Annotated in this window: 55 protein-coding genes and 1 tRNA gene (1 of these 56 running past the window's edge); 45 read left to right on the forward strand and 11 right to left on the reverse strand. The window is 53.6% G+C overall.

Features of this window, described 5'->3' with window-relative positions; genetic code table 11:
* From F552_RS18325 to F552_RS0102805, 5 genes are all read left to right on the forward strand, one after another.
* Positions 1-390, forward strand: a 390-nt coding sequence (locus F552_RS18325) for an ABC transporter permease subunit (protein ID WP_018150193.1), incomplete at its 5' end; no start/stop codon positions are given.
* A gap of 396 nt (positions 391-786) precedes the next feature.
* Positions 787-1,899 (forward strand): aromatic ring-hydroxylating oxygenase subunit alpha, encoded by a 1,113-nt coding sequence (locus tag F552_RS0102790; RefSeq protein WP_018150194.1) that lies wholly within the window; start codon positions 787-789, stop codon positions 1,897-1,899.
* A 109-nt stretch (positions 1,900-2,008) separates the two neighbouring features.
* On the forward strand, positions 2,009-2,878 hold the full coding sequence (locus F552_RS0102795; protein ID WP_245546648.1) for a DMT family transporter: 870 nt from the start codon (positions 2,009-2,011) through the stop codon (positions 2,876-2,878).
* A gap of 118 nt (positions 2,879-2,996) precedes the next feature.
* Positions 2,997-3,314, forward strand: a complete 318-nt coding sequence (locus F552_RS0102800) for a SpoIIAA family protein (protein WP_169333560.1) — start codon at positions 2,997-2,999, stop codon at positions 3,312-3,314.
* 108 nt (positions 3,315-3,422) lie between these two features.
* Complete coding sequence (locus F552_RS0102805) at positions 3,423-5,147, forward strand: cyclic-di-GMP receptor FimW-related protein (protein ID WP_018150197.1); 1,725 nt, start codon at positions 3,423-3,425, stop codon at positions 5,145-5,147.
* Between the two features lie 85 nt (positions 5,148-5,232).
* Here the strand turns inward: F552_RS0102805 and murJ are convergent, their stop codons facing one another.
* Positions 5,233-6,768 (reverse strand): murein biosynthesis integral membrane protein MurJ, encoded by a 1,536-nt coding sequence (gene murJ / locus F552_RS0102810; RefSeq protein ID WP_018150198.1) that lies wholly within the window; start codon positions 6,766-6,768, stop codon positions 5,233-5,235.
* A gap of 257 nt (positions 6,769-7,025) precedes the next feature.
* Here murJ and rpsT point away from each other — a divergent pair, with 257 nt between their 5' ends.
* Positions 7,026-7,289 carry a 30S ribosomal protein S20 gene (gene rpsT / locus F552_RS0102815; RefSeq protein ID WP_018150199.1) on the forward strand — a complete coding sequence of 88 codons (264 nt, stop codon included), beginning with the start codon at positions 7,026-7,028 and terminating at the stop codon, positions 7,287-7,289.
* Positions 7,290-7,407: 118 nt separating this feature from the next.
* Here the strand turns inward: rpsT and tfpB are convergent, their stop codons facing one another.
* On the reverse strand, positions 7,408-9,192 hold the full coding sequence (gene tfpB / locus F552_RS0102820; RefSeq protein WP_018150200.1) for a type IV pilus assembly ATPase TfpB: 1,785 nt from the start codon (positions 9,190-9,192) through the stop codon (positions 7,408-7,410).
* A gap of 99 nt (positions 9,193-9,291) precedes the next feature.
* Positions 9,292-10,179: a LysR family transcriptional regulator gene (locus tag F552_RS18330; protein WP_018150201.1), complete on the reverse strand. Its 888-nt coding sequence runs from the start codon at positions 10,177-10,179 to the stop codon at positions 9,292-9,294.
* Between the two features lie 86 nt (positions 10,180-10,265).
* Here F552_RS18330 and F552_RS0102830 point away from each other — a divergent pair, with 86 nt between their 5' ends.
* Positions 10,266-10,598: a DMT family transporter gene (locus F552_RS0102830; protein WP_018150202.1), complete on the forward strand. Its 333-nt coding sequence runs from the start codon at positions 10,266-10,268 to the stop codon at positions 10,596-10,598.
* Positions 10,599-10,686: 88 nt separating this feature from the next.
* Here the strand turns inward: F552_RS0102830 and F552_RS0102835 are convergent, their stop codons facing one another.
* Positions 10,687-11,274 (reverse strand): superoxide dismutase, encoded by a 588-nt coding sequence (locus F552_RS0102835; RefSeq protein WP_018150203.1) that lies wholly within the window; start codon positions 11,272-11,274, stop codon positions 10,687-10,689.
* Positions 11,275-11,651: 377 nt separating this feature from the next.
* Here F552_RS0102835 and F552_RS0102840 point away from each other — a divergent pair, with 377 nt between their 5' ends.
* The gene (locus F552_RS0102840; RefSeq protein ID WP_018150204.1) at positions 11,652-12,572 is read left to right on the forward strand and encodes a CobD/CbiB family protein; all 921 of its coding nucleotides are present in this window, start codon (positions 11,652-11,654) and stop codon (positions 12,570-12,572) included.
* Positions 12,573-12,651: 79 nt separating this feature from the next.
* Here F552_RS0102840 and F552_RS18335 read toward each other — a convergent pair whose 3' ends face one another.
* The 3 genes from F552_RS18335 to betC form a co-directional block, all read right to left on the reverse strand.
* Complete coding sequence (locus F552_RS18335; protein WP_018150205.1) at positions 12,652-14,337, reverse strand: ClcB-like voltage-gated chloride channel protein; 1,686 nt, start codon at positions 14,335-14,337, stop codon at positions 12,652-12,654.
* 118 nt (positions 14,338-14,455) lie between these two features.
* A complete protein-coding gene (gene choX / locus F552_RS0102850) occupies positions 14,456-15,400 on the reverse strand; it encodes a choline ABC transporter substrate-binding protein (protein ID WP_018150206.1) in 945 nt (314 codons plus the stop codon).
* Positions 15,401-15,463: 63 nt separating this feature from the next.
* Positions 15,464-16,993 carry a choline-sulfatase gene (betC, locus tag F552_RS0102855; RefSeq protein WP_018150207.1) on the reverse strand — a complete coding sequence of 510 codons (1,530 nt, stop codon included), beginning with the start codon at positions 16,991-16,993 and terminating at the stop codon, positions 15,464-15,466.
* A gap of 133 nt (positions 16,994-17,126) precedes the next feature.
* Between betC and F552_RS18340 the strand changes: the two genes are divergently transcribed.
* Entirely contained in the window at positions 17,127-18,044 is a 918-nt protein-coding gene (locus F552_RS18340) for a choline sulfate utilization transcriptional regulator (protein WP_018150208.1), read from the forward strand.
* Between the two features lie 12 nt (positions 18,045-18,056).
* Here the strand turns inward: F552_RS18340 and F552_RS19910 are convergent, their stop codons facing one another.
* The 3 genes from F552_RS19910 to mfd are packed head-to-tail and all read right to left on the reverse strand — an operon-like array spanning position 18,057 to position 22,938.
* Positions 18,057-18,665 (reverse strand): pyridoxamine 5'-phosphate oxidase family protein, encoded by a 609-nt coding sequence (locus F552_RS19910; protein WP_018150209.1) that lies wholly within the window; start codon positions 18,663-18,665, stop codon positions 18,057-18,059.
* 5 nt (positions 18,666-18,670) lie between these two features.
* Entirely contained in the window at positions 18,671-19,510 is an 840-nt protein-coding gene (gene serB / locus F552_RS0102870; protein ID WP_018150210.1) for a phosphoserine phosphatase SerB, read from the reverse strand.
* Between the two features lie 2 nt (positions 19,511-19,512).
* Positions 19,513-22,938, reverse strand: a complete 3,426-nt coding sequence (gene mfd / locus F552_RS0102875; protein WP_018150211.1) for a transcription-repair coupling factor — start codon at positions 22,936-22,938, stop codon at positions 19,513-19,515.
* Between the two features lie 239 nt (positions 22,939-23,177).
* On the opposite strand from mfd, the gene F552_RS21030 reads away from it, so the two are divergent.
* The 35 genes from F552_RS21030 to F552_RS0103050 all read left to right on the forward strand — a co-directional run bounded on the left by F552_RS21030 (position 23,178) and on the right by F552_RS0103050 (position 55,713).
* A complete protein-coding gene (locus F552_RS21030) occupies positions 23,178-23,723 on the forward strand; it encodes a ComEA family DNA-binding protein (protein WP_018150212.1) in 546 nt (181 codons plus the stop codon).
* Between the two features lie 217 nt (positions 23,724-23,940).
* Complete coding sequence (gene cysM, locus F552_RS0102885) at positions 23,941-24,846, forward strand: cysteine synthase CysM (RefSeq protein ID WP_018150213.1); 906 nt, start codon at positions 23,941-23,943, stop codon at positions 24,844-24,846.
* A gap of 16 nt (positions 24,847-24,862) precedes the next feature.
* Complete coding sequence (locus tag F552_RS0102890; RefSeq protein ID WP_018150214.1) at positions 24,863-26,851, forward strand: translocation/assembly module TamB domain-containing protein; 1,989 nt, start codon at positions 24,863-24,865, stop codon at positions 26,849-26,851.
* 70 nt (positions 26,852-26,921) lie between these two features.
* A complete protein-coding gene (locus F552_RS0102895) occupies positions 26,922-27,125 on the forward strand; it encodes a hypothetical protein (protein WP_018150215.1) in 204 nt (67 codons plus the stop codon).
* Positions 27,126-27,140: 15 nt separating this feature from the next.
* Positions 27,141-27,566, forward strand: a complete 426-nt coding sequence (locus tag F552_RS0102900) for a YdbL family probable chaperone protein (RefSeq protein WP_018150216.1) — start codon at positions 27,141-27,143, stop codon at positions 27,564-27,566.
* Between the two features lie 38 nt (positions 27,567-27,604).
* A complete protein-coding gene (locus F552_RS18355) occupies positions 27,605-27,949 on the forward strand; it encodes a LiaF transmembrane domain-containing protein (RefSeq protein ID WP_018150217.1) in 345 nt (114 codons plus the stop codon).
* A gap of 14 nt (positions 27,950-27,963) precedes the next feature.
* Entirely contained in the window at positions 27,964-28,473 is a 510-nt protein-coding gene (locus F552_RS0102910) for a disulfide bond formation protein B (protein WP_018150218.1), read from the forward strand.
* On the forward strand, positions 28,470-28,793 hold the full coding sequence (locus F552_RS0102915) for a (2Fe-2S) ferredoxin domain-containing protein (protein ID WP_018150219.1): 324 nt from the start codon (positions 28,470-28,472) through the stop codon (positions 28,791-28,793). The genes F552_RS0102910 and F552_RS0102915 overlap by 4 nt, the downstream gene beginning before the upstream one ends.
* A 133-nt stretch (positions 28,794-28,926) precedes the next feature.
* On the forward strand, positions 28,927-29,553 hold the full coding sequence (locus F552_RS0102920; RefSeq protein ID WP_018150220.1) for an alpha/beta hydrolase: 627 nt from the start codon (positions 28,927-28,929) through the stop codon (positions 29,551-29,553).
* Positions 29,541-30,452: an ATP-binding cassette domain-containing protein gene (locus F552_RS0102925; RefSeq protein WP_018150221.1), complete on the forward strand. Its 912-nt coding sequence runs from the start codon at positions 29,541-29,543 to the stop codon at positions 30,450-30,452. The genes F552_RS0102920 and F552_RS0102925 overlap by 13 nt, the downstream gene beginning before the upstream one ends.
* Positions 30,449-31,945, forward strand: a complete 1,497-nt coding sequence (locus tag F552_RS0102930) for a GGDEF domain-containing protein (RefSeq protein ID WP_018150222.1) — start codon at positions 30,449-30,451, stop codon at positions 31,943-31,945. Before F552_RS0102925 ends, F552_RS0102930 begins: the two co-directional genes overlap by 4 nt.
* A 50-nt stretch (positions 31,946-31,995) precedes the next feature.
* Positions 31,996-32,757: an ABC transporter permease gene (locus tag F552_RS0102935; protein WP_033374578.1), complete on the forward strand. Its 762-nt coding sequence runs from the start codon at positions 31,996-31,998 to the stop codon at positions 32,755-32,757.
* A gap of 153 nt (positions 32,758-32,910) precedes the next feature.
* A complete protein-coding gene (gene pyrG / locus F552_RS0102940) occupies positions 32,911-34,551 on the forward strand; it encodes a CTP synthase (RefSeq protein ID WP_018150224.1) in 1,641 nt (546 codons plus the stop codon).
* A gap of 3 nt (positions 34,552-34,554) precedes the next feature.
* Positions 34,555-35,394, forward strand: a complete 840-nt coding sequence (gene kdsA, locus F552_RS0102945; RefSeq protein ID WP_018150225.1) for a 3-deoxy-8-phosphooctulonate synthase — start codon at positions 34,555-34,557, stop codon at positions 35,392-35,394.
* Between the two features lies 1 nt (position 35,395).
* On the forward strand, positions 35,396-35,872 hold the full coding sequence (locus F552_RS0102950) for a GNAT family N-acetyltransferase (RefSeq protein ID WP_018150226.1): 477 nt from the start codon (positions 35,396-35,398) through the stop codon (positions 35,870-35,872).
* A 99-nt stretch (positions 35,873-35,971) separates the two neighbouring features.
* Complete coding sequence (gene eno / locus F552_RS0102955; RefSeq protein WP_018150227.1) at positions 35,972-37,255, forward strand: phosphopyruvate hydratase; 1,284 nt, start codon at positions 35,972-35,974, stop codon at positions 37,253-37,255.
* Between the two features lie 117 nt (positions 37,256-37,372).
* A complete protein-coding gene (gene ftsB / locus F552_RS0102960; RefSeq protein WP_308417736.1) occupies positions 37,373-37,681 on the forward strand; it encodes a cell division protein FtsB in 309 nt (102 codons plus the stop codon).
* Positions 37,682-37,909: 228 nt separating this feature from the next.
* Positions 37,910-39,679, forward strand: coding sequence for a GGDEF domain-containing protein (locus tag F552_RS0102965; RefSeq protein ID WP_018150229.1), 1,770 nt, complete (start codon positions 37,910-37,912; stop codon positions 39,677-39,679).
* A gap of 207 nt (positions 39,680-39,886) precedes the next feature.
* Positions 39,887-40,297 (forward strand): flagellar basal body rod protein FlgB, encoded by a 411-nt coding sequence (gene flgB / locus F552_RS0102970; RefSeq protein ID WP_018150230.1) that lies wholly within the window; start codon positions 39,887-39,889, stop codon positions 40,295-40,297.
* Positions 40,298-40,318: 21 nt separating this feature from the next.
* A complete protein-coding gene (gene flgC, locus F552_RS0102975) occupies positions 40,319-40,729 on the forward strand; it encodes a flagellar basal body rod protein FlgC (protein WP_018150231.1) in 411 nt (136 codons plus the stop codon).
* An 11-nt stretch (positions 40,730-40,740) separates the two neighbouring features.
* The gene (locus F552_RS0102980; RefSeq protein ID WP_018150232.1) at positions 40,741-41,409 is read left to right on the forward strand and encodes a flagellar hook assembly protein FlgD; all 669 of its coding nucleotides are present in this window, start codon (positions 40,741-40,743) and stop codon (positions 41,407-41,409) included.
* A gap of 12 nt (positions 41,410-41,421) precedes the next feature.
* A complete protein-coding gene (gene flgE / locus F552_RS0102985; protein ID WP_018150233.1) occupies positions 41,422-42,696 on the forward strand; it encodes a flagellar hook protein FlgE in 1,275 nt (424 codons plus the stop codon).
* Between the two features lie 21 nt (positions 42,697-42,717).
* Positions 42,718-43,461, forward strand: coding sequence for a flagellar basal-body rod protein FlgF (gene flgF / locus F552_RS0102990; protein ID WP_018150234.1), 744 nt, complete (start codon positions 42,718-42,720; stop codon positions 43,459-43,461).
* Between the two features lie 15 nt (positions 43,462-43,476).
* Entirely contained in the window at positions 43,477-44,259 is a 783-nt protein-coding gene (flgG, locus tag F552_RS0102995) for a flagellar basal-body rod protein FlgG (protein WP_018150235.1), read from the forward strand.
* A 24-nt stretch (positions 44,260-44,283) separates the two neighbouring features.
* A complete protein-coding gene (locus F552_RS0103000) occupies positions 44,284-44,961 on the forward strand; it encodes a flagellar basal body L-ring protein FlgH (protein ID WP_018150236.1) in 678 nt (225 codons plus the stop codon).
* 24 nt (positions 44,962-44,985) lie between these two features.
* A complete protein-coding gene (locus F552_RS0103005) occupies positions 44,986-46,083 on the forward strand; it encodes a flagellar basal body P-ring protein FlgI (protein ID WP_018150237.1) in 1,098 nt (365 codons plus the stop codon).
* Positions 46,084-46,213: 130 nt separating this feature from the next.
* Positions 46,214-47,206 carry a flagellar assembly peptidoglycan hydrolase FlgJ gene (gene flgJ, locus F552_RS0103010; RefSeq protein ID WP_018150238.1) on the forward strand — a complete coding sequence of 331 codons (993 nt, stop codon included), beginning with the start codon at positions 46,214-46,216 and terminating at the stop codon, positions 47,204-47,206.
* 70 nt (positions 47,207-47,276) lie between these two features.
* A complete protein-coding gene (gene flgK, locus F552_RS0103015; RefSeq protein WP_018150239.1) occupies positions 47,277-49,172 on the forward strand; it encodes a flagellar hook-associated protein FlgK in 1,896 nt (631 codons plus the stop codon).
* 10 nt (positions 49,173-49,182) lie between these two features.
* Positions 49,183-50,091 (forward strand): flagellar hook-associated protein FlgL, encoded by a 909-nt coding sequence (flgL, locus tag F552_RS0103020; RefSeq protein WP_026182343.1) that lies wholly within the window; start codon positions 49,183-49,185, stop codon positions 50,089-50,091.
* An 83-nt stretch (positions 50,092-50,174) separates the two neighbouring features.
* Complete coding sequence (gene rpsU / locus F552_RS0103025) at positions 50,175-50,387, forward strand: 30S ribosomal protein S21 (protein ID WP_018150241.1); 213 nt, start codon at positions 50,175-50,177, stop codon at positions 50,385-50,387.
* A 48-nt stretch (positions 50,388-50,435) separates the two neighbouring features.
* Entirely contained in the window at positions 50,436-50,885 is a 450-nt protein-coding gene (locus F552_RS0103030) for a GatB/YqeY domain-containing protein (protein WP_018150242.1), read from the forward strand.
* A 142-nt stretch (positions 50,886-51,027) separates the two neighbouring features.
* Entirely contained in the window at positions 51,028-52,809 is a 1,782-nt protein-coding gene (gene dnaG / locus F552_RS0103035; RefSeq protein WP_018150243.1) for a DNA primase, read from the forward strand.
* Between the two features lie 77 nt (positions 52,810-52,886).
* Complete coding sequence (gene rpoD / locus F552_RS0103040; RefSeq protein WP_018150244.1) at positions 52,887-54,794, forward strand: RNA polymerase sigma factor RpoD; 1,908 nt, start codon at positions 52,887-52,889, stop codon at positions 54,792-54,794.
* A 44-nt stretch (positions 54,795-54,838) separates the two neighbouring features.
* A tRNA-Ile gene (locus tag F552_RS0103045) sits at positions 54,839-54,917 on the forward strand.
* Positions 54,918-55,425: 508 nt separating this feature from the next.
* Entirely contained in the window at positions 55,426-55,713 is a 288-nt protein-coding gene (locus F552_RS0103050) for a hypothetical protein (RefSeq protein WP_018150245.1), read from the forward strand.
* Between the two features lie 99 nt (positions 55,714-55,812).
* Here F552_RS0103050 and F552_RS0103055 read toward each other — a convergent pair whose 3' ends face one another.
* Positions 55,813-56,283 (reverse strand): hypothetical protein, encoded by a 471-nt coding sequence (locus F552_RS0103055; RefSeq protein WP_018150246.1) that lies wholly within the window; start codon positions 56,281-56,283, stop codon positions 55,813-55,815.
* 736 nt (positions 56,284-57,019) lie between these two features.
* On the opposite strand from F552_RS0103055, the gene F552_RS0103060 reads away from it, so the two are divergent.
* Positions 57,020-57,671, forward strand: the 5' portion of a protein-coding gene (locus F552_RS0103060) for a Re/Si-specific NAD(P)(+) transhydrogenase subunit alpha (protein ID WP_026182344.1). The gene runs 467 nt beyond the window's last position; the window shows 652 of its 1,119 coding nt (coding positions 1-652); the start codon lies at positions 57,020-57,022; the stop codon falls past the right edge of the window.

Genomic DNA, 57,671 nt, shown 5'->3' on the forward strand with positions numbered 1-57,671 from the left:
GTGGCGATCCTGATCCAGTCCCGGCTGCGGGAAATCGACAAGTCGCTGGAAGAAGCGGCGATGGATCTGGGCTGTCATCCGTTCAAGGTGTTCTTCGTGATCACCATTCCGGTGATTGCGCCGGCACTGATCTCCGGCATGCTGCTGTCGTTCACGCTGTCGCTGGATGACTACGTGCTGACGGCGTTCCTGTCAGGACCGGGGTCGACCACGTTACCGCAGTGGATCTTCTCGTCGATCAAGCTGGGTCTGACGCCGAAGGTAAATGCGCTGGCGACGATCGTGGTGGTGATTGTAACGATCTTCGTGGTGTTGTCGAACCGGATGATGCTGACGGCGCAGAAGAAGCGAGACAAGGCGATGCAGGCGGCGGCCGCTGGCGGGCACTAAGCAAGGTGCCGCAGTCACCGCAATAGCTGCATTCACCCAGTCACACGTAGTTGTGTCACACAGAGAGCCGGCCTTGTGCCGGCTTTTTGTTTGGGTGATTGATCAGAAACAAAAAAACATCCATTCAGTTTTGTTTTTTTGATGTAGAAATAAGTTTCGCTTGCACCGGATGACGACCCGGGAAATAATTCTTGTCAGATACGGGTCAAATAATCGCTAAGTCCTTAGTTTATTTACAAAAAAGACTTGCCCCGCTGTCACTTTTGGGTCAGAATCGCCCCGGCTAAAACGAATCAACTTTAGCAGACTAACTACATTCAATAGCTCATTAACACTTTCCGCCCTATCTCGCTGGTGAGACACGGCTGGTCCTTCGAAACTTGGGGGTCTTGGTTTATGTCCGACTTGGCGCATGCTGCGCAGCTTCAGGCTTTTGGTACGCAGCTTCCCATTCATACCTATTTTGATGCTGATTTTTATCAGCTTGAACAACGCTTGTTATTCGATAATGCGCCTGTCTATTATGGCCACCATTCCATGGTGCCAAATGTCGGCGACTATTACACACTGCCATGGATGGATCATGGCAAGATGCTGGTCCGCAAGGATGAGCACCAGGTTTCCCTGTTATCCAATGTATGCCGCCATCGTCAGGCCATCATGCTCAAAGGGCGTGGCAATGGTCCGAATATCGTTTGCCCGGTACATCGCTGGACTTATGATAATGCGGGTGAACTGATGGGGGCGCCGCTGTTCCCGCAAAATCCTTGCATGAATCTTGGCAAAACAGAGCTGTCTCTCTGGAACGGCCTCTTGTTTGATGCCAGAAGAGACGTGGCCAAAGACCTGGCCAGGCTAGGATGCAAAGCCGAACTGGATTTGTCTGACTACCTCTTTAACCGTGTTGAGCTGACAGAATATAACTTCAACTGGAAAACCTTTATTGAGGTGTATCTGGAAGATTACCATGTCGATCCGTTCCATCCGGGTCTTGGCCAGTTTGTGAACTGTGCTGATCTGACTTGGGAGTTTGGCGAGAATTACAGCGTCCAGACTGTTGGGCCAAAGCATGGCCTGGCCAAGCCTGGCTCTGAGGTTTATCGTCAGTGGTCAGAGCATGCCCTGGCGGCCAATGGAGGCGAAACGCCTAAATACGGTGCCATCTGGTTGACGTACTACCCGAACATCATGATCGAGTGGTATCCGCATACGCTGGTTGTCAGCACCGTACTACCGCGTGGTGTGGATAAATGCACTGTGCTCACCGAGTTCTATTATCCGGAAGAAATTGCCTTGTTCGAGCCGGAATTGATCGAGGCCGAGCAAGCTGCCTATTTTGAAACCGCCAAAGAAGACGACGACATCTGTTATCGCATGCACGAAGGACGCAAGGCCTTGTATGAGCGCGGAGATAACGAGGTCGGGCCATATCAGTCACCCACGGAAGATGGCATGCGCCATTTTCATGAGTGGATGCGCGTTCATATGGGCGAGCATCTCAAGGGGTAAGACATCGGCGAAACCCGGAAACACCCATCCCGACCGGATGGGTGTTTTTTTATGAAATAGCGGCATTCCCCCGGAATGTCTGTAAAATGCAGATATGATCAAATCCGTGATGTTCTTTCCCCGTCAACTGAACACCGCACAGCGTGGCGCCTTATGGATGCTGGTCGCCGGTGCCGGTTTTGCTGTCATGGGTGCACTCGTCAAGCTGGGTAGCCGACACTTTTCGACGGCTGAACTGGTCTTTTACCGGTCATTTATCAGTCTGCTGGTATTGGTGGTAACCATTGTCATCCAGGGACATTCATTACGCACGCCGCATCTCAAAACGCATTTGCAACGCTCTTTGTCGGGGTCTGTCGCCTTGATGATGTCGTTTTATGCGGTGACACAGTTGCCGCTAGCCACCGCAACGACTCTTAACTATACCTCTTCGATTTTTCTGGCCATCCTGACCGTGGTTGTCTTCAAGCGGCGTCCGCCGCTATTGCTGATTATGGCGGTACTGCTGGGTTTTTTCGGCGTTATTTGCCTGTTAAAGCCATCGCTGGATCAGGATACGATCATTCCGGCGTTTATCGGTCTGACGTCCGGTTTTCTGGCGGCCATTGCCTACCTGAACGTCAAGGCGCTGGGGCAACTGGGCGAGCCGGGATGGCGGGTGGTGTTCTACTTTACGCTGACCGCCAGTCTGTGCGCGTTTGTCCTCATGCTGTTTGACCGCTTCCATGCCATTTCGCTCGATTCCGGGCTGATACTGGCCGGTATTGGCGGGTCGGCCACGATTGCACAGCTGGCGTTAACCAAAGCATACAAACAGGGCAAACCTCTGGTCGTGGCGAGCCTTGCCTATAGCACCGTGGTCTTTTCTACCTTGATCAGCGTGATCTTTTGGGGGGAGTCACTGGTCCTGCTGGCCGGATTGGGCATTTTGCTGGTGATCGCCAGCGGGGTGTTGAGTGTATTTGCGTCGAAAGAATAAGAATTTTCTCAATTTGGTGTCATGCCGAATAATAAATTGCAAAGTGATCTGCTAGAGTTAAACTAGTGACAGACAAAGAAGGGCTCTGATTATGATAACAATCGAACAAAAAAATAATGTGCTTCAAGTAAGCGTCCTCGGGCAGTTCACTCTGGATGATTACAAAACCTTTGAAGACCACGTCAGATACAACGTGAAATTTAATGGTGATATCAGTCTGTTATTTGATTTCAGGGACATGCTTGGCTACAGCATCGATGTCGCCTGGGAGGAAGTCCGCTTTGCCAAGGAGCAGGCAGGGCATTTTGTGAAGGTCGCCATTGTCAGTGATGGGCAGTGGGTGTCCTGGCTGGCATGGATGCAAAGCCTGTTCATGCCGCACGAACTGCAGATTTTTGATAATTTTGATAATGCCGCCCTGTGGCTGGCTGCATAATTGTCGTAACATAAACTGGTTACTTCGCAAGTCAGGGCCCTAAAGGGTCCGCTTGTCAAAAAATGTGTATCCTGATTTGGGCAAACACATCCATTAGGTGAGTAGGTTATGTGGGATAAACTGAAACGGTTCATATCCGGAACAGAAACCATGCCGCTATCCAGTGCGTCAGCGGCAAAGCAATGGTTCACGGGGTTGGGTGACCTGGACCCGTCCGGGAGAATCACGGCGTATCTGCAGTTGTGCAAGACACTGGAAGCAGAATCTGAAGATCCGACATCGCAGGTGGCTGCCTTGCTATGGCTGGAAGACCGGCTCTATGACTCTTGGGCGTTTCTGCAAGAGCATTATGCCCAAAACCCCAAAATGCCTAAAGTCATGGAAGAAGCATGCTGGCAGTTGATTATCAACTATGCCAATCAGCAGATTCGTCACTGGCTTCGGGAAATCAAAAGCGAGCATTTCCAGCAACTGAATGTGTCCCAGCAGACGCGCATTCAGGCATTGGTACTGCGCTATATCAACGTCATTGCCAAATTCCATTATTTCCGTTTCAAGGCTGTACCGGAACATCTCTGGCCAATGGCGCACCAGTTGATCCGTGCGGCGGAGGCTGCCGAAGCCGAGGCTCAGCCATTGGTGCTTCATCCGGAGGCGCAGACATCAGAAGGTGCAACCTCCTGTACCGACGAGTACCTGACGCTGATTCTGCTCAATACCCTGAGTGCTAGCGGGCTGACCATTCGCCAGATAGACATGGCAGACCAGTGGCTGCATGTCTGGAGCCGAGGGGTGGCACTCGACAGGCGGTTCCAGCCGCAGAAGCATCATTTTGGGATTGATCTGGCCCAGGCTGACGGACCTACCCGCATTCACGCAGGGATCGAAAGTCCTTCGGCCCGCTATATCGACTGCAATGATCTGGTGGTGCAAATTGACAAGGCGATCCAGGCGATTCGTGCCGGCGGGTCGGAGATCGATAATCTGGGCTTGCCAGACTCTATCAGGCATCCTGGGGCATCTGAGCTGCTGAGCTTCCTGCATGCCCAATGGTCCAATACAGACCGGGCCAAGAAGCGCCATTCGCCGCGTGTGATGGTGAACAAACTGCTGGATGTTGCGCTGGGTTTTCATCATGTGGCAAGCCTGATTCAGGCTGATAATATCTCCCGCAACGGTGACAGCATCAAGATGGGTGTCGATTATGATGAAATGATCGATATGCGCCTGTACGGGTTTGTTTCCCAGCGGACCAAGGCAAAGCAGGCCGCAACCGCCAAAGCCGTGGCAGCGGAAGCTCGCGAGAAGGTGCCTTATGAAACCTGGCTGATCCAGGACGAAAGCGAAGGCGGATTTGGTGCCGTATTACCTTATACTCATGCTGCGGATGACCTGAAGTTGGGGCAGATATTGGCAGTCAGGCTGGCAGAAGAAGAAAACTGGCACGTAGCGACGTTGCGCCGGGTCAGTCTTCAGGACAACAAACATTATTTTGCAGGTATCCAGTTACTGGGGGTGGACCCCGTGATTGCCCTGTATCATGATGAGCATACCAAGTCGATCGGCTATGTGGCGACCTCCGCCAAAGGGCCTGGCGGCGTTGATTTGCCCCCACACAAACTGGCGATCTTTATTGAGCTGAGCTTCGAGAAAGAGCACAACCGCTCCTTGTTATTACGTGCAGAAGATTTTGCCAATGGCAAGGTCATGGAGCTGCATATTGAAGGCAAGCCGCGCTCGTTAGAGCTTTTGCGCGTGATCGAAAAAGGCGTGGATTGGGTCTGGGCAGAAGTGCGGCCCGTGTATGTGGTGGAAGAATCCATTGTGATGTAATTGCGTTGCCTGTACCCACAAAACAAAAGCGCTATCCCGTTAAGGGATAGCGCTTTTTTACTGGACGGTATCGGCGGTGGGAAACTTAGTCTGCCCGGCGACGGAAGTGGGCCACTCTAAAACCCAACAGATAGAGCGAGGCAAAATAGACGCCAGCACCACCTGCCACACAGACGGTTAGCCAGATTGCTCGCTGCCATGCGCGAATGTGCAACCATTGCTCGAAATGGCCGCGCAAGAACCAGAGGCTGGCTGCCATGGCCAGCGTTGCCAACCCCAGCTTCACGGTAAACATGCCCCATCCTGCTGCGGGGCTATAGTCGCCACGTTTACGCAGATTGTAAAACAGCAGGCTGGCATTCATGCAGGCGCCCAGGCTGATGGCCAGAGCCAGGCCTGCATGGTGAAACCGGGAAACCAGCAGGATGTTCAGCAGCTGGGTGCCCAGCAATACCATGACCCCGATTTTTACCGGGGTTTTGATGTTCTGCTTGGCATAGAAACCAGGGGCCAGTACCTTGATCAGGATCAGCGCAATCAGCCCGACACTATAGGCAACCAACGCTTGCTGGGTCATGAACACGTCGTGTGCGGTGTATTTGCCGCCCATGAACAGGGTGGCCAGCAACGGGGAGGCCAGCATGGCCAGACCTACTGCCGCGGGGAGTGCCAGCAACAGGGTGAGTCTTAGTCCCCAGTCGAGCAATGCATTAAATTCATCATGATTATTGCTTGCGGCATGCCGTGACAGTGACGGCAACAGGACGGTACCAAGCGCAACGCCCAGCAAACCGGTGGGGAGCTCCATCAAGCGGTCTGCATTATAAAGCCAGGTGACGCTACCGTTTTCCAGATAAGAGGCAAACCAGGTGTTGATCAATAGGCTGATCTGGCTGATGGAGACGGCAAAAATGGCTGGCCCCATCTGCAGCATGATCCTGCGCACGGCCGGGTCTTTAAAGTTGGGGACAGGTTTTGGCAAGCGCCCCAGTTTGGCTAGGTGCGGCAATTGATAAACCAGCTGCAGTACCCCGCCCAGCATAACGCCAAACGCCAGTGCCAGTACCGGTGGGTGTACATAGGGGGCAACTACCACGGTGGCAAAGATCATGGCGATATTCAGCAGTGTCGGGGTAAAGGCCGGCACCGAGAATTTGTTATAGGCATTCAGAATGCTGCCCGCCAGTGACGCCAGGGAAATCAGCAGAATGTAGGGAAACAACCAGCGCAGCAATGTTACCGTCAGGTCAAACTTGGCGGGGGTGTTGGCAAAACCGGTGGCGGTCAGCCATACCACAAATGGCGCGGCAATAATCCCCAGGACCGTGACGATCAGCAGGGCCAATCCCAATACCCCGGTGACATGATTGAGCAGCGTGTTGGTTTCTTCTTCGGTTCTGGTTTTGCGGTATTCTGCCAGAATCGGGACGAAAGCCTGGGAGAACGCGCCTTCGGCGAAGGTTCTGCGCAGCAGGTTGGGAATCTTGAAGGCAGTCCAGAATGCATCGGTGGCGATGCTCACACCAAAAATCCGGGCGATGGCTGCATCCCGGATAAATCCGAGAATACGGGAAATCAGGGTCATGCCACTGACGGTAAAAACGGTTTTTAGCAGATTCATGCTTGTGCAGTAGGTAGTTGTATCAAGGGAGGTGACTGTTTAGAATGGTCAAACATCAAATGTGGATTGCATCCGGCTACATAAACAGCGGCCTCTTGGATAGGAGTGGGGCTATTTTTGTGGTGCGCTAAAGACGCAGTCGCAAAAATAAGTTAAATTCAAGCCATAAATGATACGCGAAACTTGCAATTTGCGCAGGAAATCCGTAACATCCAACATTTGTTTGATCCAGTCATTTACAGGTTTAAGGAGTTTACATGGCAAATAGCGCTCAAGCCAGAAAGCGTGCGCGTCAAGCCGAGCAAGCTCGCCAGCACAATGCCAGCCAGCGTTCAGCACTGCGTACGGCTATCAAAAAGGTGCGCAAGGCGATTGAAGCCGGAGACAAAGCAGCAGCACAAGGCGTATTCCAAGCATCGATGAGCATCATCGATCGTATCGCAGACAAGAAAATTGTTCACAAGAACACCGCTTCTCGTAACAAGAGTCGTTTGTCTGCTGCGATTAAGGCGATGGCCTGATCCAGCTGGACCGTATCTTCACTGATACAGTCAATGTAAAGCCACCCGTAGGGTGGCTTTTATTTTTTGTGCATCCATATTTGGTTGTCTTTGGTAGAAGACAACACGTCCGTTCCTCTCAATCCTGATCGGTCGGCACGACCTTGATCACTTCTTCCAGCGTTGTCAGCCCGGCAGCGATCTTTTGTGCTCCAGCGAGTTTCAGGGGTTTGAGTCCATCCCGCACGGCCTGTTTTCTTAGTAGGTCAGGGGCGGTATTGCGGCTGATCAGCCGTTTGAAATCTGGCGTAATGGTCAGCATCTCGTACAGGCCGATACGTCCTCTGTAGCCAGTCATCCGGCATTCCAGGCAACCTTTGGGCTGGAAGACCCGGGCAGGGACGGGGGCCTTATAGGGTAACAGCAGTTCATTCCAGGACACTTCGTCCAGTTCACCGGGTTGCTTGCAGTGCGGGCATAAGGTTCTGACCAGCCGTTGCGCCATGACCCCCACCAGGCTGGCACTGATCAGGTAGTCTGGTACGCCGAGTTCGATCAGGCGAATCACAGCCGAGGTGGCATCGTTGGTGTGCAGGGTGGATAGCACCAGATGGCCAGTCAATGCAGCCTGTACCGCCATTTCAGCGGTTTCCCGGTCGCGTATTTCTCCTACCATGATGATGTCCGGATCTTGCCGGAGCAGGGTGCGTACGCCAGAGGCAAAGTCCAGATCGATTTGCGATTGCACCTGCATCTGGTTAAAGGATGGTTCGATCATCTCGATCGGGTCTTCGATGGTGCAGACATTGACCTCGTCGCTGGCCAGCTGCTTGAGCGTGGTGTACAGGGTGGTGGTTTTGCCCGAGCCTGTGGGGCCGGTGACCAGCACAATGCCATGCGGGCGGCTGATAAAGCGGTTCCAGGTGGCATGGTCTTCGCTGGAGAATCCCAGTTCACTGTAGTTGCGGATCAGAATCTGCGGATCAAAAATCCGCATCACCAGTTTTTCGCCAAAGGCGGTGGGCATGGTGGATAAGCGCAGTTCGATTTCACGGTTGTCGGGTGTTTTGGTTTTGATGCGTCCATCCTGCGGGCGGCGCTTTTCGGCCAGGTCCATGCGGCCCAGGGCTTTGACCCGGGCAATGATGGCCCCCATGACGGTTGACGGTACCTGATAGGCCGAGTGCAGGACGCCATCAATCCGGAAACGGATATTGCCCATCTCCCGGCGGGGTTCAATGTGGATATCGGAAGCACGCTGTTCAAAGGCGTATTGAAACACCCAGTCTACCAGCGCGACCACATGATGGTCGTTGGCATCCAGGCTGGTGCGTTGGCCGAGCTCTACCAACTGCTCGAAGTTCTGAAGGATGGATTGCTGTGACACCTGCGCACTGGCTTTTTTGACAAAGCGTGACAGGTTGTAAAATTCTGGCAGGTAGCGGGCGATGTCTTCCGGGCTGGCCAGCACCCGGATCACGCGCCGTTTCAGCAGGCGGGTGAGCTCTTCTTCCCAGTCCCGGATGAACGGCTCTGCGGTGGCCACCGTGACGCTGTCTTTATCGACAGCCACTGGCAGGATGCTGTAACGGCTGGCGTAGGCATGGGTGACGACGCCACCCACGGCAGCCACATCAATCTTGAGCGGATCGATGGTCAGGTAGGGCAGGCCGATTTTGTCTGCCAGCCATTTGCCAAGCACTTCCAGCGTCAGTTGCTGATGTGGTGGCGAGCTGCTTTTCCAGCTTTGGGCGGCAATCAGCGCCAGCGGGTGCGAATCGCCATTGATAGAGGTTCTGGCCGGAATCAGAAAGGCATCTGCCAGGGCCGGGCTCAGCCATTTATCCGCAATCAGTGCATCAAAAATGCCTTGGGTAGAGAGTCGCCTGTCGGTCGCGGAGCGAATGGGGAGAAATTTTTGCATGAATCTGGGCTGACTTTCTGATTGAAGGTGCTAGCGGTATTCTAGCGGGTATTTGCCATCATGACATTGGCTTTAAATGTAAAGATTCTTCAAGGTTGATCAACCGATGTGGCTAAAGCGGTTTCTTTGCAGGTATTGCCGGGTCCAGGCGAGGATGGGGGCTTCTTTCTGCCCGGCACGCCAATACAGGCGTACTTCGAGCGCGGGGAAGAACAGGTCTTTGCTGTCCAGTTCGGTCAGCCGGCCATTCAGGGTCGGGTAGCGCGCAATATTGAGGGGCAAGACGCCCCAGCCAAGTCCTTGCGCAGCCAGTTCTGCCACCGCATACAAGCTGTCGGCCCGCCAGACGTGGGGACTGATGCGTTCTTCATCGTCTTCATCTGCCAGCCCTGGCGACAAAATCAGCTGTCGGTGCTTGGTGAGTTTTCTGCGGTTGACGCTGGTTTCTTGTGCCAGCGGATGGCTGGGGGCGCACACCATGACCCTGGGGACGGCGCTGACGGATTCTGACTCCAGTGATGGCGGGATGCTGCCACGGTGAAAACCCAGTGCGATATCCGCCTGACCGGACTGTAGCCATTCGTTGAGGTTGAGTTGCGAGCCGTGCAGGATATTGAGCTCGATATTGGGAAACGGTGTGGCCAGGGCAGCCAGCAGTGCCAGTGTGGGCGGGTAGGGCAGACCCTCATCCATGGCAAAGGTGACCTGGCCTGCGTGGGTCTTGGCCAGCACAATGGCCTGATTATTGAGGTAGTCACATTGGCGCAGGATTTCCCGGGCTTCTGCCAGCAGGGCTTGCCCGGCTTCAGTCAGGACGGGGATCTTGGTTGTCCGGTCAAATAGCTGAACCCCCAGGCTGCTTTCCAGCAAGGCGATGGCGGTACTGACGGCCGACTGTGCCCGGCCCAGTCTTCGGGCTGCGCCCGAAAATGAACCACTGTCTGCTGCCGTTGAAAAGACATGCAGTTGCTCTAGTGTCCAGTTCATCTATCTATAAACCTGATGGTATTTATCTTTAACAATTCATTTTTATGAATTATTGTGCATCCATACACGAAACACAAGGAGGCATCATGAATGCTTATATTCTGCTGACATTCGCCATCGTATCCGAGGTGATTGCAACCAATTCATTGAAGGCATCACAAGGCTTTACCCGGGCGATTCCGTCCGTGATGGTGGTGCTGGGTTATGGTCTGTCTTTTTATTTGCTGGCGCTGGTGATGCGGGTGCTGCCAGTGGGGCTGGTATATGCGATTTGGTGTGGTATCGGCATTGCGCTGGTGATGCTGACCAGTATCGTGATTTTCAAGGAAGTACCGGATGTACCGGCCATTATCGGCATTTTGATGATTGTGGGAGGTGTGCTGGTGATCCAGCTGTTCTCCAAAGTGACACCGCACTGAGATCATGCAGGTTTAGAGTGGTGCCGATGGGCAAGACGTAAAAAAAGCGGGGATGATCCCCGCTTTTTTTACTGTATGACAGGCCGGATTAACCCAAGCGAGCAGCTACTACGTCCCAGTCTACCAGCTTCCAGAAGCCTTCCAGGTAGTTAGGACGGCTGTTGCGGTAGTCGATGTAGTAAGCGTGTTCCCACACGTCACAGGTCAGCAGGGCGGTGTCTGCGGTTGTCAGTGGGGTACCGGCGGCAGAAGTGTTGACGATGTCCAGTGAACCGTCAGCTTTTTTCACCAGCCAGGTCCAGCCAGAACCGAAGTTACCGGCGGCAGAGGTGTTGAACGCTTTTTTGAATTCGTCCAGTGAGCCCCATTTTGCATTGATGGCATCTGCCAGTTTGCCGGTTGGTACACGTGCTTCACCTGCGTTTGGCTTGAAACCCAGCCAGAAGAAGGTGTGGTTCCATACCTGAGCGGCGTTGTTGAACAGGCCACCCGCTGGGGCTTTTTTAACAATCTCTTCCAGAGACAGAGATTCGTTCTCGGTGCCCTTGATCAGGTTGTTCAGGTTGGTGATGTAAGTCTGGTGGTGTTTACCGTAGTGGTATTCCAGTGTTTCTTTAGACATGTGTGGTGCTAGTGCGTCCAGTGCATATGGCAATTCTGGCAGTTTGTGTTCCATTTGGGACTCCAAATAAATAAGCAGCTATGAAATGCACCTGCAGGCTGCAGATGCATGAAAACCGATCTCGGATGGTCTGTTATAACTGGCAGCGCTGAGCTTATAACTCAAAGCAGCAAGCCGGTTCCGTTATCGTTTATAGTTTATAGAACAAACTTTTGACCGACAATAGTTGACTAATTTAATAACCTATTTTTTTCAGTTATTTTAAATAATCCATAATATGCGTATGTGCCAAGACAAGCTTTGCCGCTTTGTGTTATCTTGCATAGCGCCCGATCACGCGGAGTAGCGCGTGCATGGCTGAAGTGTATGTGGTCCATATGCCTATAAAACCAAGATGACCGCAAAACATCATCATACCAACTGGAGCCTTCATGAGTTTGCTTGCTTTAATTCTGGCACTGCTACTGGAGCAATTTTACCCGCTGGGTAGTCGCAACCAATTCTTTCTGTTTTTTACCCGCTTTGCCAATGTGATCGAGCGCAAGTTCAATGCGGGCGAATATGTGCATGGCGTGGTGGCCTGGCTGCTGGCCGTGATTCCTGCCTGCCTGGTGGCTTGGGCGGGCTATGTGGCGTTAAGACATGTTAATCCGCTGCTGGGGCTGGCGTGGAATGTGCTCGTGTTGTACCTGACCATGGGCTTCCGGCACTTTTCCAGCGCATTTTCCGGTATTTCTGAAGCCCTGCAGCAACAAGACTTGCCGCGAGCACGTGACTTGCTGGCTACCTGGACCAACCAGCCCACCAGCGAGATGACCGAGTCCGAGGTTTCCAAGGTATCGATCGAGCAAGGGCTGATTGATTCGCACCGTTTTGTATTTGCCACGATTTTCTGGTTCCTGATTTTGCCTGGCCCGTCTGGTGCCGTGCTGTACCGGCTGGCATCGCGCCTGTTTGACAAATGGGGTCTGCGTGCCGAGCGTCTGGAAGACAAGTTTGGCTTGTTTGCGGCTTCGATTCACAATTTGCTCGACTGGGTGCCTATCCGCCTGACGGCGGTGAGCTTTGCCATTGTGGGTGACTTTGAAGATGCCGTGTACTGCTGGCGTGCGCAGGCGGCAAACTGGGCCAGCTACGCTTACGGTATTTTGCTGGCCAGTGGGGCCGGTGCGATTGGTGTGCGTCTGGGTGACCCGGTGCATCAGGATCATACCGTCAAATACCGTCCGGAACTGGGGGTGGGTGACGAGGCAGACCCGGACTACCTGAAAAGTGCTGTTGGGCTGATCTGGCGTGGTGTGTTGCTCTGGTTGCTGATTGTCCTGATTCTGTGGTTATCGCACGCCATTTAAAACCCGCCGGATAATGTTGTGCTAAAAACCCCGCTGCAAGTTAATTGCAGCGGGGTTTTTGTTTGGACGCTGACCTGTTTCAGGAGGCGTCTGGCGCGTTGCTCCAGCGGCTGCCCAGAAGCTTGAGCAGGTCATTCTTGGTGACATACCCGGCCAGCAGGCCATCGCTGCCAATGGCGGGCAGGCGCTCACCCTGGTGGGTGATGAAGACTTGCAGGCTGGTCTCGACCGATTGATGCACCTGGATTCTTGGGTAATCCATCTTGATAAGCTGATCGGGAAGCGTGCCAGCATCTTGCTGGGCCTCGGCCTGCTGCAGATATTGGCGAAAATCGTGCAGCGAGATGGCCCCCAGAAAGCGGTGGTCGGCATCGGTGACATAGACGTGCGGCCAGCGATATTGCTGAAATAGGGCATCAGCGTGCTGGCGTTGGGGCGGGTAAGTGATGTACGGGGCATCACTGCGCAGCAGGCGGGCCACAGGCGAGGTTTCTGGTGTGCTGTCGGGCAGGGCTTTGGCATACACGGATGCGCCGCCCAGGGCCCGGGTAATCATGTAGGCAGAAATGGTGGCCAGCATGAGCGGGACAATCGCCAGAGGTGCCTGGGTCATCTCGAACAGCATCAAGATGGCCATCAGTGGCGCATGGGTTGTGGCGCCCAGAAAGGCCCCCATGCCGACGATGATCCAGAGCGGGGTTTCCGGCAGGTAGGGGAAGAATCCGTGAGCCAGGTGGGCAATGACCCCGCCAATCACGGCGCCGACAAAGAGCGAGGGGGTGAAAATGCCGCCAATAGCACCCGAGCCGGTGGCGGCCGCGGTGGCCAGCGACTTGCAGATCAGTACGGCAATCAGCACGGAGATGGTCCAGTTGTGTTTGAGCAGGTGGTCCACGGTTTCGTAGCCGTTACCCCAGACCTCGGGCTGGATGACGGATAACCCGCCCACGATCAGCCCGCCGAGCCCGAGCTTTACCCACAGGGCGGCATTCAACTGGCCAAACAGGCGTTTGCTTTGGGTCATCAGCCATAAGAAAACGGGCGCGCACAGTCCGGCGACGATGCCGGTGAGCAGAAACCAGTACCAGTCGATGCGGGCGATGTCATGGATGGGCGGGATGTGATAAATGGCGGATGTCCCCAGGAAGGGGCGACTGACCAGCTGCGCGGTGGCTGCAGCCAGTACCAGCGGCGCCAGGGATTCGATGGCGATGGATTTGAGCACGATCTCGCTGACAAAGAGCGCCGCGGCAATCGGGGTGTTATAGGCCGCGGTAATGCCGGCGGCGGCACCACAGGCGACCAGTAGCCGCTTTTGCGGGATGCCAAGTTTCAGCAGATTGACGAGACCGGAACCCGTCAGGGCGGCGAGCTGGATCATGGAGGCTTCTCGGCCAATGGCGCTGCCCGAGGCAATCGAGCAGGCAGAGGACGCGGCTCTCAGCAAGGAATGGCGGGCTGGCAAATGGCCATTACCCAGCGTGACCGCCTCCATGTAATCGACTGGGGTACCCGATGGTTGACGGATAGCTTGCAGGATGTAGCCGGCCAGCATGCCGCCCAGGGTCGGGATCAGGATTCGGCTGGCGGTGCTGAGCTCACTGGCGGTCCTGACGGGTGAGTCGACATGGCCAAAGAGTAGGTTGCTCAGCAGCGTGAGCAGTTCGCGGAACGCATGGGTGGCCAGGCCACCGCAGGCACCGATGACCATTGCACAGCACAGGGTGAACAGCAGTTTCTGATAGTGGGCCTGCTGGAATGGCATGACAAAGCTCCAACCGGGATTCTATGCAGTCACGGAACCGCCGTACAAGACGTAAGATTGCCCGAAAAAAACACCCATCGCCGGAGAAGAGCGATGGGTGCAGTCGGAGAGGTATTGCTTATTTGGCCAGGGCCTGTTTGACCGCAGTCAGGCCATCGGCACCAGCGGCGGTCTGGACGCCGGCCAGCCAGCTGGTGACCAGCTGCGGATTGGCCTTGAGTGCGGCTTTGGCGGCCACTTTGGCATCCACTTTCTTGTCCAGAACATCCGTGATGATGTCGTTTTCCATATCGACATTGAACTTCATCTGGGTAAAGAGCTTGCCCAGGTTCGGACACTGCTTGGCGTAGCCTTTACGGGTCACGGTGTGTACGCTGGCGCTGCCGTAGTTGGGCCCGAAGTAGGCATCACCGTCTGCCAGATAGCTGATCTTGAACTTGGTGTTCATCATGTGTGGTTCCCAGGCGAGGAACACAATCCAGCCTTTGTCGGCAATCTTGCGGGAGACCTGGCTCAGCATGCCGGCCTCGCTGGATTCCACCAATTTCCAGTCTTTCAGGCCAAAGTCGTGTTTGATCAGCATGTTCTGGATATTGCGGTTGGCCGGGGCGCCTGCCTCGATCCCGTAGATTTTGCTATCAAACTTGTCGGCATTCTTTTGCAGGTCGGCAAAGCTTTTTACCCCGGCAGCAGCGACATAAGCAGGCACGGCCAGGGTGAATTTGGCTTGTGCCAGATTGGTCTGGGCCACTTCGATCGACCCGTCCTTGATCAGGCCTTCGACCATGGGTTTCTGGGCCGGCATCCAGTTACCCAGAAACACATCGGTCTGCCCCATTTGCAGGCCGCGGAAGGTAATAGGGACAGAAAGTGCATCGACTTTCTGGGTGTACCCTAGCGCATCCAGAATGACGCCAGCCATGGCGTTGGTTGCCTGAATATCGGCCCAGCCGGGTTCTGACATCTTGACCGTTTTGCAAGTCTCGGATTCGGCGGCAAATGACGGGGTGGCCAAGGCGACGGCGAGCAGGGCCGGTACGACGTTAAGTGCAGTGTGACGCATGATGACTCTCTCCTGACATGTGATGGTGACTGCTAAATCATGAAACATCCTGCAAGGGCGGGGTTAGCCGCCATGTCCGTGAACTTTGGGGAAGCGCGCCATCGCTTCCAGCGTATCCAGCTCAATGTGGTTGCGCATGTATTTCTGGCTGGCGTCCTGGAAAGGCTGGAAATCCCAAGCTTTGCGTTTGCCCATGGTTTGTGCTTCGTAATGGAACTGCCGGCGTTTCTGGCTGGCCAGGACGGACTGGGTCAGCGCACTCAGTTGCCAGCGACGGTCGATCTCTGCCCGGAAAGCCTGCACAGTGTCTGCAAACGCCGGGTCTTTGGCCAGATTGGTTTTTTCCAGCGGGTCTTTGTCCAGATCAAATAGCATGTCCGGGTCTGTCGGGCTAAAGACAAACTTCCATTGGCCGCGGCGAATCATCAGCAGCGGGGCGATGGTACCTTCCCCCATGTATTCACCGATGACTTCGTCGTGACCGGGGGCACCGGTGAGATGCGGCCACAGGCTACGCCCGTCGATTTCTTCCGGATAAGCCGGGCTCTGGCCATCGTGTGACATATCGACCAGGGTGGGTAGTACATCTGCCAGAGAAACCGATGCTTTGATGCGGCCAGGGGTAAATTTTGCCGGCGCCGAGACAATCAGCGGCACTCGGGTGGCCCCTTCAAAGAAGTTCATCTTGTACCAGAGTCCCCGTTCGCCCAGCATGTCGCCATGGTCGGCCAGCAGCATGATGATGGTGTTGTCTGCCTGACCGGTTTTTTCCAGTGCAGTCAGTATCTCCCCGATCTGGTCATCTACAAACGATACGGCACCATAATAGGCATGGCGGGCATTGCGGATCTGTTCGTCGGTGATCGGGGTGCTGTCCATGTCACTGACGTGGCGCAGGCGCAGGCTGTGCGGGTCGGCCGCTACGTCTGCGGCGCTGACTTTGGGCATGTCGATGTCTGCATGGTTGTAGCGGTCCCAGTATTCCTGCGGGATGGCATACGGGTCGTGCGGGTGGGTCATGGACACCACCATGCAGAAGGGGCGGTCATCGCCCTGACGTGCCAGGTCGTACAGCTTTTGTTTGGCTGCAAAAACGACTTCTTCGTCAAAGTCTAGCTGGTTGGTGCGAACACAGACGCCGGCATCGGTGACCGAGCTCATGTTGTGATACCAGCTGGGGCGAACCTCGGGCTGGGACCAGTCCGGTGTCCAGCCAAAATCCGCCGGGTAGATGTCGGTCGTCAGGCGTTCTTCAAAACCATGCATCTGGTCTGCACCGCAGAAATGCATTTTGCCGGACAGGATGGTCTGGTAACCCGCATGGCGCAGGTAGTGGCCGAAGGTGAGGACTTCGGATGGCAGCTCGGAGGCATTGTCATAGCCGCCAATGCGTGACGGCAGTTTGCCGGACATGAAGACATAGCGTGAGGGTGCGCACAGCGGGCTGTTGGTATAGGCGGATTCAAATACCACACCTTGTGCGGCCAGCCGGTCGATATTGGGGGTTTTGCAAACACGGTTGCCATAAGCGGCTAGCGCGCCTGGTGTCAGTTGGTCTGCCATCAGGATCAAAATATTGGGTTGCTTTTTCATGGTCTGTCCTGCCTGCTGATCATCAGTATCGTTTATGTGTCTGATGGTGGGTTAAACATGCATGAGCAGAATTTATATTGATATGAAGGCAGTGTGAACGGTAGACTTTGATATGAAGACATAAGGAAACGTTATGGCAAACCTGTCAGATATCCCTGCGCTACAGACGCTGCAGCATTTTGCGGCCGCAGCGAGGCATTTGAATTTCACGACGGCAGCCGAAGAACTGGGGACGACGCAGCCCGCGATCAGTTTACGGATTACCCAACTGGAGAAAGCGCTGGGGGTACCACTTTTCAAGCGGCAGCATCGTGGCGTGGCGCTGACCCATGATGGCGCCAGATTATATGAGGCGGTGCGCGAAGGGCTGGGCATCATCGGTAACGTGACGCAGGAAATCCTGGCCCGCCAGAAGAAACCGGTACTGACGGTGGCGACTGACTTCGGCTTTGCCGCGTATTGGCTGATGCCCAGAATGCAGGCGTTGCGGGAACATATTCCGGATCTGGACGTGCGTATCATGACCTCGCAGCAGGTGATTGATATTCGCGATGATGTCATTGATGCTGCCATTGCCTTTGGCGATGGCTACTGGCCCGGGTGCGTGGCCGAGAAACTGCTGCCCGAGCAGGTGCAGCCGGTATGCAGCCAACGGTTCAAGGACCAACATGGACTGTCAGACGATGGCGACTGGCAGGATGTACCTTTGATTCATCTGGAGCGGCCGGAGCCGGTGCGCTGGATCAGCTGGTCTGACTGGTTTGCACAGAAGCACTGGCCGGCACACCATAGCGGGCATGATGTGACCTTTAACAATTATCCGCTGGTGATTCAGGGTGCCATGACCGGTCAGGGGGTCGCCTTGGGCTGGCTGCCACTGGTGCAGGATTTGCTGGCCACGGGCCAGCTGGTGCCCGCAGCGACAGCAACCATTGAGACGCAAAGGGGATATTTTTTGGTGCTAAGGGAATCCACCCGACTGACCGGGCACATCAAGCTGTTCCGGCAATGGATTCATGCCGCTTGTCAGACGGACTTGGGTATTCGCTGATACCAGCGAAGGTCAGGGAACCTGCCAGCAGGCATCCAGCTGCCCGTGAGACCACTGGTACAATGCACGCCGCTGGTTGAAAGGGGCAAGGTATAGCCAGGTCAGCTCGGAAACGTGCAGGCTCAACACCACAAAATAAGGTTTACCGGCTTCGCTTTCTGCCAGGCTCGGCGCACGGTAAGACAGATCCTTGGGCAAACCGTTGCCGGGCAAACCGATGGTTTGGCCGGGCGCCGGGTTGACCAGATAGGCGCGTCTGGAATGCATCCGGGTGGTTTGCCAGAACCGTTCAGCCACCTCATCCCCGTGATGCACACTGATCTCACCCCGAAGTTGCAGCTGGATTTTCTGGGCGTGGTCATACATTTGCAGAACGGCCACTGGTTGTTTTGCCAGCTCGGCCATCTTTTGCGTCCGGCAATCGCTAAAGAAAAAAACTTGCCGGGTCTTTACGTCCACCCCACGCAATACTACTGTCCTTGCCTGGGGCGTTCCGTCCAGACCGACCGTCGCCAGCACCGGCAGGTGAGACCCAACACGCGGGTCCTTGACACCAAGCTCAAGCAGACGCCAGGCATGGGCCAGTGTTTCGTTCAGGTCATCAAAGAAGGCTTGTACCATGCGCTTTACAGTGGAAACAGGTTGAGCAGGCCATCCAGCCCGACCTGGTCAAAGGCGGCGGATGCTTCTGCTTTCAGGACGGCCTTGCCACGGAAGGCAATCGAGTAGCCGGCTGCATGGAACATGGTGCGGTCATTCGCGCCGTCACCAAAGGCAATGGTTTGTTCCGGGGCCAAACCGAGTTCGTCCCGCAGTCTGATCAGATTATCCGCCTTTGCCTGCGCATCGACAACGTCACCCAGCACGCGACCGGTCAGTTTGCCGTTAACGATTTCCAGCTCGTTGGCAACCGTCCAGGTCAGCCCCAGCTCAGCTTGGAGCCGGCGGGTAAAATAGGTAAAGCCGCCAGAAATCAGCAAGGTCTTGATGCCTTTGGCGTGTGCGGCCGCCAGCATTTCACGCGCGCCGGGTTGCAGCTGCAAGCGTTCTTCGTACACGGTTTCCAGTACCGACTCGCTCAGCCCTTCCAGCAGAGATACCCGTTCACGCAGGCTGGATGAAAAATCCAGCTCACCCGCCATGGAGCGTTCGGTAATGGCGGACACTTGGGCTTTCAGACCCTGCATGTCGGCAATTTCATCAATGCACTCAATCGTGATCAGGGTGGAATCCATGTCCATGGCAATCAGGCCAAAATCACTCAGCGATTTGTTGGGCGCAAACGCATAATCACAGGCATGGTGCGCGCAAATATCGGCTACGCTGCTTTTATGCGCAATATCCGCACCTTCTAGCCGAAACGCACGCTGATTGATCTGCTGAATACCGTTTGCATTGGCCGCTTTGGCGATCTCTTTCAGAACAGGGGTCGCAATCTCGGCGGTGGATTGAATGATCAGATTCATGACTAGCTAAGTTCCTTGAACAGTTCTTTGATACGGGCAATACGCACGCCAATTTCCGGCAGCTTGCTTTCTACACGCAGTTTGTCCTGCCCAGCCAGCTTGTAGTGGCGTTTGGTCTGGATCAGGGTAATGATTTTCATCGGGTCAATCGGCGGATTGGCTACAAACTGGACGCTGATACCCACCTCGGTGGCATCCAGCTTGATAATACCCAGCGGTTTGGCCAGCAGGCGGATACGATGGGATTCCAGCAAGGCCTGTGCGGCATCCGGCAGCAGTCCGAACCGGTCGATCATTTCCTGATGCAGCTCGTCCAGTTCATCGGCAGTGTCGCAGTTGGCCAGCCGTTTGTAGATGACCAGCCGCTCATGGACATCCGGGCAATAGTCCGTCGGCAGCAGGGCAGGGACATGCAGATTAATCTCGGACACCACTTCCAGCGGTTGGGAGAAGTCCGGCTCGATACCCTTTTTCAGCGCCTTGACGGCCTGGTTCAGCATGTCCGAATACAGGTTGAAACCGATTTCCTGCACCTGACCACTCTGCCCCTCACCCAGCACCTCACCCGCACCGCGGATTTCCAGATCGTGCATGGCCAGATAGAAACCGGACCCAAGTTCTTCCATCATCTGGATGGCTTCCAGCCGCTTCACGGCCGAGCTGGTGGTTTTTTCTGGCGTCAGCAGGTAGGCATAGGCCTGATGGTGGCTACGGCCAACACGACCACGCAGCTGGTGCAACTGCGCCAGACCAAACTTGTCGGCACGGTGGATCAGGATCGTGTTGGCATTCGGGACGTCAATCCCGGTTTCGATAATCGTGGTACACAGGAACAGGTTAAAGCGCTGCTGATAGAAGTCGCGCATGATCTGCTCCAGATCACGCTCGCGCATCTGGCCATGACCAATGCCGATACGGGCTTCCGGCAACAGCTTCTCCAGTCGCTCGCGCATGTTCTCGATGGTGTCTACCTCGTTATACAGATAGAACACCTGGCCACCGCGTTTGAGCTCCCGCAAAACGGCTTCGCGGATCACGCCGTCAGATTCGTTGGCCACAAAGGTCTTGATGGCCAGCCGGCGTTGCGGGGCCGTGGCAATCACGGAGAAGTCGCGCAAGCCTTCCAGTGCCATGCCCAACGTACGCGGAATCGGTGTCGCGGTGAGCGTCAGCACGTCCACTTCGGCGCGCAAGGCTTTCAGCTGTTCTTTCTGGCGCACGCCAAAGCGATGCTCTTCATCAATAATCACCAGCCCAAGACGGGCGAATTTCATATCCGACTGCACCAGACGATGCGTACCGATCACGATGTCGGCACTACCGTCTGCCAGCATCTTCATGGCTTGTGCCTGTTCTTTGGCTGAGCGGAAACGGGACAGCTCAACCACCTTGACCGGCAGATCGGCAAAGCGGTCACAGAAGGTCTGGTAGTGTTGTTCGGCCAAGAGCGTGGTCGGGACCAGTACGGCCACCTGCTTGCCATCGGCAACCGCCACAAAGGCGGCCCGCAAGGCAACCTCGGTCTTGCCGAAGCCGACATCCCCGCACACCAGTCGGTCCATCGGCTTGCCGGAGGTCATGTCCTTGATGACGGACACAATGGCAGCGGCCTGATCTGGCGTTTCTTCAAAACCGAAGCCATCGGCAAATGCGGCATAATCATGCTCGTTAAAGCCAAAAGCATAGCCTTGTCGAGCGGCACGCCGTGCGTAAAGGTTCAGCAGTTCGGCTGCGGTGTCGCGGACCTGTTCGGCCGCTTTCTTCTTGGCTTTGTCCCATTGCCCGGAGCCCAGCTTGTGCATGGGCGCGGCATCGGCAGATACACCCGCATAACGCGATACCACGTGCAACTGCGCCACCGGGATGTACAGTTTGGCGTCGTCAGCATAAGACAAGTGCAGGAATTCGGTGGCACCTTCACCCAGGTCCATGGTGACCAGACCCAGATAGCGTCCCACCCCGTGCTGCTCATGGACGACCGGGTCGCCTTCTTTCAGCTCGGACAAGTCACGCAACAGGTTTTCGGTATTGGTTTTCTTGCCCTGGCGTTTTTGCTGCGCCCGATTGACGTTCGCGTATAGCTCGGCTTCCGTGATCAGGTGGAAAGCATCGCACGAGAACCCCTGTTGCGGGTTGCCTACCGCCAGCGCAAACGGGCTGTCTGAGGCCAGAAAGCCGGCAAAATCATCGACCACCGCAGGGGTCAGGCCGTATTCTTTCAGGAAGTTCAGCAGCGTTTCACGGCGACCCAGCGATTCAGCCACCAGCAGCGTACGTTTCTTGCTCTGGGCCAGCATGGCATCCAGCCGGAACAGCGGGTTTTCGGCTTTGCGGTCTACCAGCACGTTAGGCGGGATCAAGGTCAGCAGCTGATCGTTATCTGCGGCCATTTCCGGCAGATGAACCACGCGGTAGGCATGGGTCGAGGCAAAGAATTGTTCCGTGGTCAGAAACAGCCGGTTAGGCGGCAATAGCGGCCGTTCTTTGTCGCCAGATAACAGGCGGTAGCGCGAATCAGTATCTTTCCAGAAAGCTTGTGCGGCGGCATCCAGATGATGGTGCTGTACCAGCAGCGTGTCTTCCGGCAGGTAGTCAAACAGCGTCGCCGTCTCATCAAAAAACAGCGGCAGATAGTATTCGATACCGGCCGGGGTCAGATTGTTGCTGACATCCTTGTACAGCCGGGATTTGGTCGGGTCACCCTCAAACGCTTCGCGGAAATTGCGCCGGAACGTGCTAACGCCATTGGCATCCGACGGGTATTCGCGCGCCGGCAGTAGCTGGATGTCCCCCACCGGATAGAGGGTACGCTGTGTATCCACATCAAACGTGCGGATGGTTTCCAGATCATTATCAAACAGATCCAGACGGTAGGGCAGGACGGCCCCCATCGGGAACAGATCGATCAGGCTGCCCCGGATGCTGTATTCGCCCGGGGAATACACCTGCGTGACGTGGGTGTAACCAGCCAGGGTGAACTGCTCTCTCAGGCGCTCCAGATCCAGCGTCTGGCCTTTCTTCAGCATGAAGGTGTATGCCGCCAGGAAAGACGGCGGTGCCAGCCGGTATAGCGCGGTTGCGACCGGCACAATGGCAATGTCAAATTGCCGATTATGTAAACGGTACAGGGTGGCCAAGCGTTCAGAGATCAGGTCCTGATGTGGCGAGAAGTGATCGTAAGGGAGGGTTTCCCAGTCGGGTAGCAGGCAGACACGGGCATCCGGCGCAAAAAAAGCCAGTTCGTCTTTTAGGCGCTGGGCATGCTGCGCGGTGGCCGTTATCACGGTCACCGGGGTTTTGTGGGTACTTAATTGTGCAATCGCCAGCGCATCGGCAGACCCATGCAAGTACGGCCAGCGTAGCTTGTTGCCTGGCTTGGTTGCAGCTGTGAACGGGCTTGGCAAGGAAAGTACGGGGTGCTTGGGCATGGTCGTGGGGTAATGGCTACGTGTGCAGTGGCAAAAAACCTGCATTATACCCTTGCTTATCCCGTGACGGTGCGAATGTATGCGTGTATCGCCATGCTACGGGATGCTTTGCCAGGTTCAATGCCGATAAGCGCTTGCCATGCGGAGCGACCTTGCCTACACTCTACCGGACACTGCAATTTTCAGATATGTTTTATGAAGTTCAATTATTTTTTTGTGTTTAGATGGGAGTCAAAACAATGATCAAGAAAATCCTGGCAGGCCTGTTGGCCACGTTCAGCATGGTAGTTGCATTTGCAACGGTAAACATTAACACCGCCACCGAAGCACAGCTGGAAACCCTGAAAGGCATTGGCCCGGCCAAAGCCAAAGCCATTATCGAGTATCGCCAGAAAAACGGCCCGTTCAAGACCCTTGAAGCGCTGAAAGACGTCAAAGGCGTGGGCGATGTGACCTACAACAGCATCAAGTCCGAGATTTCACTGAGCGGCGCGACCACCGCGCCAGCAGCGCCAGCCACCAAAGCGACGCCTGCAACGCCGGCAACCAAGGCCGTCCCAGCAACCCCGGCTACCAAGGCAACACCAGCAGTACCGGCCACGCCTGCGACCAAAGCGACGCCAGCTGTCCCTGCATCTCCTTCCAAGGCTGAGCAAAAGAAACAGGAAAACGCGGATGCCAAAGCGGCCAAGAAGCAGGAAAAAGAACTGAAAGCATCTGAAAAATCTGGCAAAAAAGGCAAGAAGCCAGTAGAAGAAGGCAAAGATAAAGGCAAGAAAAGCTGATTCGTAGATGATTTGCTAATCGTCTGCTGATCCAAAAAACGAGCCCGCAGGCAGAAATGCTTGCAGGCTCGTTTTTTTTGCCTTTCGTTTAATGCATGCAAGACGTACATACGCTATTTTCTTCGGGAACTAACTATTTTCAGGTAATATCCATATCATATTCTCTGATGATTCTTCTCGTACGCTTTTGGGCTGCGATGTCTTTTCTGGATGACACATGTCTTATCTAACGCTTGCAAATACCGTGGGCAATACTCCGTTGGTGGCCCTGACCCGGCTACCGCAACACTTCGGCGTTCCCGCCTCGACCACCCTGTTGCTGAAGCTGGAAGGGAATAACCCTGCCGGTTCGGTCAAGGACCGTCCTGCGTTGTCGATGATTCGCCGTGCGGAGGCCCGAGGGGATATCAAGCCGGGGGACACCCTGATTGAAGCTACCAGCGGTAATACCGGCATTGCACTGGCCATGGCATCGGCCATGATGGGGTACAAGATGGTGCTGATCATGCCGGAACACCTGAGCATCGAGCGCCGGCAATCCATGGCCGCCTACGGGGCACAAATCATCCTGACGTCAAAAGAAATCGGCATGGAAGGCGCGCGGGATCTGGCGGTACAGATGGAGCAGGAAGGCAAGGGCAAGGTGCTGGACCAGTTTGCCAACCCGGATAATCCGTTGGCCCACTATGAAGGTACCGGGCCGGAAATCTGGCGCGATACCCAGGGCAAGATCACGCATTTTGTCAGCAGCATGGGGACGACAGGTACCATCATGGGGGCGTCCCGTTTTCTGAAAGAACAAAATCCGGGGGTGCAGATCATCGGCGTTCAGCCGGAAGAAGGCGCCCAGATTCCGGGTATCCGCAAATGGCCGGAAGAATACATGCCTTCCATTTTCGATGCATCCCGTGTGGATGAATTGGCCTACGTGTCTCAAACGGCTGCCGAAGACACTACCCGCCAGCTGGCCAGAGAAGAAGGCATTTTTGTCGGTGTATCTTCTGGCGGTGCGCTGTATGCCGCGTTGCAACTGGCGCGCACGGTGGAAAACGGTGTCATTGTCTCGATCGCGTGCGACAGGGGTGACCGTTACCTGTCGACAGGCATTTTCCCGGCAGGATGACCCTGGCGGCAGGCTCATGAAACCACTCGCCGCCGGTATTCTTGCCAGTTTGTTATCGCTGACCGCATGGGGCGGTAACCTGTTATCCGTTCAGATTGGTCATCTGCATGGCCCCAATCTGGATGCCGGGCCGATCGAACTGTTGTGGCAGGGGAATGCCAAGCCGGCCAGCTTGCAGATCGGCCGGCTGGATGTGGCAGGCCAGCACTGGACGCAGGTGAAGCTCGGTTGTCCTTCGTTTGTGCTGCAAGATCAGCAGATTGCCTGCAAAAATGCCCAATTGTCCGGCAAGTCTCTGCCGGCCCTGTTCCAGACCGCGAAAATCAATTGGGCATACCTGCCTGCCACTTCCGCTTTTCGGCTTGAATTGTTGCTCCCCAAACAAGGGAGTGCTGTCATGAATGCCCGTCAGGAAAAAGGCCTTTGGTCAGCTAACGCCAAGCTGACGGCGTGGCCGTTAGCCAGTGTGGCCGATCTGATCCCTGCTAGTCTGCTTCGCCCGACCAAAGGTACGGTCGATGCCCAGCTGAACTGGCAAGCCGGTGCGCAAAAGCTGGCCGGGGATATGACGTTGCACGATGTGTCTTTCTCGGACGAATCCGGGAACCATGCTGGCGAGAATGTCTCCTTGTCGATGAAGCTCGTTGCCCGGCAACAGGCTGGCCAGTGGCAGACAAATGTGCAGTCGCAATGGCAGCTGGGAGAAATATTCTGGGCGCCATTTTATGTCAAGGCGCCTGCACAGCCGGTGAATCTGACCGCTAGCGGGCAGTTGGCCTCTCTGAAAGATCTGATGGTCAGGCAGTTCAGTCTGGATTGGCCGGCACTGGGGCAACTGACCGGCAATCTGGCGATCAAGGCAGGGCAGATTGACGCATTACAGGTCAAATCCAGTCCTTTGAATCTGGCATCTTTGTATGCAACCTGGCTGAAACCACTGGCTGGCGAGGGTTTGTTATCCGACCTGGAAGTTCAGGGTGGCGCCACCTTGCAGATGGCCATGGACGCATCCGGCATGACGTCACTTGATCTGGACCTGCAGAAGCTGTATGCAGAAGACCGCCAGGGCAGGCTGGCCATTTATGGACTGACCGGCAAAGTCCCATGGCGAAAAGCCGAATGGACACATCCGGCACTGAGCCTTGAAGGTGGCAAATTTTTCAAGCTGCCATTTGATGCAACCGCACTGGCAATGGATGTCAAAGGCGGGCAACTGCAAATGCCCGCACTTACTTTGCCCCTGATGGGCGGACAACTGAACCTCAAAGACTTGAAGCTGTCCCGGCAGGAGAACGGCTGGTCAGGCGGTGTATCTGGCGAAATCTCGCATGTATCGATGCCCAAAGTATCGACTGCACTGGGCTGGCCGGTGATTGATGGCGAACTCTCAGCCAGCCTGCCGCGCGTGCTGTTTGACCCGATGGAACTGCGGGCATACGGTCCCATTGAACTAGACCTGTTTGACGGGGTCTCATTCTTGCGTAATCTGAAGCTGACAGAGCCTTTTGGGCGTGCACCACGGCTAACAGCCGATCTGGAAATGCAGAATCTGGACATGGGCAAGTTGACCAAGACGTTTTCATTTGGCGCGATGGAAGGCAAGCTGGATGTGACGGTCGATGCACTGACGCTGGTCAATTGGGAAGTCAGCAGTTTCGATGCACACATCGAAAATAGTCCGGGAGACTATCGCAAGCGCATCAGCCAGAAAGCGGTAGAAAACATTGGCGAACTGGGTGGTGCCGGCTTTTCTGGCGCCCTGCAACGCAGTTTCCTGCGGTTCTTTGAGAGTTTCGGTTATAGCCGGCTGGGTCTGCACTGTAAACTGGCGAACAATGTCTGTCAGATGAACGGGGTGGCGCCTGCCCCCAATGGTTATTATCTGGTGGTGGGCGGAGGCGTTCCGTCAATTAACGTCATCGGCTACAATCAGGCTGTGCACTGGTCAGAGCTGGTGGCGCGCATCAAACGGATTACGCAAGGTGGAGCACCCGTTGTGCAATAGTGGCTGGTAACGGGTACCTGAACAGGTTTCTCCGTGAATCATCATGGAATGAACGCAAAAGAGAGCGAAAATGACCGTGTTAAAACTACATAAACCCATGCTGCCCGTGATGGCACTGGCTGGCATGTCGATGCTGCTAAGCGCATGCGTCACGATCAATATCTATTTTCCTGCCGCGGCAGCCGAAAAAGCAGCCGACAGGATTATTGATGAAGTTTTACAAGTGAAACCCGTCGTGAAACCTGCAACCGAAAAACCGGCTTCAGCGAGTTAAGGGAAAGAGCACATCATGAAATACACACAATTTTTTGCCAGTCTGATGATGGGCGCAGCCTTGCTGTCCATTCAGCCGGTCTATGCCGCAGCAGACCTGGATGTCAGTACGCCGGCCGTGCAATCCATCACCCAGAGCATGAAGACCCGAACCGGCAAACTGAGCGAATATTATGCGTCAGGCGCGGTCGGGTTTGCCAAAGATGGCAATCTGGTTGTTCGGGATGCCAGCCTGGTGCCGCTGCCTAAACGTCAGGAGGTCTCACGACTGGTTGCTGATGAAAATCAGGACCGGGCGGCACTGTACCGTGAAATCGCCCGTGCCAACAACCACCCGGAATGGGAAGCCGATATTCGCCAGACCTTTGCACAGCGCTGGGTGCAGCGGGCCCAGTCTGGCTGGTGGGTACAGCAGAGCAATGGCAGCTGGTCGCAGAAATAACCCCATTTACAATACCCGTTTTAGTGAAGGGATAAAGCATGCGCCGTTTCCTGACCCCGCTGTTGCTGGTGGCCATGGGTGTGATCTGGTTGCTGGCCGAACTGGACATGGTGGACGCCAGTACCATCTTTTGGCCGGCCGTTCTCGGCCTGGTGGGGATATCCGTCTGGCTGGACGATGGCATCAACCGTAACAGTTTCCCGTTGGGTAGCGGTTTTTTGCTTGCAGGTGCCCTGATGGCCTGGCGTGCCATGCATGACATCCGTTTCGGCTTGCTGATGCCCTGGTGGATGATTGGTATGGGTGTTGTACTGCTGGTCAACCGTAGTGGCGTCATTCCGCCTGCCGCCAACCGTGGCAAAGCGAAACGAGACGTTGAATAATTATCTGGATAAACATGATTAATACCTTACTTGGCATCTTGCCGAAAAGGCGGTGGGTGTATCTGGCCGCTGCTGCTGTCTGTGCCGGTCTTATCGGGTTCGCCCTCTATCTGCAGTATTACAAGTATCAGGAGCCTTGTCCGCTTTGCATGTTGCAGCGTGTTGTCATCATCCTGATGGGGATTCTGTTTTTTATCGCAGGTGTCCATAACCCGGGGCGGCATGGTGCGCGCGTCTATGGCTGGATCATTACGCTGACCGGTCTGCTGGGGGCTGGCATTGCTGCACGGCACGTCTGGATTCAGTACCTGCCGCCCGAGCAGGTGCCGGTATGCGGGCCTGGGCTCGATTACATACTGCAGACCATGCCGTTTGGTTCCGCCATCCTGCAGGTACTGCATGGTTCCGGCGAGTGCGCCGACAAATCCTGGATGTTCCTCGGCTTGACCATTCCCGGCTGGACCTTCCTGTTCTTCCTGTTTTTATCTGTACTGGCTTTATTGCTGCCAAGAAAGTCATCATGACCCAAGCTGCCTCCTTTTTTGACAAGCATGTGTTCTTCTGCTGCAACCAGCGGGCGCCAGGAGAGTCTTGTTGCAATAACTTCGGTGCGACCGAGATCAAGAATTACGCCAAAGACAAGATCAAGGCTTTAGGCCTGTCTGGTGACGGCAAGATTCGTATCAACCAGGCGGGCTGCCTGGGGCGCTGTGACGATGGCCCCGTGCTGGTCGTGTATCCGGAAGCCGTCTGGTATACCTACATCGACAAAGACGATATTGACGAAATCGTGGATTCCCATCTGGTGAACGGCAATATTGTTTCTCGGCTAAAACTGGACTGATTCATTCATGTGATCAGTACAAATACTGATATTCAAGAAAAATTTTTCAGTAAAAACCATGGCGCAATGTTCGTTGATATGACATATTAATGATCGTTGTGCCATTTGCGTCTCTTCCTAGAGCCATTACCCAATGAAAATCGACACACAAACCCTGTTTATTGACGGTCCGGTCGGCAAGCTGGATACCATTGTACTGACCTCTGCATCCCAGCCTGTTCGCGGCATTGCACTGATTGCCCATCCCAACCCTACCCAGGGCGGTACCAACACCAACAAGGTTGTACAAACGCTTGCCAAAGCCTTTGCCAGAAAAGGTTTTGTTGCACTTTGCCCTAACCTGCGTGGTGTAGGAGAGAGCGACGGCGCTTTCGACGCCGGCATTGGCGAAACGGATGACATGGCGGCCGTGCTGGCTTATGCAAGAGCTACCTATGGGCAGCTCCCCCTGATGCTAGCGGGTTTTTCGTTCGGGACTTTCGTTCAGTCAAACCTGGCACACCGGTTGCAGCAACAGGGCGAGGAAATCTACGGCATGCTGCTGGCCGGCCCTGCTGTCAAACGCTTTGCCCTGCCAGAAGTGCCAGCCCATACCCTGATCATCCATGGCGAAGAGGATGAAGTCATTCCGCTGGCCGACGTACTGGACTGGGCGCGGCCGCAGAAGCTGCCGGTAGTCGTTCTGCCGGGCGTCAGCCACTTTTTCCATGGCCATCTTGGCCAATTGACCGAATGGGTTAATCTCAAATGGCCGTCCTAAAGGTTGAACACCTTTGCAAGCAATACGCCAGCGAGCTGGTCGTCAATCAGCTTAGCCTGACTATCCCGGCTGGGATCTGTTTCGGGCTGCTGGGCCCGAATGGTGCCGGAAAAACCACTACGCTGAAGCTTTGCCTGGGACTGATTACACCAGATAGCGGTTCGATTGAACTGATGGGCATGCCGGTGCCGGATGCCGGTCCCAAGGTGCGTCTTCGCGTCGGGGTAGTGCCCCAGTTTGATAATCTGGACCCGGATTTTTCAGTTGCCGAGAACCTGATCATTTTTGGCCGCTATTTTGGAATTAAACCCGACGTGGTTCGGGCCAACGTGCCAGAACTGCTGGCGTTTGCCGGGCTGGAAGGCAAAGAAAAAAGCCGGATCAGGGAGTTGTCTGGCGGTATGCGACGCCGGCTAACGCTGGCGCGTGCGCTGGTGAATGATCCGGACGTCATTTTCCTGGATGAACCTACAACCGGGCTGGACCCGCAAGCCCGGCACCTGATCTGGGAGCGTCTGCGCCAGCTGGTGGCCAAAGGCAAAACCCTGATCCTGACTACCCACTTCATGGATGAAGCCGAGCGGCTGTGCAATTGTCTCGCCATCATGGATCATGGCAAGATCATTGCCGAAGATTCGCCAAAGCGTTTGATCGAAAACCTGATTGAACCGGTGGTGGTAGAAGTATTTGGTGACGGGCTGGATGACTGGCTTGCCACTGTTGCCACGGGCACCGGATGCCGGATAGAGCGCGCAGGGGAGACCATTTTCTGCTATGGGCAGGATGCTACTGCCGTGCTGCAAAGCATGGTGACTTTCCCCGGATTAAAGTCCGTGGTGCGTCAAGCTAACCTGGAAGACGTATTTATCAAGATTACCGGCCGGGAGTTGCGCGATTGAGCAGCTTCTCCCAAGCCGGCGGACGGTATCGCCACTGGTTGAGATATCTTGCATTGCCGCTGGCACTGCTTGCAGCCGTGTGGCCATTGACTGCCCTGGCTGACCCGGGTACTTACCCGTTGCTCACTTCTTCGGTGTGGTCCGGCTTGTCGCCGCAGATTGTGCTGGTGGTGGTGGCGATCGTCTTGAGTATTTCTTCATGCATTGATGCCTGGTTGCATAAGGACTCTACGTACCTGCTGTTTACTGGATTTATCCTCAGTCTGTCTTTATGGGTGGTGATTTTCTCAGGCGAGCATGGGGCTGACTTACGCTACTGGCTCTGCATGCTGGCGCAGGCGCTGGCCAGCATCCTGATCATCTTGCTGTGCAGAAGCTGCCTGGACTTGCCGGCGCATGCGTATGGTCTGAACCGTATCTCCATCTATCTGGCGATCCTCACCGGCATCATCGCGCTACCCGCCATACTGTTTTCCGGCATGCTCGGCCTGATGCTGGTCATGAGCGTTTGTGCCCTGTCGCTTTTCCTGACCTTTGTGATCTGTGTCACGTTGCTGAAGGTCCGTTTTGCCGAGGCAATCTGGTCCGGATTCGCTGTGCTGTTGCTGATGCTGGCCGATATGGCGGCCATGGTCTCTCTGTTGCAGACCAACAGCTTTCTCCCGGAGAAACAATCGGTGTTTCTGGTGCTGACGACGTTCTTGTGCATGGCGATTGCCGTGGCACATCGTCGTGGTCAGATGCAGGAAGAAGCCATTCTGGCATTACAGCAAATGTTTCTGGAGCAATTGGGCAAAGTCCAGTTTCTGGAAAGCACCGAGCAGGTCCTTAACCGGCGGCTGGAGCAGCGGGAATCAAAGCTGGATAGCCTTTCACGCCAGTTGGCAGAACATGTGAAGCGCGGCCGCCTGCTGTCTCGGCGTCTGTCAGAGAATGAAGACCTGCTGAAACAATTTGCTTATCACGATGCGTTGACGGGTTTGCCAAACCGCTTGCTGTTTGCCGACCGCCTGGAACGGACGCTGGACGAAGAAACCGCGCCGGCGGCATCCGGCATGATTGCGATCCTGTTGCTGGATCTGGATGATTTCGGCCGCATCAATAGCCGGAAAGGGCCGCGCTACGGTGATCGTGTATTGGCTGCACTGGCCAAACGCCTCCAGCAGTTGTTGCCACCAGACACCTGTCTGGCCCGTTTTGGCGGGGACGAATTTGCTATCATGCTGCACCCTCTGGCGTCTCAGGACGTCGGACGCTTGCTGGCCAGAACCTTGATTCAGGACCTTGCGGTACCTCTGGATGTGGAAGGCGAGAAACTGGTGCTAAGCTGTTCGGTGGGCATGTCGGTCTTCCCCGTCGACGGTCGTGACCTGGATGCACTGATACAACAGGCGGAAGGTGCGCTTTATCGGGCCAAATCCACGGGTACCGGTGCGTTGGTGTGTGCGTCCGGTGACGAGGTAAACCCCGGTCATTTTGTACGGGAAGCATGATGCTGCCTATACATCCATAATACATCGGCATCCAAACATAAACAGGGCGAATGATGTTTAACCAACGAGCACTTGCGGTCTGGCTGCGTAATTTCTGGGTATGGCGCAAACTGGCCGTCCCGTCCGTGCTGGGCAATATTGTCGAACCCATGCTGTACCTGCTGGGCCTCGGCTATGGACTGGGAAGTCTGTTGCCCAACGTGGCCGGGTTTCCGTATATCCACTTTCTGGCGGCCGGTATCGTCTGCCAGAGCACCATGAATTCCGCCACCTTCGAGGCGCTGTACTCGGCGTTTTCACGTCTGCATGTGCAAAGAACCTGGGAAGCCATCATGCATGCGCCGGTCTCGCTGGACGAGATCCTGATGGGGGAGTGGTTATGGGCGGCCAGTAAAAGCCTGCTATCCGGGTGCGCCATCTTGCTGGTGCTGGTCGTGTGGGGTATTACCTCGCCGCTACATGCGTTAGCCGTGGTGCCTGCCATTTTGCTGACCGGGCTGTGTTTTGCGGGTATGGGTCTGGTGATCACCAGCGTCTCGCCCAACTACGATTTTTTCATGTATTACTTCACATTGGTGATCGGCCCGATGCTGTTCGTCTCCGGCGTGTTTTATCCGGTTACCCAGCTGCCGGTATGGCTGCAATGGTTTAGTCAACTGCTGCCGCTTACCCATGCGATATCCCTGATTCGGCCGTTGGTACTGGGAGAAAGCCTGACACTCGCCTGGTTGCATATCCTGGTGTTGTTGCTTTATGGCGGTATCGGATTCCAGTTATCCCGCAAACTGGCCCGAAAGCGGCTTCTGAGCTGACATTCGGCGGTGTTTGGCCGGCGGGACAGATGCGGGTTTTACCCCTTATATGGTGAGCTGATGCAACAGACCGATCGAAAAGTGCATGCGGACGTTTTCCAGAAGGTCAGTTTGCGGTAAAATAGCCCATTCAAATCCTGTCTGTTTTTTCCCATGACTAAATTCGTATTTGTCACCGGCGGTGTTGTGTCTTCACTTGGTAAAGGCATTGCCGCTGCGTCCCTCGCTGCGATTCTTGAGTCTCGTGGTATTCGTGTCACCATGCTCAAGCTCGACCCTTACATTAACGTTGACCCGGGAACCATGAGTCCCTTCCAGCACGGCGAAGTGTTCGTGACGGAAGACGGCGCGGAAACCGACCTGGATCTGGGCCACTACGAGCGCTTCATCTCCAGCAAGATGAAGAAAGCCAACAATTTCACAACCGGTCAGATTTATGACTCGGTCATCAAGAAAGAGCGCCGCGGCGACTATCTGGGCGGTACCGTGCAGGTCATTCCGCACATTACCGACGAAATCAAGCATTTCATCCACTTGGGTGCCAACGAAGCCGAAGTGGCCATCGTAGAAGTCGGCGGTACCGTAGGGGATATCGAATCCCTGCCGTTCCTGGAAGCCATCCGTCAGATGGGTGTGCAGCTGGGTCGCGAAAATACCTGTTATGTGCATTTGTCTTATGTACCTTATCTGGCAGCTGCAGGCGAAATCAAAACCAAGCCAACGCAACATTCTGTCAAAGAGCTGCGTGAAATCGGTATCCAGCCAGACGTGCTGATCTGCCGTATGGACCGTCCTCTGCCAGATGACGAACGTCGCAAGATTGCGCTCTTCTGTAATGTGTCAGAGAACGCCGTGATTTCTTGTTACGATGTCGACTCGATTTACAAGATTCCGGGTGTGCTGAACCAGCAAGGCCTGGACGAAATCGTGTGCCGCAAGCTGAACCTGACGCCTCGTCCGGCAGATCTGGATATGTGGGAAAAGCTGGTTTTTGCAAAAGAGCATCCAGAGCACGAAGTGAATATTGCCATGGTCGGCAAGTATGTCGATCTGGCCGACTCCTACAAATCGCTGACCGAAGCGCTAGTGCACGCAGGTATCCATACCCGTACCAAGATCAATATTGAATACGTTGATTCCGAAGAGATCGAGCGTGATGGTGCCGCATCCCTGAAAGACAAGGATGCCATTCTGGTACCGGGTGGTTTCGGCAAGCGTGGCGTAGAGGGCAAGATCAAGGCGGTTCAGTTTGCCCGTGAAAACAAGATTCCTTATCTGGGTATCTGCTACGGCATGCAGCTGGCGCTGATTGAGTTTGCCCGTCATGTAGCCGGCTGGGATGGTGCGTCCTCTACCGAATTCAATCTGGAAACCCCGTATCCGGTGGTCGCCCTGATTGATGAGTGGGTGAACCATGATGGTCAGATCGAAACCCGTGATGAAAACTCGAATCTGGGTGGCACCATGCGCCTGGGTAGCCAGGAGTTCATCATGAAGCCGGGCAGCCTGATCAGCAAGATTTATGGCGGTGACCGTGCTGTTGAGCGCCATCGTCACCGTTATGAAGTCAATAACCACTATCTGCCACGTCTGGAAGATGCTGGCTTGACCGTCTCTGGTCGTTCTGCCGGTCACGAGTCTTTGTGCGAAGTGGTTGAGTTGGCCGATCACCCATGGTTTGTCGGTGTACAGTTCCACCCGGAATTTACATCCACCCCGCGTGACGGACATCCACTGTTCAAGTCATACATTGAAGCAGCCATTGCTCATAACGCAGCCAAAAAAGGTAAGTAATCCATGCAGTTATGCGGATTTGAGGTAGGTCTTAACCAGCCATTCTTTCTGATCGCAGGTCCTTGCGTCATCGAGGGAGAGCAGTTCTCCATCGATACGGCCGGCCAGCTGAAAGAAATTGCAGACAGTCTGGGTATCCCGTTTATTTTCAAATCTTCATTTGATAAGGCAAACCGGAGCTCGGGGACCTCATTCCGCGGCTTTGGCATGGATGCAGGTCTGGAAATCCTGGCCAAAGTACGTGACCAGATTGGCGTACCTGTCCTGACAGATATTCACGATATCGATCAGATCAAGCCGGTTGCTGCCGTGGTTGATGTCTTGCAGACGCCAGCTTTCCTCTGCCGTCAAACGGACTTTATCCAGGCCGTAGCGTGTTGCGGCAAACCGGTCAATATCAAAAAAGGCCAGTTCCTTGCCCCATGGGACATGAAAAACGTGGTGGAAAAAGCCAAGCAAGCCAATGGCGGGCTGGATAACATCATGGTGTGTGAACGCGGTGCGTCTTTTGGCTACAACAATCTGGTATCTGACATGCGTAGCCTTGCCGTGATGCGTGATACCGGATGCCCGGTGGTGTTTGATGCAACGCACTCCGTACAGTTGCCAGGCGGGCAGGGTACGAGTTCTGGCGGTCAGCGCGAGCATGTTCCGGTACTGGCACGTGCAGCGGTCGCTGCTGGCGTGGCCGGCTTGTTCATGGAAACCCATCCTGATCCTGCCAAGGCGTTGTCGGATGGACCAAATGCGTGGCCGCTTCCTAAAATGAAGGCGCTTTTGCAAACCTTGCAGGCGATAGATGCTGTCGTCAAATCGGGAGAATGGATTGAAAATGGGGTCTAGAATGTCAGATGCAAAATCGCTTGATTTGATTGTAACCAGAAGCAGCAGCAAGCATGCGGCGGCCATCATGTTGTTGAGTGAAATGGAAGCCGAGCTGGTGGGGCGCTATGGCGATTATGAAATCAGCCCCTTCCGCCTGTCGGATGTCGACAAGCCAGGCAATGCGTTGTACCTTGCTACCTGTGATAATGCCTTGGTTGGTTGTGGCGCGCTAAAACCCATCGAAGCCGATACGGTTGAAATCAAACGCATGTATGTGCGTTCTTCTTTCCGTCGTATGGGGGTTGCCAGCCGCCTGTTGTCAGAACTGGAAAAAGCAGCCAGACATTTTGGTTACCACCGAATCGTGCTGGAGACCGGTAACCGTCAGCCGGAAGCGGTCGCCCTGTACGAGCGCCACGGATATGTCCGGATTCCTGCCTTTGGCGAATACGCCAAAGAGCCTCGAAGCATCTGTTTCGAGAAAGTACTGCCATAAAAATAATGAGACGAAGGGGGCTTGCTAGTGGCAAGTCCCCTTGCTTTTAGTATTCCCCCTCTATCTTCTGTTGTTACTAAATACAAGGAAATATCACGCATGAGTTCTATCGTTGATGTCATTGCCCGTGAAATTCTGGATTCTCGCGGTAATCCAACTGTTGAAGCCGATGTGTTGCTGGAGTCAGGTGTCATGGGGCGTGCTGCCGTGCCAAGTGGCGCGTCTACCGGTGAGAAAGAAGCACTGGAACTGCGCGATGGCGACAAGAGCCGCTATCTGGGCAAGGGGGTATTGAAAGCCGTTGAGCATATCAATACCGAAATCTGCGAAGCCATTATCGGCCTGGATGCTTCTGAGCAGGTCTTCATTGACAAGACCATGATTGAGCTGGACGGCACCGATACCAAAGGCCGTCTGGGCGCCAATGCCATCCTGGCGGTTTCTATGGCGGTTGCCCGTGCAGCAGCTGAAGAAGCTGGTCTGCCGCTGTACCGTTACCTGGGTGGAGCAGGCCCGATGACCCTGCCAGTTCCAATGATGAACGTGATTAACGGCGGTGCGCACGCCAACAACAACATCGACTTTCAAGAGTTCATGATTGTGCCAGTTGGTCGTCCTACATTCCGTGAAGCCTTGCGTTGTGGTGCCGAGATTTTCCATGCGCTGAAAAAACTGATTGCCGATAAAGGCATGTCCACAGCCGTGGGCGATGAAGGTGGTTTTGCGCCGAACATCGACAGCCATGAAGCAGCCATTGAACTGATTCTGACCGCCATTGAAAACGCCGGTTATGTTGCAGGCGAGGACGTCATGCTGGCTCTGGATTGTGCCGCATCCGAGTTCTACAAGGATGGCATGTATGACATGAAGGGTAATGGCTTGAAGCTGACCACCGAACAAATGGTGGATTACCTTGCCTCTCTGGCTGACAAATACCCGATCATCAGTATCGAAGACGGCATGTCTGAACACGACTGGGATGGCTGGCGTTTGCTGACCGACCGACTGGGCGATGGTGTCCAGCTGGTAGGTGACGATGTGTTTGTAACCAACCCGAAAATCCTGAAAGAAGGGATTGAGGCAGGTATTGCCAACTCGATTCTGATCAAGGTCAACCAGATCGGTACCCTGACAGAAACCCTGCAAGCGATCGAATTGGCAAAACGCTCAAACTACACCTCGGTTTCTTCTCACCGTTCCGGCGAGACAGAAGATAGCACCATTGCGGATCTGGCAGTTGCTACCAACTGCATGCAGATCAAGACCGGGTCTCTGTCCCGTTCTGATCGTATGGCCAAGTACAACCAGTTGCTGCGTATCGAAGAAGAACTGGGTGACATGGCACGTTACGCTGGCCGTGACGCGTTCTATCACATCAATTAAGTCTGTAGCTATTTGATTGATTAAAAAAGCAAAACGGGTGAACCCCGTTTTGCTTTTGTCATTGAATATGTTACATTGCCGTTAGTTTTTAAGTGGACGTCAATTGTGTTCATGCGCATGTTAAGCCTTGTTTTTGCTACGCTGATAGTAGCGCTTCAGTACCCGCTCTGGCTGGGGAAAGGCGGCTGGCTGAAGGTTTGGCAGCATGAGGCGCAGCTGGAGCAGGCGCAAAAGGCGAATCTGGCACTTAAAAACCGCAATGATGCCCTTGATGCCGAAGTGCAAGATCTGAAGCAAGGTTATGATGCGATTGAAGAGCGTGCCCGTAATGAACTCGGCATGATCAAGCAAGACGAGCTGTTTATCCAGATTCTGAATACCACCAATGTCATGCCGGCCAAACCGGTCGAAAAAGTGACGCCATAGTCAGTTCAATTAGAGACCAATAAGAGAAATCTGTCTCCACTTTGGGGTTTTCCCCTATCTGCATTGTTTTTCTGTCATATTTTCCGGCTTTCTTGCTGCTTTAACTTTCGGTAGATCGTTCTTCTATCTACAATGACGTGCAGAAGTTGAAATTTTATAGCAGGTATGCCGGGAGCTCGCGGGTTCACGTTGCATGACCTGCATGTTTTATTTTTGACAGGTATTCGCATGGCGGAATTAACGAATCCCACCGAAATCGCACGTGAAACGCTCAAGCAACTGGCGCTCAACCGATTGCTGCCCACACCCGACAATTACCGGAAGATCTATGCAGAGATTTCTGGCGGAGAGGGTGCGGAGATGCATCCCGTGGTGGAACTGCTGGTGGAGCGCTTGTCTTTGCTGCCCAAACCCGCTTTCGAGATTCAGCGTCTGAAACAATCGCTGGAAGAGTCTGAGGCGTCAGGTAACTGGCTGCAATGGGCGGACCGCTTTGTGAATGGTGCAGCCGGCACGGAAAGCGAAGAACCAAATGCGCAGGTCAAGCTTGGCTGGTCGGATTTGATTCGTGACCTGATCAAGCAATGGGATCTGAGGCAGGCAGGCTGGACGACTTCCCGCAAAAAAGAAGCGCTGGAAAAGGTTTTGATCAATTTTGGGGCTCGCCCCAGTGAATTGAATGAAAAGCTGGGCGCACTCGTCCGGGCGTGGTCAGAGAATGTCCCCCTTGATGATGACGTGATGGATGTTGGCGAGGAGACTGCTGCTGCACCGGTCGGCACAGAGGAGGCGGGAGAGGTCTTCTATGCCTGGCGGGACTTGTTGATCTACACGCTGGAGTATGGTGTCGTCGGTCGGTTGTCGGCTGTCAGTGATTTGCATGAAGAAGCGCTTGCACTGGTGCAGCGTCTGAAGGAAACCAATGACCTGAAGATGCTGGAATCTTTTTCGGCCATGGCCAGAAAGTTCTGGTTGAAGCTTGAGCTGAGAAATGAATCAGACCAGACGTTGATGCTGGGTTTGCAGCGCCTTTTGCGTCTCCTGGTCAATAATATTGCCGATCTGATCGTCGATGATGGCTGGATGCAGGGGCAGGTAGAGATTATCCGCGCCATTATCGATAAACCGCTTGATAGCCGCTTCCTGTATGAAATGGAAGAGTCGCTGTCAGAGCTTATCTTCAAGCAGGGTCATCTCAAACAGAGTCTGGTCGATGCAAAGCACACTTTCAAGAACCTGATCACCAGCTTTATCGACCGCCTGGGGGCGATGGCCGAGCATACCGGTTCTTACCACGACAAGATTGTTACTTACTCCGATGCCATCCGGAACACCGACGACCTTACCCAGATCAGCATGATTGTAGATCAGCTCATGGACGATACACGCTCCATGCAGCTTGATATCTTGCGATCCAGAGACGAGTTGTTACAGGCGCGGGAGGAGGCCAGCCTGGCCTCCGACAAGATTAGCGCGCTGGAAAAAGAAATTGAAACCATCTCTGCACAGGTGAGGACCGACCAGCTGACGGGGGCACTAAACCGCCGTGGCCTGGAAGAAACTATGCAGATGGAACTGTCCCGTGCCAACCGCGAGCATCGTGCCTTGTCCGTCGCCTTGCTGGATATTGATAACTTCAAGAAACTGAATGACCGCCTGGGGCACCAGGCAGGCGATGAGGCATTAAGCCATCTGGCCAAGGTTATTACCGATACGCTCCGGCCGACAGATTCGATTGCCCGTTACGGCGGTGAAGAGTTTGTCATTGTGCTGCCTGCCACGGCGTTGTCTGAGGCCGTGCAGGTGATGCAACGCGTGCAACGTGAGTTGACCAAGCGTTTTTACTTGCGAAAGAATGAACGGGTGCTCATCACCTTTAGTTGTGGCATTTCTCAATACCGGGAAGGTGAAGATGAGCATGCGGTCCTGAATCGGGCGGATATGGCCATGTACAAAGCCAAGAGTGCGGGCAAGAACCGGGTCGAGGTCGAAATGTGATTTGCCTCCTGTGCTTGCGGCTGATATTGCTGTCGTAGCACTGTTTGATGTGATTTATCTCCGAGCGGCAATCCTTGCCGCTCTTTCTTTTTGCTTGTGGCCGTTTTTGCCATTTCTGCGCCCGCAAGAGTGCCATTTTTCTTCGTTTCAGCACTGGCATGTTTCCTGCTTATATTAGCTTGAATATTTAGCGGGGTATAAAACATCATGTTGAAATCCATTGACGAACATTTCCGTTTTCTGGAAACCGCTCTGAAAGGACGCGCGTATCGTCAGGAGTTGTTGGGTTCCAATCTGGCAAATGCTGATACCCCGAATTACAAGGCCGTTGACTTCGATTTCAAAACGGCCCTGACGCAAGCATTGGGAAAGTCTGCTACAGGTGGCGTGTTGCCATTAACAAAGACAGCGGCAGGCCATCTGGGTGATAGCCAATCCAATCCGCTGGACGTGCAGACGCAATACCGCGTGCCTTATCAGGCCTCGATTGATGGCAATACGGTTGAATCCGAAAATGAAATGGCGCGTTTTTCAGAAAATGCCATGCAATATCAGGCACTTCTGAGCTTTACTACCAACCGCATCAAGACACTGCAGCAAGCATTGTCTGCGCAGTAAACGTGTTAAAGGGCGAATAGCATGTCGATCATGGGTGTTTTTCAGATTGCGGGTTCTGCCATGACGGCTCAGTCCATGCGGCTGAACGTAGTGGCCAGTAACCTTGCCAACGTGGATTCTGCCACCAGCTCGACCGGACAGCCCTACAAGGCGCGTCAGGTGGTATTTCAGGCTGCACCTGTGGATGGTTCGACGAATGGTGCCATGGGCGTGAAAGTATCGCAGGTGGTAGAAGACCCTGCGCCGCCACGTCTGGTGTACTCGCCTGACAATCCGCTGGCGGATGAGAAAGGCTATGTCGCCATGCCTAATGTGAGCGTGGTGGAAGAAATGGCCAACATGATCTCTGCATCCCGTGCGTATCAGACAAACGCAGACATGATGAATACAGCGAAAACATTGATGCAGCGGACGCTGTCCCTGGGTCAATAAGGAGTAAGAAAATGGCAACAGTAACGACAGTAGATGGCGCCTCCAACCCGTTTGCCGCATTTAATACCGCTACTTCGGGAACATCTGTCAGTCAGAATCAGGAAGACCGCTTTTTGAAGCTGCTGGTGACACAACTGCAGAATCAGGATCCATTGAACCCGATGGATAACTCGCAAACTACGTCACAGATGGCACAGATCAGCACTGTGAGTGGTATCGAGAAGCTGAATACCACCATCCAGTCTCTGGCTAGCTCATTTGCTGCATCCCAGTCTTTTCAGGCGGCAACACTGGTGGGGCGTAATGTGTTGACGGCAGGCAGCACGCTGAATCTTGCTTCCGGTGCGGCCCAAGGCGGTATTGAGTTGGGTGCGGATGCCGACAAGGTTACCGTTACCGTCAAGGATTCTTTTGGTAATACCGTTGATGAAGTCGACATGGGGGCGCAGAAAGCGGGCGTCATGAACTTCACCTGGGATGGCACCAACACAGATGGCACGAAAGTTGCTGATGGTAAGTATACGTTCAGCGTCAAAGCAACATCGGCTTCTAAGGCGGTAGATGCAACGGCGCTGACCTACGGCAAGATTGCCAGTGCAACATTCAGTACCTCGGGTATTTCATTATCTGTGCCAGATGTCGGCAGTATTGCCCTCACTGACATTAAACAAATTCTGTAAGCGGAGGCGAACATGGGTTTCCAACAAGGTTTAAGTGGCCTGAATACATCTTCTAAAAGTCTGGATGTGATCGGCAACAACGTCGCCAACGCCAGCGTAGTCGGTTTCAAACCTTTTCGTGCGCAGTTTGCCGATGTGTTTGCGGCCAGCCTGAACGGTGGTGGTACCAATAATGTCGGTATCGGTTCTGCGCTGTCTGCGGTCACGCAACAGTTTTTGCAAGGGAATATCTCGGTTACCAGTAACCCGCTGGATGTGGCGATTAACGGTAACGGCTTCTTCCGCATGTCGGATAACGGGACGATCGGTTACAGTCGTAACGGGCAGTTTCAGGTCGATAAAGATGGTTATGTGGTGAATGACGAGCAGCATCATCTGACCGGTTACCTGGCGGATTCTGCTGGCAATATCATTGCCTCATCTCCGGTAGACATCAAAATAAATACTGCAGATTTGTTGCCTGCCGCAACTGCTAAGCAAACGGTTGGTATCAACATGGATGCCCGTTCATCCACGATTACTGCCCAGTTTGACCCGAATGATGCAACCACATTCAATAATAGCACCTCTCAGACCGTGTATGACAGTTTGGGTAACCCCCATACACAGGCACTGTATTTTCAGAAAGGCGCTGCAAATACCTGGAACGTGTACATGACCGTGGATGGTACTGGCGTTAATCTGAACGATGCAATGCCTGCAGCCAATGTCCCCGGCACACCTACGATTCTGCCAGCTCAGATGGTTTTTGGTACTAATGGTACGTTGACCAGTCGTGATACCTTCCCGGCTGCACAACCTAACCATCTGCTGTCTGCAACCTATACAGCATCAGGTGCCACTGCACAGACGTTTGACATCAATATTGGTACATTTACCCAGTTTGGTAGCATTTTTAGTGTCAACAAGCAGACCCAAGACGGTTATTCTTCTGGCCGATTGAGCGGGATCAGTATTGGTTCAGACGGTACCTTGCAAGGCCGTTACAGTAACGGTCAGTCACGCAATATGGCCCAGATTGTGCTGGCTAACTTTTCCAACCCGCAAGGTTTGCAACCTAAAGGTGGCAACGAGTGGTCAGAAACCCCTGCTTCAGGTGGCCCATTGGTTGGGGTTCCTGGCAGTTCCAGCTTGGGTCTTCTCCAGTCTTCTGCAGTGGAAGAGTCCAAAGTGGACTTGACCGAAGAACTGGTCAACATGATTACCGCACAACGTGTGTATCAGGCCAATGCGCAGACCATTAAAACCCAGGATCAGGTGTTGCAAACCCTGGTGAGCTTGCGCTAAGTAGCGAAAGGTTGATCTGACATGGATCGGTTGCTCTACATTTCAATGACGGGTGCGCAGCATGCTTTGTACAAGCAGGCAACCACCACGCATAATCTGGCTAACGTCAATACCCAGGGTTTCAAGGCGCAGACGGACAGTTTCCGTGCGCTCTGGGTCTATGGTCAGGGGATGCCTACCCGTACATTTGCGGTAGATGCAACCACCGGGACAGATTTCGCACCAGGGAGCCTGATGCAGACCGGGCGTGATCTGGATATGGCGGTTCAGGGCAAAGGCTGGTTTGCCGTTCAGGCAGATGACGGCTCTGAAGCCTACACCCGCAACGGTGGCTTCCAGATCGACAGTGAAGGTACGCTCAAAACCGATCGAGGGCTCCCGGTGATTGGTGATGGTGGCCCCATCCAGATTCCAGCCAATACCCAGATCACGATCGGGCATGATGGCACCATTTCCACAGTACCCAACGGTACCGGTGTCACGCAGGTGACGGTGCTGGGACGGCTTAAGCTGGTGAATCCGGATGAGAAGCAGCTTAAGCGTGGCGATGACGGGCTGTTCCGGCTTGAGTCAGGACAGCCTGCCGAAGCAGATCCTAATGTTCGCCTGGCCGGCAATGCACTGGAAAGCAGCAACGTAAATGCAGCTCAGGCAATGGTTGATCTGATTACCCAATCCCGGCAGTTTGATATGCAAGTCAAGATGATGCAAAACGCAGATCAGAATGCACAAAAAGCCGCACAAGTGATTAACCTCAACGGTTAACAAGGATATTAGACAATGATTCGTTCTCTCTGGATTGCCAAAACCGGTCTTGATACCCAGCAAACCAACATTGATGTGATCTCGAACAACCTGGCCAACGTTAGTACCAACGGTTACAAACGTCAGCGTCCCTTGTTTGAAGACTTGCTGTATCAGACCATGCGCCAGCCCGGGGCTAACTCGACCCAGCAAAACCAGATTCCGAGTGGCCTGCAGATTGGTACAGGTGCTCGCACCATTGCGACAGAACGTATCTTTACGCAGGGCAACCTGCAACGTACCGAAAACAGCCTGGATATGGCCATCAATGGATCGGGCTTCTTTCAGGTCCTGATGCCGGATGGTTCGATTGGCTATTCTCGTGACGGTTCCTTCCAGAAAGACAGCACCGGGCAACTTGTCACCAGCAGTGGTTATCCGCTTCAGCCCGCCATCACCATCCCTTCTGATGCAACCTCCTTGTCAATCGGCACGGATGGTACGGTGTCGGTGAATCAGCCTGGCAATACGGCTCCGACGCAAATTGGCAACATCACGCTTGCCAACTTCATCAATCCGGCCGGCTTGCAAAGTGTCGGGGAGAATCTGTTTCTTGAAACAGCCTCCAGCGGCGCGCCGAATATCGCTACGCCTGGCACCAATGGCCTTGGCGTAATTAATGAAAATTATGTTGAAACATCCAACGTCAACGTCGCTGAAGAGCTGGTCAGCATGATTCAGGCTCAGCGTGCTTTTGAGCTGAACTCAAAAGCGATCACGGCATCTGATCAGATGCTGCAAAAGCTGAGCAGCCTGTAAAGAGCAGGATGGAAAGGTAGTTTCATGAAACGCATATGGTTGTTGCTTCCTTTGTTGGGCTTGCTGGCGGCTTGCAGCAATACGCCAAAGACCATTGTGGAAGGGCCTTTGACTGTGCGCCCGCCAAAGCAGGTTGCCAATACAGGGCAGAATGGTGCTATCTATCAGGCAAACAATAGTCGGCTGAACTTGTTTGAAGACCGTATCGCACGCAATATGGGCGATACATTGACGATCAGCATCGAAGAAAAGCTGGATGCAAAAAACAAGGCAGAAACCAAGACCAGTACCAGCAATACATTTACCTCTACAACGCCTTCCATTACTGGCCCTTACATTCCCGGTGTCATCGAGAATCTGGCAAAAATCGGTGTTTCTGGCGCTTCGTCCTCCGCATTTAATGGCAAGGGTGAAAGTAACAACAGCAATTCCTTTACTGGTACGATCAGCGTCACCGTCGTGGATGTGCTAAACAACGGTAATCTGGTGGTGGCGGGCGAGAAACAGATTGCACTGAATCAGGAAACGACGTTTGTCCGTTTCTCTGGCGTGGTGGACCCAAGAGACATCAAGATTGGCAATACGGTTTCTTCGACCAAGGTGGCGGATGCACGGATTGAACAACGTGGTGATGGTCAGGTGGATGCGTCGCAAGCAATGGGCTGGCTGGCCAAGTTTTTCCTCTCGTTCTTGCCGTTCTGAGATGGCACAGGAGTGCTGATAAACATGAAACGTCTGCCATATTATCTGGGTGCACTACTGAGTTTGCACCTGCTTGCGCAAGGCGCCCTGGCTGAGCGGATCAAGGATCTGGCCAATATCGAGGGCGTTCGCCCTAACCAGCTGGTCGGTTATGGTGTGGTCGTGGGGCTGGATGGCTCTGGTGACAGTTCGTCTCTGACATCGCAAAGTCTGGTGACCATGCTAAGCCAGTTGGGCGTGCAATTGCCGGCGGGTACCAATCTGTCGGCAAAAAATGCCGCGCCGGTCAGCGTAACGGCAACCTTGCCGGCCTTTGCAAAACCAGGGCAAATCATTGATGTTACCGTCTCCAGTCTAGGTAGCTCCAAAAGCTTGCGCGGCGGTACATTATTGTTGAGTCCGTTAAAAGGGGCCGACGGTCAGGTCTATGCCATGGCGCAAGGCAACATCTTGCTGGGTGGGGCTGGTGCGTCCGCAAATGGTAGCAGCGCGCAAGTCAATCAGCTGAATGCCGGGAGAATCCCTGCAGGGGCCACTGTGGAACGGGCCGTGGTGACGCCACTGGGGCAAGGCGAGTTTATCAACCTGGAGCTGACGACCACAGATTTTACAACCGCAGACCGGATGGTTGATGCCATTAATCGTAGTGTTGGCGCAGGGGCCGCCAAAGCCATTGATGGTCGACTGATTCAGGTGCGTGCACCCTCCGACTCCAGCCGACGTGTGGCGTTCATTTCCCAGATCGAGAACCTGACAGTTTCGCCAGCGACCGCTTCGCCTAAAGTCATTGTCAATGCCAGAACTGGCTCCATAGTGATGAACCAATCGGTTACGGTAGATCATTGTGCTGTGGCGCATGGCAACCTGTCGGTAGTGATCGGTACCGACAATTCAGTCAGTCAGCCGAATGCCTTGTCCAGTGGCCAGACAGCAGCCAATGCCAATTCGAATGTGTCCATCAACTCGGACAAAGGACAATTATTGTCCCTGCCAAAAGCGACCCGCCTGTCTGATGTCGTCAAGGCACTGAATGCGGTGGGGGCAACACCACAAGACCTGCTTTCTATCCTGCAGGCCATGAAGGCTGCCGGGGCCTTGCGTGCAGATCTGGAAATTATCTGATTCGATTGTTTGATCTTTGACGGGTTCCTGACGGCTGCCTTCTTGGCGGCCGTTTTTCATCCGGCCTTTCCGAGCTGGCACGCTTCCTGCTTTTTATCAGGTGTAGAGATCACTGCCTGAGCAAAAGACCATGACTTTTTCCATTTCCTCCATACGTTCGCAAACCGAAGCGCCTGCTTTGGCGGGTGACGTTGCAGCGGTGGGGCAATTGAAAGCTGGTGTGCATAACGGCAATGTAGAAGCGGTGCGCAAAGCAGCCAAGCAGTTTGAATCCCTCTTGATGGAGCAAATGCTGAAAAGCATGCGGGCATCGGTCGCGCAGAGTGATTTGTGGGATACGGACGAAACCAAGATGTTCCAGGGGATGTATGACCAGCAAACGGCGATGGATATTTCCAGCCGGCAGGGCATGGGCCTGGCAGACATGCTGGTGCGGCAACTGTTGCCGCAAGATGGCGGCGTGGCGGCAAGACGTGCCGATGTCTACTCGCACGGACAAATGCCTGTTAGTCGCACCACGTTGAAACATCAAGTCGAAGCCTCCTTGGCAGCTGACACCAGCGGACTGGAGAGCCCGGTCAAGCAAGCAACCGAGTCTCAGACGGCACTGACTGTCACTGACAAGGGCACATCGGCTTCTGGCGTGCCGCAAGGTGATGACTTCATCAGCCGGATTTATAACGGCTTGCAGCGTGCATCCAGTCTGATCGGTGTTTCTCCTAAAGCCATCGCCGCACATGCTGCGCTGGAAAGTGGCTGGGGCAAACGGGAGATCCGGGATGCAAATGGCCGTAACAGTTATAACCTCTTTGGCATCAAGGCCGGGGAGGGCTGGCAGGGCAGAGTGGCGGAGATTACGACCACAGAATACGTAAACGGCAGTCCGGTGAAGCAGGTAGATAAATTCCGCGCTTACGATTCATATGAGGATGCCTTTGCCGATTATGCAAAATTGCTGGCCAGTAATGACCGTTATGGCCAAGCCCTGAACAAGGGGGCAGACGTGACCGGATTTGCATTGGCTTTGCAGCGCGGTGGTTATGCGACAGATCCAAACTATGCCCTTAAATTGACACAAGTAGCAAAGCAGTCACGCCTGCAGGCGCTGGCGACTGCAAGCTGAGAGAAAACCATGGGTTTTCCTCAAGAAATCATGAAAGCCGTCGATATTAAGACAGGCAAGGAGCAATAAAATGAGTCTCTATTCCATCGGACTTTCTGCTTTGAATGCCGCCCAGATGGGGCTGGCAACGACAGGGCACAACATTACCAACGCAAGCAGTGAAACCTATCACCGCCAGGAAATCGCACAATTGCCGCAAACCCCGCAATTGACCGGTGCAGGTTTTGTGGGTAATGGCACGGTCGTTGTCAATATTGACCGTGCTTACAACAGCTTCATGGATCAGCAGATTCTGGAAGTCGGTGGCAAAGCAAGCTACTACGCGACGTATCGCGAGCAGATTGGTCAGATTGATAACCTGTTGTCAGATACGACTTCAGGGCTGTCATCTGGTATTCAGAGCTTTTTTAGTGCCTTGCAGCAGGTGTCCAGTACGCCGGCCAACGTTTCAGCCCGTCAATCCATGTTGTCTGCTTCCCAGGCCATGGTGGCGCGTTTTCAGACGATGGATAGCCGGCTGGCAGATTTGTACAACGGTGCCGATCAGCAGATCGGATCATCCATCACCGAGCTGAATTCGCTCGCAAAACAGGTTGCTAACCTCAATGGCCAGATCATCACCGCAGAAAGTGTCTCCGGTGTTAAACAGGCCAATGACCTGCACGATCAGCGTGATGCATTGATTGCCAAAATCAATGACATTGCCAAGGTAACGGTATCAGTCGATTCCAGCGGCTACTACAACGTGATGATCGGTAATGGCCAAAGTCTGGTGGTGGGTACAAATTCCAATGATTTGAGCGTTCAGCGCTCTGCTGAAGATCCACAGCGTTCTGATATCTATTTTGATAACGGTATTGCAAAAACCCTGGTTAGCCCTACCAGCCTGACCGGCGGGAGCCTGGGGGCCTTGCTGGAGTTTCGTGATGTGACCGTCACGCAAACCCGGAACGAACTCGGGCGCGAGGCCATGACACTGGCCAATAGTTTTAATGCGCAGCATGAGTTGGGTCAGGATTTGACTGGAGCGATCGGCAAGCAGTTTTTTGACGTTGCAACTCCTACGGTGTACAGCAATGCCAACAATACCTCTGCTTCGGTCATGTCAGCCAGCATCAGTAACTATGGTGCATTGCAAGCCAGTGATTACCGGGTGAGCTTCACCGCGCCAGGTGTTTATTCTGTGACTCGGCTGTCTGATAACACCGTGTTTTCAGGTTCGCCTGGGACAGTTGACGGTGTTACTCTTTCTTTTAGTGCCGCTGCAGCGGCTGGTGATTCTTTCTATATGCAGCCGACAAAAACCGGCGCTGGTGATATCAAGCAATTGGTCAATAGTACGGCAGAAGTCGCCGCAGCCTTGCCATTAAGAACACAAAGCGGAAGTGCCAATACAGGTGTGGCATCTCTGACACTGGATAACCTGACCACCACGACCGGTATTCCTGCCTATGGCAGTACCACTCCTATGCGTACCCTGACATATTCAGGGGGTACATTCACCTCGTCTAATGCGGGCGATACACTAAGTCTGAGTGGCAACACGCTGACCGTAAATCTTGCCAGTGGCGGAAGTTTGTCATTGACATTGACGGGCACGCCAGCCGCGGGTGATACCTTTGACATCAACCGAAACAATTCGGGTATTGCTGACAGTCGTAATGCCAACCTCTTGGGTAAGCTGGTGACTGCCAACCTGATGAATAATGGTACCACCACGGTGCTGGGTTCATATGCGCAGATGGTTAGCCAGGTGGGTAATGCTGCAAACGAGCTGAATGTGATGGGAACTGCCCAAGACACTTTGCTCTCCAATGTAAAAGCAACACAGCAATCTTTCTCAGGGGTTAACCTTGATGAAGAGGCCGCCAAACTGGTGCAGTTCCAGCAGGCTTATCAGGCTGCGGCGAGGATTCTCTCGACTTCGCAGAAATTGATGGACGACATCTTTAGCCTGATGAGTTAAGGAGAATACGATGCGTTTAAGTAGCCTTACCATGCGCCTGATGGGCGAACAAAGCATGAGCAGCCGTCAACTGGAGCAGATGACAGCGCAACAACAGCTTTCCTCGGGTCGTCGCATTTTGACGCCATCAGATGATCCGGTCGCCGCAGCCAGAGCGCTGAATGTCCAGAACTCGAAAGTACGTGAAGACCAGTTTTCAGAAAACTCCAAAGGGGCTGCTGATACACTGCGCATCCTGGAGTCTCAACTGACCAGCGTATCTAACAGTCTGTCTAACCTGCAGGATTTGGCGGTGCAAGCCGGTAATGGTGCATTGTCTGATGCCAACCTCAAGCAATTGGCAACAGCGGTTGAGGGGCGGTTCCGCGAGATTCTCGGGCTGGCGAATAGCCAGGGCGCAGACGGACAATATCTGTTCTCCGGCTACCAGGGGCAGACACAACCCTTTCTGGAGACGGCATCGACGACTGCTGTTGGCACGGTTAGCTATCAAGGCGATCAAGGTATTCGACAGGCCCAGATTAGTGAGTCGCGTGTGCTGCAAACCAGTGAGACCGGGGATCAAGTGTTTGGTAACATGTTCTCGACCCTGAAAACACTGCATGACGCATTAATCAACGGGAAGACATCACCAACGTATCAGGCAGATCTTCAAACCGCGTTGACGGGTTTAAAGACCGCGCAAGATCAGGTCACTGTAAAAATCAGTGCGGTAGGTACCCGCCAAAACGAAATTGATGCCGCCATTCAGACGCATGGTGACCTGTCTTTGCAATACGAAACTGAACACAGTAACCTGGTTGATGTGGACTATGCGGCCAGTATCAGCAAGTATATGCAGGCTCAGCAGTTGCTTGAGGTATCGCGTACAACCTTTAAACAGACTCAAGGATTGTCTCTGTTTAACTACTTATCGTAATTTTGCTTTTATTTATACGTTAAGTTTGTTAGAATCCAATGTTTTCTAACCCACCTTTTACTTTGAATTGAGGTTGATGTTCCATGCCAAGCGTACGCGTTAAAGAGAATGAGCCGTTTGAAGTTGCAATGCGACGTTTCAAACGCACTGTAGAAAAAACCGGTTTGCTGACCGAACTACGTGCTCGCGAGTTCTACGAAAAGCCTACAGCTGAACGCAAGCGTAAGCTGGCTGCTGCAGTTAAGCGTCACTACAAACGCCTGCGTAGTCAGACTTTGCCACCAAAAATGTACTAAGCGGTATTATTAGTACATCGTAGTAATTTTCTAGAGAGTTGTTGCATTATGTCATTAAAGCAGCAAGTTCTCGACGACATCAAGGCAGCCATGCGCAGCAAAGAAATGCAGCGCTTGGGTGCCTTGCGTCTTTTGTCGGCCGAGATTAAGCAAAAAGAAGTCGATCAGCGCATTGAGCTTGAAGATGCCGATGTAGTGGCTATTATTGGCCGTATGCTGAAGCAGCGCAAAGACAGTATCTCCCAGTTTGATGCGGCAGGCCGCACAGACTTGGCTGACGCCGAGCGCGCCGAGGTTGCCATTTTCCAGGCCTATCTGCCGGAGGCATTGTCGGAAGAAGAAATCAAGGCGGTGGTTGTCAAGGCTGTGACTGATTCTGGTTTGACCGGGCCGCAAGCAATGGGCAAAGTGATGCCCGTGCTGAAAGCCGAATTGGCAGGCAAGGCAGATATGTCCATTGTGTCTGCCATCCTGAAAGACGTCCTGGCGAATCGTTGATTTTTTGCTTCACGATGTCTCGAGCCCGTTTCGTTATGGCGATACGGGCTTTTTGTTTCTGCACTAGCACTTCATCTTGTGTTGATGTGCCTTGTCTGTGCTGAATGTGTCGCGTTACTGTCACTCATGAGGTTGTAGATTCGTGATTCCACAATCTTTTATCGATGACTTGCTTGCAAGAGCAGATATTGTCAGTGTGATAGACCGGTATGTTCCACTCAAAAAAACCGGTATCAATTACTCGGCCTGTTGTCCGTTTCATCAAGAGAAAACCCCGTCATTTTCAGTCAGCCCTGCCAAGCAGTTTTATCACTGCTTCGGATGTGGCGCGAATGGAAATGCCTTGGGTTTTGTCATGGAATATCAAGGGCTTGGTTTTGTGGATGCCGTCAAACAACTGGCAGCCGATTATGGTATGACAGTACCAGATGTCAGGTCGGATCAGGCTGTTCAGGTGCAGGCAACCATTTCGCCGCTGATTGCCGTGCTGGAGCAGGCATCCCAGTTCTACCGAACCCGATTAAAAACAGCCTCTGTTGCGATTGATTATTTAAAGCAGCGTGGCTTGACGGGTGAGATTGCCGCCCGGTTTGGCTTGGGGTTTGCGCCGGACGACTGGCAAGGGTTAGGTCATGCCTTTCCGGATTATGAGACCAGGCAGGATCTCTCGCAGGCCGGACTCGTCATCGATAATGACCAAGGCCGCAGGTACGACCGTTTTCGTGATCGCGTCATGTTCCCTATCCATAATCTCAAGGGCCAGATCATTGGTTTTGGGGGGCGGGTGATCGGCAAAGGGGAGCCTAAATACCTGAATTCTCCTGAGACGCCGGTTTTTGAGAAGGGCAGGGAGCTATACGGGCTCTATCAGGCCAGACAGGCCATACGCCAGGCCGGCAAGGTCATGATTGTTGAAGGCTACATGGATGTGGTTGCGCTGGCACAGTACGGTGTGAACTATGCGGTGGCTACGCTGGGCACCTCAACAACGTCGGATCATCTGCAAAAACTGTTCAAGCACAGTGAGCATCTGGTGTTCTGTTTTGATGGTGACAATGCGGGCAGAAAGGCTGCGTGGCGTGCGCTGGAAAACGCCTTGCCGCTTCTGACGGATGCCTTGACGCTGGAATTCCTGTTTTTGCCGGAAGGTGAAGACCCGGATACCCTGGTGCGCCAGATTGGCCATGAGGCCTTTGAAGCCAAGGTTTCACATGAGGCATTGCCCTTGTCGCGTTTCATGCTGCAGGAGGTGGCGGCCCGGGTTGACCTGCAAAAAGGGCGACCGGAGGATAAGGCCAGATTCTGGCATGAAATCAAGCCCTTGTTAAATCAGATAGCAGCCCCCACCTTAAGAAATGTGATGTGGACCGAGGCACGAAACTTTGCCGGCTTGATGAAGCCTAAGCAAGACAAGGTATTCGAGCGAAAAAGCGGCGACTGGAAACGGCGAAATGAGCCGCCACCCATGCCGCGGCAAGAGCCCAAGGGTCTGGAAGACCGGTTGCTGGCGTATCTGTTGCTAAGGCCGGTATTTGCGGCCAGCAAAGCGAATGATCTGGCCAGATTGCGCCAGGGTATGCTGGAAAATGCAGGGCTCCAAAGAGTGCTTGAGTTTTTGCAATCTTCACCTAGATTGAAAGAACTGGATACAAAATCCGTTTTGCAGGGTATGCCTGCATTGGCAGAAGGCTGGCGCCAGTGGCTGGGGCAGTCATGGATAAGTGCACTTGAGCCGGCGTCTGAAGAGGCAGAAACCGAGTTTACGGACATCTGCTTGCAGTTGGAAAAACAAGGGCAAATACGCATGGGCGGTTCACAATTGCAGGATATCGAACGCAAGGTGAATGCCAGTGGTTTTGCCAGCCTGACAGAAGAGGAGCGCGCAAGTTATAAACAGCTCATCCTCGAGAAGCATAAGCGTTAGACTAGATTTTTTTAAGAAAAAACATTAAAATCAACGGTTTTTCGGGTTCTGTCCAACCCCATTTGGAATTATTGATAATGACCGAAGAAATTCGCCAAGACAAGCAGGAAGTCAGCAAGAAAGATCAGGAACAGTCACGTCAACGCCTAAAGACGCTGATTGTCCTCGGCAAAGAACGTGGTTACCTGACCTACGCCGAGATCAATGATCACTTGCCTGAAGACATGCTGGATGCTGAACAGATCGAACAGATCATCAGCATGATTAACGACATGGGCATTCAGGTCACTGACGAAGCACCTGATGCCGAGCAAATGCTGATGTCTGATGCGACGCCTTCGGTTGCTGACGACGATGTGGTAGAAGAGGCAGAAGCAGCTCTTTCATCGGTAGATTCAGAGTTTGGTCGTACGACCGATCCGGTCCGTATGTACATGCGTGAAATGGGTACGGTTGAGCTGCTGACCCGTGAAGGCGAGATCGAGATTGCCAAGCGGATCGAAGAAGGCCTGAAGCACATGGTGCAGGCCATTTCGGCCAGCCCGAGCACTATCGCCGATATCTTGTCCATGGTTGACCGCATCGAAAAAGACGAGATGCGAATTGACGAGCTGATTGACGGCTTGGTTGACCTGAACGCAGAAGAAGTATCCGAAGAGTTGGCCGAACTGGAAATGCAAGAAGTTGCAGAAGAAGAGGCTGACGAGGAAGAAGACGAAGACGGTGAAGGCAGTGCGACACCGACTGGTGTTGACCTTGAGAAACTCAAGGCAGACGCCATGGTGCACTTTAATATCGTGCGCGAACAATATGCGCTGATGCTGAAGGGCCTGGATGAAGACGGTTTTGGCGGTGCTGCCTTCCTGGCTGCACAGCAGGCTATTTCCGATGCGCTGACCATGATCCGTTTCTCTGCCAAGCAGGTTGATGCACTGTGCGACAGCCTGCGCAAGCTGGTAGAAGAAATCCGTAATCATGAGCGTGAAATTCAGGACATCGTGGTCCTGAAAGGCCAGATGCCTCGTCCGCACTTCCTGAAAGTGTTCCCGGGCAACGAAGACAATCCGAAGTGGGTGAATGACGAAATCAATGCCGGTTTGCCGCATAGCGACACGCTGGCCCGTTTCAAGCATGCCATTTTTGAGCGTCAGGGCAAGCTGTCAGAGATTCAGAAACGCGTAAAGATCCCGATCAAGGATCTGAAAGAAATCAACCGTCAGATGTCTACTGGCGAAGCGCGTTCGCGTCGTGCCAAGCGCGAAATGATCGAGGCCAACTTGCGTCTGGTGATTTCCATTGCCAAAAAATACACCAACCGTGGCTTGCAGTTCCTGGATCTGATTCAGGAAGGCAACATCGGTCTGATGAAGGCGGTGGACAAGTTCGAATACCGTCGTGGTTACAAGTTCTCTACCTATGCCACCTGGTGGATTCGTCAGGCCATTACCCGCTCGATTGCGGATCAGGCACGTACCATCCGTATTCCGGTACACATGATCGAAACCATCAACAAGATGAACCGCATCCAGCGTCAAATCTTGCAGGAAACCGGTCTGGAGCCTACACCGGAAGAACTGGCTGCACGCATGGAAATGCCAGAGGACAAGATTCGCAAGATCCTCAAGATTTCCAAAGAGCCAATTTCCATGGAAACCCCGATTGGTGACGATGACGACTCGCATCTGGGCGATTTCATTGAAGATGCGATCACGATCGCGCCTTCTGATGCTGCCGTGTATGCCAGCCTGAAAGACGCCACCAAAGAGGTACTGGATACACTGACACCACGCGAGGCCAAAGTGCTGCGCATGCGTTTTGGTATTGAAATGAATACCGACCATACGCTGGAAGAAGTGGGCAAACAGTTTGATGTGACGCGTGAGCGTATTCGTCAGATCGAAGCCAAGGCACTGCGCAAGCTGCGCCATCCAACCCGTTCCGAGCGCCTAAGAAGCTTTCTGGACGGTGAAGGTAATCAAGCGTAAAATGCTGACCTTTCTCGGGGTGATGCTACTGGCATTGCCCTGATGGGCCTCTAGCTCATGCTTGGTTAGAGCAGCGGACTCATAATCCGTTGGTGCCGTGTTCGACTCACGGGAGGCCCACCAACAAACATGCGGCTTGCAGCGATGCAAGCCGCTTTGTTTTGTTCTACAAAAATGAATTTGCTCTACAAAATTTCCAGAATTATGCTATTTGGAATAGTTATCAAGTAAGGCTAATCTTGCTTTCCAGGCTGTGTTTGCGCCGTTTCCATTCTCTGCTTACTCATTCTGCTGTACCCGCTTTGGCTCTCAGGCTCTTAAATTGAAATGCATGCATTTATCCATGCGGGGGCATAAAGCAAACGGATTTTGCGGCACGCCTGCGGCCTTAATGATTCGCGGGCTGACAATATGCACACATGTTTTTGGATGGAAAGAAGCTGGTATGTCATGTGGTGGTGCGTATTCGTGCTGAATTGTATCGGTCATGCCCGATACTGTTTTTTATACTGCTTTAGGTGACTTGAGCAGGTTAGGATCAACGGTAAAATATGTTTCAGGCAGGGTGCAATAGGACTATCCTATGAATTCGGAGCCATTACCGGCTTCGTTATTCTGGAAGGAGTACCCTATGGCCTACGGAATCATTCATTTCTTTCCTGGTGGTAACAAAGAACAGTACGAGGCATCACTCGCGGCGGTTCATCCAAGCAGGAGCAGTTTACCTGCCGGTCAGATTTTTCATGCGGCAGGCGCATCAGAAGGTGGCTGGACGATTATTGCCATTCATGAGTCCAAAGCAAGCTGGGAGGCATTCAGAGATGAAATATTGATGCCCCGAATGCAAAAAGGGGTAGAGGGCGGGTTTGAGTCCCCTCCGCAAGAAACTGCGTTTGAAGTTTATAACCAGCAAGTCTGATGTTGATCGGATGTCGAACTATATCCAGGCCCTGCAGACCCTTTGCAGGGCTTGTCTTTTTGGGTATGGCGATGTGATGCCACTTGCTGTTCAATTGTTTTAAGGCTGTTTTGGGGACGTGCCTATGACAGGCAATCCTTCATGCTCATTCGAGCGATCAAAAACCAGGGACTTACCAAATTCTACTTGGACCCAGCTTGGATACGTGTAGGCCGTGCCGGTATTGTGATCAATGATGGCACCAATCCCGCCACCCAGAAGAATATTGCCCGCCCAGCTGGCATTGGCTCGGGAGATCGCCTTACCTGTTGCCGTTGCGCTTTGATTCTCTTGCTGTGTGCAGATGATGTCCAGATCATTGCCTGACCGATGAACCTCTCCGGTATCTCCGGACTTGATGGCGTAACTGCCAAAGTTGTTGGTCAGGAAACAGTCTGCACCAATAATAAATTGTCCGTTGGGTAATTTGGCATCGACTTTTACGGGTTGCATGCCTTCATTCATGAGCGAAGCGCAGCCAGTGATGAGAAGCGGGAAGGACAGGTACAGATATTTTAAAGGGTTGAACATGTAGTAGTCAGCTTGGCAAAAGGTGATGATGTAGATTTTTAATGTCAATAAATTAGTTTATATGAATAAATGATTATGGCATAGGGTAACGTTAACCCTGGGAGAGGTTGGTAGGTTGGCTAGTATGGTACTCAACTGCAACCTTGCATGAGGGTTGTTGGGGAATTTAGTACCAATCAAATGGCATGAGCAGGCTGTCTGCTGAATGATACAAATAATACTTGCAAAGCAGATATTCCATGTCCAGACTGCAGTTGTGCGTTGGGAATATTACTGTCTCTTTAAGAAATGGTTGGTATACGTTAAATGCGTCCAGAAATAAGGGGATCTCGCCTTCTGTCTGTGGTTTGACGTGACTTTTTTAAAAAAGTACTTGCGATTTTCCTACAGGCAACGTATAAATTTGCTTGTCCTGACCGCGACCCGGTTTGGGCTGATATCCGGTAATACGAGTTAAACGTGCGGCTATCCAGAGTAAAGCTAGATGATCATGATGTGTTCTACAAGATACGTTATGTAATTCCATATGGTGTAACACACCAGATCAGTATTGTCGCCAAATGCCGCTAGAGCAAAGCACAAACCGCTGATTGCCTAAAAATAATATTTCCTGCCCAGATGAAAAACTTGCATCCGCTGTTTTGCAGCGATGCCAATAGAATTTGTCCTGACTGCAACGTTCAAGACTGCAGCAGGCGCTATGGTTTTTTTAATCACGCATGCAGAGGGGTCTAACATGCGAATCGGCATCATCAAAGAAGTAACGCCGTTTGAAACCCGTGTCGCAGCAACGCCGGAAACGGTGAAGAAGTTTGTTGCGGCAGGGCTGACGGTTTCCATTGAACGTGGCGCAGGGCTGCTGGCCAGCATTCAGGACGAGGAGTATTCGTCTGCGGGTGCGACGCTGGCGGGTTCTGCTGCAGAAGCACTTGCAGGCGCAGATATTGTGCTGAAAGTACGTGCGCCTGTGGCAGAAGAGGTACCTTTGATTGCAAAGGGTGCCAAGGTCTTTGCCATTGCTAATCCATACAAGAATCCATTGCTGGATACCTATGCCGCAGCTGGCATGGAAGTCCTGGCCATGGAGCTGATGCCACGGATTACCCGTGCCCAGAGTATGGATGTGCTCTCCAGCCAGGCTAACATTGCCGGTTATCGTGCCGTGTTGTTGGCGGCACAATATTATCCGCATTTCTTCCCGATGCTGATGACGGCCGCAGGTACGGTTAAAGCGGCCCGGGTCATGGTGTTGGGGGCGGGCGTAGCGGGTTTGCAAGCGATTGCGACGGCCAAGCGTCTTGGCGCGGTGGTTGAAGCGTTTGACGTTCGTCGTGCAGCAAAAGAGCAGGTAGAGTCTCTGGGCGCCAAATTTGTAGAAGTACCCGTGG

Source organism: Leeia oryzae DSM 17879 (assembly GCF_000376945.1).
Taxonomy (GTDB): Bacteria; Pseudomonadota; Gammaproteobacteria; order Burkholderiales; family Leeiaceae; genus Leeia; species Leeia oryzae.

What these genes read in the sequence shown, in the direction of transcription:
- F552_RS0102790 (WP_018150194.1), top strand. Translation starts at nt 787, where the DNA reads ATGTCCGACTTGGCGCATGCTGCGCAGCTTCAGGCTTTTGGTACGCAG.
- F552_RS0102795 (WP_245546648.1), top strand. Translation starts at nt 2,009, where the DNA reads ATGTTCTTTCCCCGTCAACTGAACACCGCACAGCGTGGCGCCTTATGG.
- F552_RS0102805 (WP_018150197.1), top strand. Translation starts at nt 3,423, where the DNA reads ATGTGGGATAAACTGAAACGGTTCATATCCGGAACAGAAACCATGCCG.
- murJ (WP_018150198.1), bottom strand. Translation starts at nt 6,768, where the DNA reads ATGAATCTGCTAAAAACCGTTTTTACCGTCAGTGGCATGACCCTGATT.
- rpsT (WP_018150199.1), top strand. Translation starts at nt 7,026, where the DNA reads ATGGCAAATAGCGCTCAAGCCAGAAAGCGTGCGCGTCAAGCCGAGCAA.
- tfpB (WP_018150200.1), bottom strand. Translation starts at nt 9,192, where the DNA reads ATGCAAAAATTTCTCCCCATTCGCTCCGCGACCGACAGGCGACTCTCT.
- F552_RS18330 (WP_018150201.1), bottom strand. Translation starts at nt 10,179, where the DNA reads ATGAACTGGACACTAGAGCAACTGCATGTCTTTTCAACGGCAGCAGAC.
- F552_RS0102830 (WP_018150202.1), top strand. Translation starts at nt 10,266, where the DNA reads ATGAATGCTTATATTCTGCTGACATTCGCCATCGTATCCGAGGTGATT.
- F552_RS0102835 (WP_018150203.1), bottom strand. Translation starts at nt 11,274, where the DNA reads ATGGAACACAAACTGCCAGAATTGCCATATGCACTGGACGCACTAGCA.
- F552_RS0102840 (WP_018150204.1), top strand. Translation starts at nt 11,652, where the DNA reads ATGAGTTTGCTTGCTTTAATTCTGGCACTGCTACTGGAGCAATTTTAC.
- F552_RS18335 (WP_018150205.1), bottom strand. Translation starts at nt 14,337, where the DNA reads ATGCCATTCCAGCAGGCCCACTATCAGAAACTGCTGTTCACCCTGTGC.
- choX (WP_018150206.1), bottom strand. Translation starts at nt 15,400, where the DNA reads ATGCGTCACACTGCACTTAACGTCGTACCGGCCCTGCTCGCCGTCGCC.
- betC (WP_018150207.1), bottom strand. Translation starts at nt 16,993, where the DNA reads ATGAAAAAGCAACCCAATATTTTGATCCTGATGGCAGACCAACTGACA.
- F552_RS18340 (WP_018150208.1), top strand. Translation starts at nt 17,127, where the DNA reads ATGGCAAACCTGTCAGATATCCCTGCGCTACAGACGCTGCAGCATTTT.
- F552_RS19910 (WP_018150209.1), bottom strand. Translation starts at nt 18,665, where the DNA reads ATGGTACAAGCCTTCTTTGATGACCTGAACGAAACACTGGCCCATGCC.
- serB (WP_018150210.1), bottom strand. Translation starts at nt 19,510, where the DNA reads ATGAATCTGATCATTCAATCCACCGCCGAGATTGCGACCCCTGTTCTG.
- mfd (WP_018150211.1), bottom strand. Translation starts at nt 22,938, where the DNA reads ATGCCCAAGCACCCCGTACTTTCCTTGCCAAGCCCGTTCACAGCTGCA.
- F552_RS21030 (WP_018150212.1), top strand. Translation starts at nt 23,178, where the DNA reads ATGATCAAGAAAATCCTGGCAGGCCTGTTGGCCACGTTCAGCATGGTA.
- cysM (WP_018150213.1), top strand. Translation starts at nt 23,941, where the DNA reads ATGTCTTATCTAACGCTTGCAAATACCGTGGGCAATACTCCGTTGGTG.
- F552_RS0102890 (WP_018150214.1), top strand. Translation starts at nt 24,863, where the DNA reads ATGAAACCACTCGCCGCCGGTATTCTTGCCAGTTTGTTATCGCTGACC.
- F552_RS0102895 (WP_018150215.1), top strand. Translation starts at nt 26,922, where the DNA reads ATGACCGTGTTAAAACTACATAAACCCATGCTGCCCGTGATGGCACTG.
- F552_RS0102900 (WP_018150216.1), top strand. Translation starts at nt 27,141, where the DNA reads ATGAAATACACACAATTTTTTGCCAGTCTGATGATGGGCGCAGCCTTG.
- F552_RS18355 (WP_018150217.1), top strand. Translation starts at nt 27,605, where the DNA reads ATGCGCCGTTTCCTGACCCCGCTGTTGCTGGTGGCCATGGGTGTGATC.
- F552_RS0102910 (WP_018150218.1), top strand. Translation starts at nt 27,964, where the DNA reads ATGATTAATACCTTACTTGGCATCTTGCCGAAAAGGCGGTGGGTGTAT.
- F552_RS0102915 (WP_018150219.1), top strand. Translation starts at nt 28,470, where the DNA reads ATGACCCAAGCTGCCTCCTTTTTTGACAAGCATGTGTTCTTCTGCTGC.
- F552_RS0102920 (WP_018150220.1), top strand. Translation starts at nt 28,927, where the DNA reads ATGAAAATCGACACACAAACCCTGTTTATTGACGGTCCGGTCGGCAAG.
- F552_RS0102925 (WP_018150221.1), top strand. Translation starts at nt 29,541, where the DNA reads ATGGCCGTCCTAAAGGTTGAACACCTTTGCAAGCAATACGCCAGCGAG.
- F552_RS0102935 (WP_033374578.1), top strand. Translation starts at nt 31,996, where the DNA reads ATGATGTTTAACCAACGAGCACTTGCGGTCTGGCTGCGTAATTTCTGG.
- pyrG (WP_018150224.1), top strand. Translation starts at nt 32,911, where the DNA reads ATGACTAAATTCGTATTTGTCACCGGCGGTGTTGTGTCTTCACTTGGT.
- kdsA (WP_018150225.1), top strand. Translation starts at nt 34,555, where the DNA reads ATGCAGTTATGCGGATTTGAGGTAGGTCTTAACCAGCCATTCTTTCTG.
- F552_RS0102950 (WP_018150226.1), top strand. Translation starts at nt 35,396, where the DNA reads ATGTCAGATGCAAAATCGCTTGATTTGATTGTAACCAGAAGCAGCAGC.
- eno (WP_018150227.1), top strand. Translation starts at nt 35,972, where the DNA reads ATGAGTTCTATCGTTGATGTCATTGCCCGTGAAATTCTGGATTCTCGC.
- ftsB (WP_308417736.1), top strand. Translation starts at nt 37,373, where the DNA reads ATGTTAAGCCTTGTTTTTGCTACGCTGATAGTAGCGCTTCAGTACCCG.
- F552_RS0102965 (WP_018150229.1), top strand. Translation starts at nt 37,910, where the DNA reads ATGGCGGAATTAACGAATCCCACCGAAATCGCACGTGAAACGCTCAAG.
- flgB (WP_018150230.1), top strand. Translation starts at nt 39,887, where the DNA reads ATGTTGAAATCCATTGACGAACATTTCCGTTTTCTGGAAACCGCTCTG.
- flgC (WP_018150231.1), top strand. Translation starts at nt 40,319, where the DNA reads ATGTCGATCATGGGTGTTTTTCAGATTGCGGGTTCTGCCATGACGGCT.
- F552_RS0102980 (WP_018150232.1), top strand. Translation starts at nt 40,741, where the DNA reads ATGGCAACAGTAACGACAGTAGATGGCGCCTCCAACCCGTTTGCCGCA.
- flgE (WP_018150233.1), top strand. Translation starts at nt 41,422, where the DNA reads ATGGGTTTCCAACAAGGTTTAAGTGGCCTGAATACATCTTCTAAAAGT.
- flgF (WP_018150234.1), top strand. Translation starts at nt 42,718, where the DNA reads ATGGATCGGTTGCTCTACATTTCAATGACGGGTGCGCAGCATGCTTTG.
- flgG (WP_018150235.1), top strand. Translation starts at nt 43,477, where the DNA reads ATGATTCGTTCTCTCTGGATTGCCAAAACCGGTCTTGATACCCAGCAA.
- F552_RS0103000 (WP_018150236.1), top strand. Translation starts at nt 44,284, where the DNA reads ATGAAACGCATATGGTTGTTGCTTCCTTTGTTGGGCTTGCTGGCGGCT.
- F552_RS0103005 (WP_018150237.1), top strand. Translation starts at nt 44,986, where the DNA reads ATGAAACGTCTGCCATATTATCTGGGTGCACTACTGAGTTTGCACCTG.
- flgJ (WP_018150238.1), top strand. Translation starts at nt 46,214, where the DNA reads ATGACTTTTTCCATTTCCTCCATACGTTCGCAAACCGAAGCGCCTGCT.
- flgK (WP_018150239.1), top strand. Translation starts at nt 47,277, where the DNA reads ATGAGTCTCTATTCCATCGGACTTTCTGCTTTGAATGCCGCCCAGATG.
- flgL (WP_026182343.1), top strand. Translation starts at nt 49,183, where the DNA reads ATGCGTTTAAGTAGCCTTACCATGCGCCTGATGGGCGAACAAAGCATG.
- rpsU (WP_018150241.1), top strand. Translation starts at nt 50,175, where the DNA reads ATGCCAAGCGTACGCGTTAAAGAGAATGAGCCGTTTGAAGTTGCAATG.
- F552_RS0103030 (WP_018150242.1), top strand. Translation starts at nt 50,436, where the DNA reads ATGTCATTAAAGCAGCAAGTTCTCGACGACATCAAGGCAGCCATGCGC.
- rpoD (WP_018150244.1), top strand. Translation starts at nt 52,887, where the DNA reads ATGACCGAAGAAATTCGCCAAGACAAGCAGGAAGTCAGCAAGAAAGAT.
- F552_RS0103050 (WP_018150245.1), top strand. Translation starts at nt 55,426, where the DNA reads ATGGCCTACGGAATCATTCATTTCTTTCCTGGTGGTAACAAAGAACAG.
- F552_RS0103055 (WP_018150246.1), bottom strand. Translation starts at nt 56,283, where the DNA reads ATGTTCAACCCTTTAAAATATCTGTACCTGTCCTTCCCGCTTCTCATC.